Annotated in this window: 52 protein-coding genes and 1 riboswitch (1 of these 53 cut by a window edge); of the genes, 23 read left to right on the top strand and 29 right to left on the bottom strand. The window is 68.7% G+C overall.

Annotation, left to right across the window (positions count from 1 at the left end; all coding sequences use genetic code 11):
- From BFF94_RS20200 to BFF94_RS20175, 6 genes are all read left to right on the top strand, one after another.
- Positions 1 to 139, top strand: partial view of an ABC transporter substrate-binding protein gene (locus BFF94_RS20200; RefSeq protein ID WP_128843715.1) — the end only. It extends 890 nt beyond the left edge of the window; 139 of the gene's 1,029 nt are visible here — the last part of the coding sequence; its start codon lies beyond the left edge, outside the window; it ends in the stop codon at positions 137 to 139.
- A gap of 17 nt (positions 140 to 156) precedes the next feature.
- Positions 157 to 981: an ABC transporter permease gene (locus BFF94_RS20195; protein ID WP_128843714.1), complete on the top strand. Its 825-nt coding sequence runs from the start codon at positions 157 to 159 to the stop codon at positions 979 to 981.
- Positions 982 to 991: 10 nt separating this feature from the next.
- Positions 992 to 1,894 (top strand): ABC transporter permease, encoded by a 903-nt coding sequence (locus tag BFF94_RS20190; RefSeq protein WP_219139729.1) that lies wholly within the window; start codon positions 992 to 994, stop codon positions 1,892 to 1,894.
- An 8-nt stretch (positions 1,895 to 1,902) separates the two neighbouring features.
- On the top strand, positions 1,903 to 2,934 hold the full coding sequence (locus BFF94_RS20185; protein WP_128847455.1) for an ABC transporter ATP-binding protein: 1,032 nt from the start codon (positions 1,903 to 1,905) through the stop codon (positions 2,932 to 2,934).
- A gap of 87 nt (positions 2,935 to 3,021) precedes the next feature.
- Positions 3,022 to 3,846, top strand: coding sequence for a phosphodiesterase (locus tag BFF94_RS20180; protein WP_219139728.1), 825 nt, complete (start codon positions 3,022 to 3,024; stop codon positions 3,844 to 3,846).
- A gap of 179 nt (positions 3,847 to 4,025) precedes the next feature.
- Positions 4,026 to 5,225, top strand: a complete 1,200-nt coding sequence (locus BFF94_RS20175; protein WP_128847457.1) for an MFS transporter — start codon at positions 4,026 to 4,028, stop codon at positions 5,223 to 5,225.
- Positions 5,226 to 5,246: 21 nt separating this feature from the next.
- Here BFF94_RS20175 and BFF94_RS20170 read toward each other — a convergent pair whose 3' ends face one another.
- Positions 5,247 to 6,434, bottom strand: coding sequence for an EamA family transporter (locus BFF94_RS20170; protein WP_219139727.1), 1,188 nt, complete (start codon positions 6,432 to 6,434; stop codon positions 5,247 to 5,249).
- 504 nt (positions 6,435 to 6,938) lie between these two features.
- Here BFF94_RS20170 and BFF94_RS20165 point away from each other — a divergent pair.
- Complete coding sequence (locus BFF94_RS20165; protein ID WP_128843948.1) at positions 6,939 to 7,292, top strand: type II toxin-antitoxin system RelE/ParE family toxin; 354 nt, start codon at positions 6,939 to 6,941, stop codon at positions 7,290 to 7,292.
- Positions 7,289 to 7,570: a helix-turn-helix domain-containing protein gene (locus tag BFF94_RS20160; protein WP_047900283.1), complete on the top strand. Its 282-nt coding sequence runs from the start codon at positions 7,289 to 7,291 to the stop codon at positions 7,568 to 7,570. The genes BFF94_RS20165 and BFF94_RS20160 overlap by 4 nt, the downstream gene beginning before the upstream one ends.
- A gap of 25 nt (positions 7,571 to 7,595) precedes the next feature.
- On the opposite strand, the gene BFF94_RS20155 is transcribed toward BFF94_RS20160, so the two are convergent.
- From BFF94_RS20155 to BFF94_RS20145, 3 genes are all read right to left on the bottom strand, one after another.
- Positions 7,596 to 8,384 (bottom strand): molybdopterin-dependent oxidoreductase, encoded by a 789-nt coding sequence (locus tag BFF94_RS20155; protein WP_128843946.1) that lies wholly within the window; start codon positions 8,382 to 8,384, stop codon positions 7,596 to 7,598.
- A 29-nt stretch (positions 8,385 to 8,413) separates the two neighbouring features.
- Positions 8,414 to 9,046, bottom strand: coding sequence for a cytochrome b/b6 domain-containing protein (locus tag BFF94_RS20150; RefSeq protein WP_128843945.1), 633 nt, complete (start codon positions 9,044 to 9,046; stop codon positions 8,414 to 8,416).
- Positions 9,047 to 9,118: 72 nt separating this feature from the next.
- Positions 9,119 to 9,391 (bottom strand): pentapeptide MXKDX repeat protein, encoded by a 273-nt coding sequence (locus BFF94_RS20145; RefSeq protein ID WP_128843944.1) that lies wholly within the window; start codon positions 9,389 to 9,391, stop codon positions 9,119 to 9,121.
- Positions 9,392 to 9,664: 273 nt separating this feature from the next.
- Positions 9,665 to 9,781: riboswitch (TPP riboswitch) on the top strand.
- Between the two features lie 125 nt (positions 9,782 to 9,906).
- Between BFF94_RS20145 and thiC the strand changes: the two genes are divergently transcribed.
- The 5 genes from thiC (at position 9,907) to BFF94_RS20120 (ending at position 15,612) form a co-directional block, all read left to right on the top strand.
- A complete protein-coding gene (gene thiC / locus BFF94_RS20140; RefSeq protein WP_128843943.1) occupies positions 9,907 to 11,838 on the top strand; it encodes a phosphomethylpyrimidine synthase ThiC in 1,932 nt (643 codons plus the stop codon).
- 263 nt (positions 11,839 to 12,101) lie between these two features.
- Complete coding sequence (locus BFF94_RS20135) at positions 12,102 to 12,314, top strand: YMGG-like glycine zipper-containing protein (protein WP_128843942.1); 213 nt, start codon at positions 12,102 to 12,104, stop codon at positions 12,312 to 12,314.
- A gap of 203 nt (positions 12,315 to 12,517) precedes the next feature.
- Positions 12,518 to 12,766, top strand: a complete 249-nt coding sequence (locus BFF94_RS20130) for a hypothetical protein (RefSeq protein ID WP_128843941.1) — start codon at positions 12,518 to 12,520, stop codon at positions 12,764 to 12,766.
- Between the two features lie 142 nt (positions 12,767 to 12,908).
- Positions 12,909 to 13,835 (top strand): DMT family transporter, encoded by a 927-nt coding sequence (locus BFF94_RS20125; protein WP_128843940.1) that lies wholly within the window; start codon positions 12,909 to 12,911, stop codon positions 13,833 to 13,835.
- A gap of 496 nt (positions 13,836 to 14,331) precedes the next feature.
- Positions 14,332 to 15,612, top strand: a complete 1,281-nt coding sequence (locus tag BFF94_RS20120) for an EAL domain-containing protein (RefSeq protein WP_128847344.1) — start codon at positions 14,332 to 14,334, stop codon at positions 15,610 to 15,612.
- 65 nt (positions 15,613 to 15,677) lie between these two features.
- Here the strand turns inward: BFF94_RS20120 and arfB are convergent, their stop codons facing one another.
- Genes arfB through recC form a run of 4 tightly spaced genes read right to left on the bottom strand, consistent with a single transcriptional unit; the run spans position 15,678 to position 25,424 of the window.
- Complete coding sequence (arfB, locus tag BFF94_RS20115) at positions 15,678 to 16,082, bottom strand: alternative ribosome rescue aminoacyl-tRNA hydrolase ArfB (protein ID WP_128847347.1); 405 nt, start codon at positions 16,080 to 16,082, stop codon at positions 15,678 to 15,680.
- Complete coding sequence (locus BFF94_RS20110; RefSeq protein WP_219139726.1) at positions 16,079 to 18,382, bottom strand: AAA family ATPase; 2,304 nt, start codon at positions 18,380 to 18,382, stop codon at positions 16,079 to 16,081. The genes arfB and BFF94_RS20110 overlap by 4 nt, the downstream gene beginning before the upstream one ends.
- Positions 18,379 to 22,089 carry an exodeoxyribonuclease V subunit beta gene (gene recB, locus BFF94_RS20105; RefSeq protein WP_219139725.1) on the bottom strand — a complete coding sequence of 1,237 codons (3,711 nt, stop codon included), beginning with the start codon at positions 22,087 to 22,089 and terminating at the stop codon, positions 18,379 to 18,381. The genes BFF94_RS20110 and recB overlap by 4 nt, the downstream gene beginning before the upstream one ends.
- Positions 22,086 to 25,424: an exodeoxyribonuclease V subunit gamma gene (recC, locus tag BFF94_RS20100; RefSeq protein ID WP_219139724.1), complete on the bottom strand. Its 3,339-nt coding sequence runs from the start codon at positions 25,422 to 25,424 to the stop codon at positions 22,086 to 22,088. Before recC ends, recB begins: the two co-directional genes overlap by 4 nt.
- Before the next feature lie 182 nt (positions 25,425 to 25,606).
- Here recC and BFF94_RS20095 point away from each other — a divergent pair, with 182 nt between their 5' ends.
- A complete protein-coding gene (locus BFF94_RS20095; protein WP_219139723.1) occupies positions 25,607 to 27,898 on the top strand; it encodes an FUSC family protein in 2,292 nt (763 codons plus the stop codon).
- A gap of 289 nt (positions 27,899 to 28,187) precedes the next feature.
- Positions 28,188 to 29,555, top strand: coding sequence for an amino acid permease (locus BFF94_RS20090; RefSeq protein ID WP_128847779.1), 1,368 nt, complete (start codon positions 28,188 to 28,190; stop codon positions 29,553 to 29,555).
- 112 nt (positions 29,556 to 29,667) lie between these two features.
- Here the strand turns inward: BFF94_RS20090 and BFF94_RS20085 are convergent, their stop codons facing one another.
- Positions 29,668 to 29,829 carry a hypothetical protein gene (locus tag BFF94_RS20085; protein WP_128847781.1) on the bottom strand — a complete coding sequence of 54 codons (162 nt, stop codon included), beginning with the start codon at positions 29,827 to 29,829 and terminating at the stop codon, positions 29,668 to 29,670.
- Positions 29,830 to 30,073: 244 nt separating this feature from the next.
- Between BFF94_RS20085 and BFF94_RS20080 the strand changes: the two genes are divergently transcribed.
- The 3 genes from BFF94_RS20080 to BFF94_RS20070 are packed head-to-tail and all read left to right on the top strand — an operon-like array spanning position 30,074 to position 33,606.
- Complete coding sequence (locus BFF94_RS20080) at positions 30,074 to 31,123, top strand: Fe(3+) ABC transporter substrate-binding protein (RefSeq protein WP_128847783.1); 1,050 nt, start codon at positions 30,074 to 30,076, stop codon at positions 31,121 to 31,123.
- Entirely contained in the window at positions 31,113 to 32,807 is a 1,695-nt protein-coding gene (locus BFF94_RS20075) for an ABC transporter permease (protein WP_219139722.1), read from the top strand. The genes BFF94_RS20080 and BFF94_RS20075 overlap by 11 nt, the downstream gene beginning before the upstream one ends.
- A gap of 4 nt (positions 32,808 to 32,811) precedes the next feature.
- Complete coding sequence (locus tag BFF94_RS20070) at positions 32,812 to 33,606, top strand: ABC transporter ATP-binding protein (protein WP_219139721.1); 795 nt, start codon at positions 32,812 to 32,814, stop codon at positions 33,604 to 33,606.
- A gap of 48 nt (positions 33,607 to 33,654) precedes the next feature.
- Here the strand turns inward: BFF94_RS20070 and BFF94_RS20065 are convergent, their stop codons facing one another.
- The 4 genes from BFF94_RS20065 to BFF94_RS20050 all read right to left on the bottom strand — a co-directional run bounded on the left by BFF94_RS20065 (position 33,655) and on the right by BFF94_RS20050 (position 36,151).
- Positions 33,655 to 34,137 (bottom strand): Lrp/AsnC family transcriptional regulator, encoded by a 483-nt coding sequence (locus BFF94_RS20065; protein ID WP_128844423.1) that lies wholly within the window; start codon positions 34,135 to 34,137, stop codon positions 33,655 to 33,657.
- A gap of 265 nt (positions 34,138 to 34,402) precedes the next feature.
- Complete coding sequence (locus BFF94_RS20060; RefSeq protein WP_128844426.1) at positions 34,403 to 35,044, bottom strand: NAD(P)-dependent oxidoreductase; 642 nt, start codon at positions 35,042 to 35,044, stop codon at positions 34,403 to 34,405.
- Positions 35,045 to 35,176: 132 nt separating this feature from the next.
- The gene (locus tag BFF94_RS20055) at positions 35,177 to 35,632 is read right to left on the bottom strand and encodes an Rrf2 family transcriptional regulator (protein ID WP_128844429.1); all 456 of its coding nucleotides are present in this window, start codon (positions 35,630 to 35,632) and stop codon (positions 35,177 to 35,179) included.
- A 90-nt stretch (positions 35,633 to 35,722) separates the two neighbouring features.
- Positions 35,723 to 36,151: a BCAL1086 family glycoprotein gene (locus BFF94_RS20050; protein WP_219139720.1), complete on the bottom strand. Its 429-nt coding sequence runs from the start codon at positions 36,149 to 36,151 to the stop codon at positions 35,723 to 35,725.
- Positions 36,152 to 36,344: 193 nt separating this feature from the next.
- Between BFF94_RS20050 and BFF94_RS20045 the strand changes: the two genes are divergently transcribed.
- The 3 genes from BFF94_RS20045 to BFF94_RS20035 all read left to right on the top strand — a co-directional run bounded on the left by BFF94_RS20045 (position 36,345) and on the right by BFF94_RS20035 (position 40,256).
- Complete coding sequence (locus BFF94_RS20045) at positions 36,345 to 36,680, top strand: hypothetical protein (RefSeq protein ID WP_219139719.1); 336 nt, start codon at positions 36,345 to 36,347, stop codon at positions 36,678 to 36,680.
- 264 nt (positions 36,681 to 36,944) lie between these two features.
- Positions 36,945 to 38,138, top strand: a complete 1,194-nt coding sequence (locus BFF94_RS20040; protein WP_128844434.1) for an ammonium transporter — start codon at positions 36,945 to 36,947, stop codon at positions 38,136 to 38,138.
- 159 nt (positions 38,139 to 38,297) lie between these two features.
- The gene (locus BFF94_RS20035) at positions 38,298 to 40,256 is read left to right on the top strand and encodes a PhoX family protein (protein WP_128844437.1); all 1,959 of its coding nucleotides are present in this window, start codon (positions 38,298 to 38,300) and stop codon (positions 40,254 to 40,256) included.
- 137 nt (positions 40,257 to 40,393) lie between these two features.
- Here BFF94_RS20035 and BFF94_RS20030 read toward each other — a convergent pair whose 3' ends face one another.
- The 13 genes from BFF94_RS20030 to BFF94_RS19970 form a co-directional block, all read right to left on the bottom strand.
- On the bottom strand, positions 40,394 to 41,023 hold the full coding sequence (locus BFF94_RS20030; RefSeq protein WP_246637368.1) for a type II secretion system protein: 630 nt from the start codon (positions 41,021 to 41,023) through the stop codon (positions 40,394 to 40,396).
- Positions 41,020 to 41,409 carry a type II secretion system protein gene (locus BFF94_RS20025; protein WP_219139718.1) on the bottom strand — a complete coding sequence of 130 codons (390 nt, stop codon included), beginning with the start codon at positions 41,407 to 41,409 and terminating at the stop codon, positions 41,020 to 41,022. Before BFF94_RS20025 ends, BFF94_RS20030 begins: the two co-directional genes overlap by 4 nt.
- Before the next feature lie 9 nt (positions 41,410 to 41,418).
- The gene (locus tag BFF94_RS20020; protein WP_128849931.1) at positions 41,419 to 41,976 is read right to left on the bottom strand and encodes a type II secretion system protein; all 558 of its coding nucleotides are present in this window, start codon (positions 41,974 to 41,976) and stop codon (positions 41,419 to 41,421) included.
- Positions 41,977 to 41,979: 3 nt separating this feature from the next.
- Positions 41,980 to 44,274: a type IV pilus secretin PilQ gene (locus BFF94_RS20015; protein ID WP_219139717.1), complete on the bottom strand. Its 2,295-nt coding sequence runs from the start codon at positions 44,272 to 44,274 to the stop codon at positions 41,980 to 41,982.
- On the bottom strand, positions 44,275 to 44,895 hold the full coding sequence (locus BFF94_RS20010; RefSeq protein ID WP_219139716.1) for a hypothetical protein: 621 nt from the start codon (positions 44,893 to 44,895) through the stop codon (positions 44,275 to 44,277).
- Complete coding sequence (locus BFF94_RS20005; protein ID WP_128846906.1) at positions 44,892 to 45,458, bottom strand: hypothetical protein; 567 nt, start codon at positions 45,456 to 45,458, stop codon at positions 44,892 to 44,894. Before BFF94_RS20005 ends, BFF94_RS20010 begins: the two co-directional genes overlap by 4 nt.
- Positions 45,455 to 45,985 (bottom strand): hypothetical protein, encoded by a 531-nt coding sequence (locus tag BFF94_RS20000; protein WP_128846903.1) that lies wholly within the window; start codon positions 45,983 to 45,985, stop codon positions 45,455 to 45,457. Before BFF94_RS20000 ends, BFF94_RS20005 begins: the two co-directional genes overlap by 4 nt.
- A complete protein-coding gene (locus BFF94_RS19995; protein WP_219139715.1) occupies positions 45,982 to 46,884 on the bottom strand; it encodes a hypothetical protein in 903 nt (300 codons plus the stop codon). The genes BFF94_RS20000 and BFF94_RS19995 overlap by 4 nt, the downstream gene beginning before the upstream one ends.
- Positions 46,865 to 48,586 (bottom strand): GspE/PulE family protein, encoded by a 1,722-nt coding sequence (locus BFF94_RS19990; protein WP_128846898.1) that lies wholly within the window; start codon positions 48,584 to 48,586, stop codon positions 46,865 to 46,867. The genes BFF94_RS19995 and BFF94_RS19990 overlap by 20 nt, the downstream gene beginning before the upstream one ends.
- Before the next feature lie 18 nt (positions 48,587 to 48,604).
- Positions 48,605 to 49,807, bottom strand: a complete 1,203-nt coding sequence (locus BFF94_RS19985) for a type II secretion system F family protein (RefSeq protein WP_219139714.1) — start codon at positions 49,805 to 49,807, stop codon at positions 48,605 to 48,607.
- Between the two features lie 55 nt (positions 49,808 to 49,862).
- A complete protein-coding gene (gene gspG / locus BFF94_RS19980; protein WP_128845192.1) occupies positions 49,863 to 50,312 on the bottom strand; it encodes a type II secretion system major pseudopilin GspG in 450 nt (149 codons plus the stop codon).
- A 182-nt stretch (positions 50,313 to 50,494) separates the two neighbouring features.
- Positions 50,495 to 51,169 carry a response regulator gene (locus BFF94_RS19975; RefSeq protein ID WP_246637367.1) on the bottom strand — a complete coding sequence of 225 codons (675 nt, stop codon included), beginning with the start codon at positions 51,167 to 51,169 and terminating at the stop codon, positions 50,495 to 50,497.
- 30 nt (positions 51,170 to 51,199) lie between these two features.
- The gene (locus tag BFF94_RS19970) at positions 51,200 to 52,204 is read right to left on the bottom strand and encodes an SCO family protein (protein WP_219139713.1); all 1,005 of its coding nucleotides are present in this window, start codon (positions 52,202 to 52,204) and stop codon (positions 51,200 to 51,202) included.
- Between the two features lie 261 nt (positions 52,205 to 52,465).
- Between BFF94_RS19970 and BFF94_RS19965 the strand changes: the two genes are divergently transcribed.
- The gene (locus BFF94_RS19965) at positions 52,466 to 53,593 is read left to right on the top strand and encodes a sensor histidine kinase (protein WP_128845188.1); all 1,128 of its coding nucleotides are present in this window, start codon (positions 52,466 to 52,468) and stop codon (positions 53,591 to 53,593) included.
- Positions 53,594 to 53,632: 39 nt separating this feature from the next.
- On the opposite strand, the gene BFF94_RS19960 is transcribed toward BFF94_RS19965, so the two are convergent.
- The gene (locus tag BFF94_RS19960; protein WP_128845184.1) at positions 53,633 to 54,418 is read right to left on the bottom strand and encodes a response regulator; all 786 of its coding nucleotides are present in this window, start codon (positions 54,416 to 54,418) and stop codon (positions 53,633 to 53,635) included.
- Between the two features lie 542 nt (positions 54,419 to 54,960).
- Here BFF94_RS19960 and BFF94_RS19955 point away from each other — a divergent pair.
- Positions 54,961 to 55,590 carry a lytic transglycosylase domain-containing protein gene (locus tag BFF94_RS19955; RefSeq protein ID WP_128845181.1) on the top strand — a complete coding sequence of 210 codons (630 nt, stop codon included), beginning with the start codon at positions 54,961 to 54,963 and terminating at the stop codon, positions 55,588 to 55,590.
- A 111-nt stretch (positions 55,591 to 55,701) separates the two neighbouring features.
- On the opposite strand, the gene BFF94_RS19950 is transcribed toward BFF94_RS19955, so the two are convergent.
- Together BFF94_RS19950 and ccsB are read right to left on the bottom strand one after the other, a co-directional pair.
- Entirely contained in the window at positions 55,702 to 56,211 is a 510-nt protein-coding gene (locus BFF94_RS19950) for a cytidylyltransferase family protein (protein WP_128845179.1), read from the bottom strand.
- 135 nt (positions 56,212 to 56,346) lie between these two features.
- A partial coding sequence (ccsB, locus tag BFF94_RS19945; protein WP_219139712.1) for a c-type cytochrome biogenesis protein CcsB occupies positions 56,347 to 56,821 on the bottom strand: 475 nt, incomplete at its 5' end.

The following is a 56,821-nucleotide window of genomic DNA, read 5'->3' as shown; positions in this document are numbered from 1 at the left end:
CGCGCAGGCGCTCGGCGCCGACGTCGCCGCGAAGTTCCTGCCGGCGAGCGAATACGCGCGTGCGAAGTCGGTCGACTTCGGCAAGATGGCGACCGGCCAGCAGGCGTTCGGCCAGCAGTACCTGCAGGTGATGCAGTAAGCCCCGGGACGCAACCGATGCTCGACCTGACTTTCCCGCTGCGCTGGCGCATCGCGCTCGTCGCGCCGGCGCTTGCCGTGTTCGCCGCGTTCTGGCTGCTGCCGATGGCGGCGCTCGTGCAGGTGTCCGCCGACGGCGCGTTCTTCTCGCAGTACGCCGCGCTGCTCGGCAATGCGCGCTACATGAAGAGCCTCGGCGAGACGGTGGCGTTGTCGGCCGGCGTCACGCTCGCGACGCTCGCGCTGTCGACGATCTCCGGCCTGCTGCTCGCGCGCCGCGAGTTCGCGGGCAAGCGCGTGCTGCTCGCGCTGCTCACGTTCCCGCTCGCGTTCCCGGGCGTCGTCGTCGGCTTCATGGTGATCATGCTCGCCGGGCGCCAGGGGCTGATCGGCATGCTGTCCACGAAGCTCACGGGCGACAAGTGGGTATTCGCGTATTCGGTCGCGGGCCTGTTCGTCGGCTACCTGTACTTCTCGATTCCGCGCGTGATCGTCACCGTGATCGCGGCCGCGTCGAAGCTCGACGCGTCGCTCGAGGAAGCCGCGCGTTCGCTCGGCGCATCGCCGTGGCGCATCTTTGTCGACATCGTGCTGCCGGCGCTCGCGCCGGGCCTGATCGCCGCCGGCGCGATCTGCTTCGCGACCGCGATGGGCGCCTTCGGCACCGCGTTCACGCTCGCCACCGACCTGAACGTGCTGCCGATGACGATCTATACCGAATTCACGCTGAACGCGAACATCGCAACGGCGGCCGGCCTGTCGATCGTGCTCGGCATCGTCACCTGGGCCGTGCTCGCGCTCGCGCGCCGGTTCACCGGCCACACCGCCGCCGCCGCGGCCTGAGGATTCCTTCATGCAATCGCTTTCCGGCTCTTCCGCGCCGTCGCCGGCACCCGCTCCTGCTCCCGCGCAGGCGAACGGCGTCGCGCGGCGCGCGCCGCGCGTCACGGGCGCGCGTGCGATCGCCGCGTTGCAATGGGGCGTCACGCTGCTGCTGTGCGCGTTCCTGATCGTCCCTGTGGTGATGTCGGTGCTCGCGGGCCTGACCGTCAACTATTTCCGCGGACTGTCGAGCGGCCTCACGCTGCGCTGGCTCGAACAGGTGTGGCAGCAGTATCACGGCTCGATCGCGCTGTCGCTCTATGTCGCGTTCGCGACGCTCGCGATCGTGCTCGCCGTCGGCGTGCCGGCCGGCTATGCGCTCGCGCGCAGCAAGAGCCGCGTCGCGCGCGCGATCGAGGAAGCGCTCGTGCTGCCGGTCGCGCTGCCCGGCCTGGCATCGGCGCTTGCGCTGCTGGTCGTGTACGGCGGCTTCACCGCGTTCCGGATGAGCCTGTGGTTCATCGTCGCCGGGCACGTCGTGTTCACGCTGCCGTTCATGGTGCGCGCGGTCGCGGCCGTCGCGGCCGGCGCCGACCTGCGCACGCTCGAGGAAGGCGCGGCCAGCCTCGGCGCGTCGTTCGTCACGCGCTTCGTCACGATCGTGCTGCCGAACCTGCGCCCCGGCATCGTCGCGGGTGCGCTCGCGGTGCTCACGCTGTCGATCGGCGAATTCAACCTCACGTGGATGCTGCATACGCCCGACACCAAGACGCTGCCCGTCGGGCTCGCCGATACGTATGCGTCGCTGCGCCTCGAAGTCGGCAGCGCGTACACGATCCTGTTCCTGCTGATGACGCTGCCGCTCCTTGTCGCGATGCAGTGGCTCGGCGTCGATCCGTCCGGCACGCGCGCGCTCAAGCGGCGTCCGCGCTGAACCCAAACATGAAACTCGACTCCACTCCCATCACCCTGACCGGCTGCGCGAAGACGTTCCGCGGCACGCGCGTGCTCGAACCGCTCGACCTGTCGATCGGCGCGGGCGAAACGCTCGTGCTGCTCGGGCCGTCGGGCTGCGGCAAGACGACCACGCTGCGCCTGATCGCCGGCCTCGACACGCCGGACGCCGGCGGCACGATTGCGTTCGGCAACGACGACGTCACCGCGCTGCCGATCGAGCGCCGGCAGGTCGGCATGGTGTTCCAGAACTATGCGTTGTTTCCGAACCTGACGGTGCGCGGCAACGTCGGCTACGGGCTGAAGATCCGCAAGACCGCGCCGCGCGCGCTGCGCGAACGCGTCGACGAGCTGCTCGCGATGATGCGGCTCGATGCGCATGCGGACAAACCGGTCGATCAGCTGTCGGGCGGCCAGCGCCAGCGCGTCGCACTGGCGCGCGCGCTCGCGGTGCGGCCGCGCGTGCTGCTGCTCGACGAGCCGCTGACCGCGCTCGACGCGAAGCTGCGCGACGTGCTGCGCCGCGACATGAACGCGCTGCTGCGCGAGCTCGGCGTGACGACCGTCTACGTGACGCACGACCAGGCCGAAGCGATGGAACTCGGCGACCGGATCGTCGTGATGGGCGCCGGCCGCATCGAACAGATCGGCACGCCGCGCGACATCTACTACCAGCCGGCCAACCGCACGGTCGCGCAGTTCATCGGCACGCTGAACCGGCTTGCGGGACAATGGCGCGATGGCGCGCTCGTGACGACGGGCGGCGCGATCGTCACGCCGCATGCCGCCGACGAATGGTTCTTCCGCCCCGAGGATGCGCAACTCGCCGATCCCGCGCATGCGCCACTGCGCGGCGCGGTCGGTGCGTGCGCGTTCCTCGGCGAGCGCACGCGGCTCACGATCGAGCACGCGGCGCCCGACGCACTAGTGATCGACGTACCGGGCCGCGTCGCGCTCGCGCGCGGCACGGCGGTCGGCCTTACGATTGCACCGGAAGGCCTGATCGCGCTCGGCGCTTGATGCATCATTGACGCATCGTTCATGCACCACCCCATCGCGGCGCATGGCGCCGCCCCCACAATAACCAGACGATTCCGAGAAACGACGATGCTGCTTGCTCAAATCAGCGATCTCCACATCAAGCGTCCGGGCCAGCTCGCGTACCGGCGCGTCGACACGGCAGCCGCGCTCGCGCGCTGCGTCGCGAAGCTGAACGCGCTCGTGCCGCGCCCCGACGCGGTGCTCGTCACCGGCGACCTGACCGACTTCGGCCACGACGACGAATACGGCCAACTGCGCGACCTGCTTGCGCCGCTCGAGATTCCGTACTACCTGATGATCGGCAATCACGACGACCGCGCCGGGCTGCGCCGCGCGTTCCCCGATCGCGCCGAGTTGCAGGACGGCGAGTTCGTGCAGTACGCGCTCGACGTCGGCGCGGTGCGCGTGCTCGCGCTCGATTCGCAGGTGCCCGGCGCGAGCCACGGCGACCTGTGCGACGCACGGCTCGGATGGCTCGCCGCGCAGCTCGACGCTGCGCGCGACCGGCCGGTGATCGTCGCGCTGCATCACCCGCCGTTCGTGTCGGGCATCGGCCACATGGACGCGCTGCGCCTCGCGCCCGCCGCCGCCGCGAAACTCGACGCGCTGCTGCGCGATCATCCGAACGTCGAGCGCGTGCTGTGCGGCCACGTGCACCGCACGATGTTCACGCGTTTCGGCGGCACGCTCGCGTCGGCGGTGCCGGCGCCCGCGCACCAGGTCGCATTCGACCTGCGGGCCGATGCGCCGTCCGCGTTCCGGCTCGAACCGCCGGCGTTCGCGGTGCATCGCCATGCGCCGGATACGGGGATGACGTCGCATCACGTGTATGTGGACGAAGGCGCCGGGCCGTATCCGTTCTACGAACCGACGGGCGAGCTGGTCGACTGACGGCGTGACAAGCACGCGATGACGGGCGGCGGCCGGCCGCGCCGGCTTGCCGGGTCTCCGCCCGCCCGGCAGGATTCACGTCGCTCCGGTATGATCGGCAGCCTCGACCGGCACCCTGCCCGCCTGCGCACCCGACGCGTGCGCCGCGCGCCGCGCCGCCCAACTCCGTCCGCGCAGCCATGTCCACCGCCTCCACCGACCGTCCGACCGACGCCGCCTCGCCCCACTACTCGCGCGGCCTGCTGTTGCTGCTCGCGACGATCGCCGGCGTATCCGTCGCGAACATCTACTACAACCAGCCGCTGCTCGACAGCTTCCGCTCGGCCTTTCCCGACGGCGCGTCGTGGATCGGCGTCGTGCCGACCGCGACGCAGCTCGGCTATGCGGCCGGCATGTTCCTGCTCGCGCCGCTCGGCGACCGCTTCGACCGCCGCGGGCTGATCCTGATGCAGATCGCCGGCCTGTCGGTCGCGCTGATCGTGGCGGCCGCCGCGCCGTCGCTGGTCGTGCTCGCCGTCGCGAGCCTCGCGATCGGCGTGCTCGCGACCATTGCGCAACAGGCTGTGCCGTTCGCCGCCGAGATCGCGCCGCCGGCCGAACGCGGGCACGCGGTCGGCACCGTGATGAGCGGCCTGCTGCTCGGCATCCTGCTCGCGCGCACGGCCGCCGGCTTCGTCGCCGAGTATTTCGGCTGGCGCGCGGTATTCGCCGCGTCGGTCGCGGCGCTCGTCGCGCTCGCCGCCGTAATCGTGCTGCGGCTGCCGCGCAGCTCGCCGACGTCGACGCTGCCGTACGGCAAGCTGCTCGGCTCGATGTGGCATCTGGCGGTCGAACTGCGCGGGCTCCGCGAGGCGTCGCTGACAGGCGCCGCGCTGTTCGCGGCGTTCAGCGCGTTCTGGCCCGTGCTCACGCTGCTGCTCGCCGGCGCGCCGTTCCATCTCGGCCCGCAGGCAGCCGGCCTGTTCGGAATCGTCGGTGCGGCGGGCGCGCTCGCCGCACCGTACGCGGGCCGCTTCGCAGACAAGCGCGGCCCGCGCGCGATCATCTCGCTCGCGATCGCGCTGCTCGCGCTGTCGTTCGTGATCTTCGCGCTGTCGGGCGCGAGCCTCGTCGGGCTCGTGATCGGCGTGATCGTGCTGGACGTCGGTGTGCAGGCCGCGCAGATTTCGAACCAGGCGCGCATCTATGCGCTGAAGCCCGATGCGCGCAGCCGCGTCAACACGGTGTACATGGTGTGTTATTTCATCGGCGGCGCACTCGGCTCGTCGGCCGGCGTGGCCGCATGGCACGCGTTCGGCTGGACCGGCATGTGCGCGGCCGGGCTGCTGTTTACCGCGCTCGCGGGCTGGTCCCACCACCGCGGCGGCCGGCGCGGCTGAGCGCGACCGGCCACGGCGGCGTCACGCGTCGGCGCGGGGAGCGGCCGGCGCGTCGGCGGGCGGCCGCGCGAACGCCGGTGCCGGGTCCATCACCGCAGCGGGATCCATCACGGCAGCCGGCGTCGGCACGGCAAGCGGGACGGCGGAAGGCGCCAGGATCGGTGCCGCATCCGGCATCGCGATCTGCTCGGGGGCGGACGAAGCATCCGCCGTCGACGCCGGCTCGGCCGGCTCGGCCGCCACGGCCGGCGAACCGACGGCCGCCGCGCGCGCCGCGGGCCGGCGTGCCGGATCGAACAGGAACGACAGCCCGACGCTGCCGAGGATCGCGACGGTCGCGACCACGGTCGCCATCGTCACCGGTTCGCCAAGCAGCAGCGCACCGAGCGCGACCGCGACGATCGGGTTCACGTACATGCAGCTGCTCGCGATGATCGGGCTCGTGTGGCGGATCAGGTAGCCGTACGCGACGTACGCGGCCATCGTGCAGAACACCATCAGGTAGACGAACGCGAACACCGGCCCGGCCATCACGTGTTCGATGCGTTCGCCGATCAGCCAGGCGACGAGCGTCGAGATCAGGCCGCCGAGGCCGATCTGCAGCGACGTCGACAGGAACAGGTCGGACGGCAGCTTGAGCCGCGTCGCGAGATGCGCGCCGCCCGCCCAGAACAGCGCGCCGGCCAGCACGCAAATCGTGCCGAGCGCCGAATTCTGTGCCGCGGCGCCGCCCGAATTCAGCACGACGATGCCGACCATCCCGAGCGCGACGGCCGCCCACTCGCCCTTCGTTACCGGCCGGCCGGCGACCGCCGCGATCACGGTCGCGAACAGCGGCACCGTGGCCACCATCACCGCCGCCGAGCCGCTGCTGACCGAACTGATCCCGAGCGCGATCGTGCCGGACGACAGCGCGACGAGCATCGTGCCGACGATCCCCGCATTGCGGATTTCCAGCAGCGTCGGCCATTCGGGCTTGCGCCGCAGCGCGAAGATGAACAGGCCGATTCCGCCGAGCAGGTTGCGCAGCCCCGACAGCAACAGCGGCGGGAACGACTGCAGCGCGAAATGCAGGCCGCTGTAGGTCGAACCCCAGACGAAATAGATGAAGACGAGCGCCAGCGCGACACGGCCGCCGCGGCTTTGCGGCAGGCGGATCCGGAACGAAAAGCGGGCGAGGAAATCGAGCAGGCGGTCGAGCGGCGTCATCGCGCGCCCCGCCCGCACGTCACGCCGCGGGCTCCGCTGAAAGACGCCGGCAATGCCGGCAAACGGCCCTGGCGGGACCGGGAAGGCAGAGCGAACGTGCGGAACGACATGGCAGTGCGAACGGCGACGAAAGAGAACCGGCAAGCGGCGGCAGAGGGACGCAAAAAAACGCGCGCAACCGCTTCGGCTGCGCACGCTCGGCATTATGGCATCAAGGATTCGAAAGCATCGTCAGACCTGTCTGAAAGGAGAAGGACTGACGTTTCGGCGCGACATTTTTCGGCGGGCGGGCGTGGGAATCCGGGGCCGGATGCGCGACATGCGCACGTTGACGGCGGCGGTGCCGCACGCAATCCGTCGCAATCCGGAAGGCTCGCACCCGGCGTCGGCCGAACGGCCAGTCATGCACGCCGGCCATTGCTGCGCGCTTATCGTGACGGTCGGCATGCCCTCCTCGTGCGTTGCACAGCCTCCATTCGAAACCTGCACCGTTCATACAAAATCTTGTATAATTCGACCATTCTTCCGCCGAAGCCGGTTGTTTTCGTCGGCAGCGCGCTTGACGAGCTTCGCGGCTTTCCGCTGCCCGCGCGACGCGAAGCCGGCCACCAGATCGACCAGGTGCAGCGCGGCCTGGCGCCCGACGACTGGAAGCCGATGCGCACCGTCGGCGTCGGCGTGCGGGAAATTCGCCTGCGCGATGCAAGCGGCGCGTTCCGGATCGTCTACGTCGCGACATTCGCCGACGCCGTCTACGTGCTGCACTGTTTCCGGAAGCAATCGGCGCGGACGAACAAGACCGATATCGACCTGGCCGCCCGGCGCTATCGCGCGCTGATGATGGAGTTGAAACGATGACCAATGAACGTTACACGAACGTCTGGGACGCAATCGAAGGCCAGCCGGCAGAGGCCGAGAACATGAAGCTGCGCTCCGAACTGATGATCGCGCTCAAGCAGCGCATCGCGCAGCTCGAGCTCAGTCAGGCCCAGGCCGCGCAACGGCTGGGGGTCACGCAGCCGCGCGTCTCCGACCTGATGCGCGGCAAGATCAACCTGTTCGGGCTCGACGCGCTCGTGAACATGGCGGCGGCAGTCGGCCTGCGCGTCGATCTCCAGGTGCGCGAATCCGCGTGACACATGATCGCGCCACGCGAATCGCTCACGATCCGCCGAACCAGTTGTACCCCTGATCGACCCAGTAGCCGCCCGGATACGTATCGGTCACGAAGATTTCCATGATGTGCTTCGGGTTCTTGTAGCCGAGCTTGGTCGGCATCCGCAGCTTCATCGGGAAGCCGTATTCCGGCGGCAGTTGGCGGCCGTCGTAGTCGAGCGCCAGCAGCGTCTGCGGATGCAGCGCGGTCGGCATGTCGATGCTCTCGTAGTAGTCGTCCGCGCACTTGAAGCCGACGTATTTCGCCCGCGTATCGGCGCCGGCGCGTGCGAGAAACGCGCCGAACGGCGTGCCGCCCCAGCGGCCGATCGCACTCCACCCTTCCACGCAGATATGCCGCGTGATCTGTTCCGCGTGCGGCAGCGCCCGAAGCTCGTCGAGCGTCCACACGCGTTTGCCCGTCACGCGGCCGGACAGCACGAGCCGATACGTCGACGCATCGACATGCGGCACGTCGTCGATCCCGTAGTACGCGTTGAACGGGAACGGCCGCGTGATGTCGGCTTCGGTGTAGGTCGGCGCGAGCCGGTCGGGGTTGAACAGCCACGCCTGCACGCGGTCGTTCATGCGCGACACCTTCTCGAGGAACGTGTTGACCGATGCGTCGTCCTGCAGCGTGCAGCCGGTCAGCATCGCCAGGCCGCCAAGCGTCAGCACGCGCCGGTTGAAGAGCCGCCGCGACGGCATCTCGAGCTCGCGGCGCACGTCGAGTTCGAGCGACGTCCGGTCGAGTGTCCAGCGCGGCTGGCCACGCCTGTTTTCGGGTTCCGACATGATGATTTCCTTCGCCCGCGGCTTGCGGGTCAGCGACCGCGCAGCATCGCGAGCAGCGAGCGCGGCACCAGCAGCGCCATCGCGACGTGGACGACAAAGAATGCGACGAGCAGCGACATCGCCCAGAAGTGCACGACGCGCGCGTTGTCGTAGCCGCCGAACAGTTCGCGCAGCAGCGGGAATTGCACGGACTTCCAGATCGTGAGCCCCGACAGCACCAGTACGACGAGATCGATGATCGCGGTCAGGTACGCGGCACGCTGCACCGCGTTGTATACGCTCAGGTCGTGGTGCGACAGCCGCCCGCCGAGCGCAGCGCGTACATCGCGCCACACGGACGCCGGCGTGACGGGCAGCAGCTTGCGCGCGAAACGCCCCGTCGCGATCGACATCGCGAGGTAGAACAGCCCGTTGGCGAGCAACAGCCACATCGCCGCGAAATGCCATTGCAGCGCACCGCCGAGCCAGCCGCCGATCGTGATGCCGTGCGCGAACGTGAACGACGGATAGATCGGCGACGCGTCGTAGATGCGCCAGCCTGACAGCGCCATCAGGATCGCCGCGAGCGCGTTGAGCCAGTGGCTCGCGCGCACCCACGGCGGATGGATCGTGCGCGCGGGCGGCGTCGCGGGCGCGCGATCCGTTGCAGGGACGGTTTGCATGATGAAAACTCCGGGATTGATGCGACGAGACGCGATGCGCGCCTGTTGCCGGCCGCGCCCCGCGCGCATCCATTAGTTCGACGGGCTCATCGCGTCCTTCTTCATCGCGTCGCCCTTCGACATCGCGTCGTGGCCCATCGCGTCCTTCTTCATTGCGTCCTTCTTCATCGCGTGCTTCTTCATGCCGTCCTTCTTCATCGCGCCGTCCTTCGCCATCGCGTCGTGGCCCATCGCGTCCTTCGACATCGACATGCCGTCCTTCGACATCGCATCGCTCTGCGCTTGGGCGCCCGTCGCGATCGTGGCAAAAGCGGCGACACAGGCAACCAGGAATACGTTTTTCATGACACTTCTCCGATACATGGGTTTTGAAGAGCCGAATAGACGGACGACGACGCCGGAAATGACAGCGATGTCGAAAAAATTTTTCAGGGCCCGAAATGAAGGGACGCGATGCTGCGCCGCTCAGCCTTTTCCGTCCGGGCTGCGGGGCCCTTCGACAACAGCGCTTGCTGCGGCGCACCCTGCCCGATTCGCCGGCCGCGATGCCGGAACCGCCCGGCGGCATCCGCTCCGCTCCCGGTTGAAACCGCCGCAAAGCCGGTGTATCGTGTGCCCTTGCTAACGCGGGGGTCCTGCAATGCGCTCGGTCAAACAACCGGCATTGCGGGTGAGAAATACCCTTTGAACCTGATCTGGATAATGCCAGCGCAGGGAAGCGTACGGATTTCGCCGCCATCCCTCTGACGAAACCCGCCGCCTCACGAATCTCGTCTCCTGCTTAGCTAGCGCCCCACTTTGCTTTGCATGGGACCCGAATCAGCGCCGAAGCGCCAACTCGGGTCGACACAGGAGATCGAATGAACGCCAATCCGAAGTTTCTTTCCGCCGACGCTCACGTCGACGCCGCTGCTGTCGCGCCGCTGCCCAATTCGCGCAAGGTTTATGTCACCGGCTCGCAGCCCGACATCCGCGTGCCGATGCGCGAAATCACGCAGGCGGACACGCCGACCGGCTTCGGCGGCGAAAAGAATCCGCCGATCTATGTGTACGACACGTCGGGCCCCTATACCGATCCGGACGCCAAGATCGACATCCGCGCGGGCCTGCCCGCGCTGCGCCAGGGCTGGATCGAAGCGCGCGGCGACACCGAAGTGCTCTCCGGCCTGTCGAGCCGGTACGGCCTCGAGCGCGCGGCCGATCCGGCCACCGCCGACCTGCGTTTCCCGGGCCTGCACCGCAATCCGCGCCGTGCGCAGGCCGGCAAGAACGTCACGCAGATGCACTACGCGCGTCAGGGCATCATCACGCCGGAAATGGAATACATCGCGATCCGCGAGAACCAGCGCCGCGCCGAGTACCTCGAAAGCCTGAAGTCGAGCGGCCCGAACGGCGCGAAGCTCGCCGCGATGATGGGCCGCCAGCACCCGGGCCAGGCGTTCGGCGCTGCTGCGTTCGGCGCGAACGCGCCGGCCGAGATCACGCCCGAGTTCGTGCGCGACGAAATCGCACGCGGCCGCGCGATCATTCCCGCGAACATCAACCACCCGGAATCCGAGCCGATGATCATCGGCCGCAACTTCCTCGTGAAGATCAACGCGAACATCGGCAACTCGGCCGTCACGTCGTCGATCGGCGAAGAAGTCGACAAGATGACGTGGGCGATCCGCTGGGGCGGCGACACGGTGATGGACCTGTCGACCGGCAAGCACATCCATGAAACGCGCGAGTGGATCATCCGCAACAGCCCGGTGCCGATCGGCACGGTGCCGATCTACCAGGCGCTCGAAAAGGTCAACGGCAAGGCCGAGGACCTGACCTGGGAAATCTTCCGCGACACGCTGATCGAGCAGGCCGAGCAAGGCGTCGACTACTTCACGATCCACGCGGGCGTGCGCCTGCAGTATGTGCCGCTCACCGCGAACCGGATGACCGGCATCGTGTCGCGCGGCGGCTCGATCATGGCGAAGTGGTGCCTCGCGCATCACAAGGAAAGCTTCCTGTACGAACACTTCGAAGATATCTGCGAGATCATGAAGGCGTACGACGTGAGCTTCTCGCTCGGCGACGGCCTGCGTCCCGGCTCGATCTACGACGCGAACGACGAAGCGCAGCTCGGCGAGCTGAAGACGCTCGGCGAACTCACGCAGATCGCGTGGAAGCACGACGTGCAGGTGATGATCGAAGGCCCGGGCCACGTGCCGATGCAGTTGATCAAGGAGAACATGGATCTCCAGCTCGACTGGTGCAAGGAAGCGCCGTTCTACACGCTCGGGCCGCTGACCACCGACATCGCGCCGGGCTACGACCACATCACGTCGGGCATCGGCGCCGCGATGATCGGCTGGTTCGGCACCGCGATGCTGTGCTACGTGACGCCGAAGGAACACCTCGGCCTGCCGAACAAGGACGACGTGAAGGAAGGCATCATCACGTACAAGCTCGCCGCGCACGCCGCCGACCTGGCCAAGGGTCACCCGGGCGCGCAGGTGCGCGACAACGCGCTGTCGAAGGCGCGCTTCGAATTCCGCTGGGAAGACCAGTTCAACATCGGTCTCGATCCGGACAAGGCGCGCGAATTCCACGACGAAACGCTGCCGAAGGATTCGGCGAAGGTCGCGCACTTCTGCTCGATGTGCGGCCCGCACTTCTGCTCGATGAAGATCACGCAGGACGTGCGCGAGTTCGCGGCGCAGCAAGGCGTGTCGGAAACCGAAGCGCTGAAGAAGGGGATGGAAGTCAAGGCAGTCGAATTCGTCAAGACCGGCGCCGAGATCTATCACCGTCAGTAAGCGAACGCGCGGTCCGGCGGTCCGGCGATCCGGCGGTCCGGCGATCCGCGCCGGATCGCATCGCGCAGCACGAAGCCCGCTTTCGAGCGGGCTTTTTTACGCATGTCGCGTGCCCGCCGGCCCCCGGGAAACAATTGATTACGAAACCGCGCGAGTCTTAACAAGTCCTTACAGCGGCGCCGCGAGACGGCGCGTAGATTAGGGTCATGCGTGGCCGCCAGCCGGTCGCGCGCCCTCCGTTCACTACCACAAGGACAGCGATCATGAATTCGATTCGGCGTTTTGGGGTATGCGCTCTCCTCGTCGCGACGGTGGCCAGCCTGTCGGCCTGCGATAACATGTCACGGCGCCAGCGCGACACGGCAATCGGCGCGGGTGTCGGCGGCGTCGCCGGCGCGGCGATCGGCGGCAACGCACTGTCGACGCTGGGCGGCGCGGCGGCCGGCGGCATCATCGGCAACCAGGTCGGCAAGTAATCGGCCAGGCGGCTCGCCCCGCGCGCGGGGCGGCAGTCGACCAGACGGCGTTTCCGCGGTGCGGAAGCGCCGTTTTCGCATGCGGCGCCGCAATGCGAGCGGCGGCGGCCGGAAATGATCCGTTACCGTTTTGCACACCGTGTCATCGGCGCGCGGCCTAAGCTTAAGCATCTGCCGATTGCCGGCTCCGCCGGAGACTCATCATGAACAGGACCCTCGTCGCCGCGGCGCTCTCCTGCGCGACGCTCGCCGGCTGCTACTACCCGTACGGCTACTATCCGGGCGGCTATTACACGGCGGCACCGGTGCAACCGGCACCCGTGTATGTCGATCCGGCCCCCGCTTACTACTACCCGGCGCCTGCGTATGCGCCCGCGTGGGGCGGCTATTGGGGACCGGCGCTATCGCTCAATTTCGGTTTCGGCGGACGCGGCGGCTGGCGCCATCGCTGATCGGGGAGCATCGCCCGCAGCAGCCCTCCCGCACCCGCAACCGGCGACATTCCCGTTTCTTGTCGTTTCATCGAATCGTGAAACGACGGCGTGGTAACGCGGTGTAAGATTCACCGCATTCCGTCCCTCGCCCTTACGATCGATGTCGCCCAAGAACGCCATTCTGCTGACCGTACTCGCTGCCCTGTGGGGCGCATCGTTCCTGTTCATCCGGATCGGAGTCGTCGATTTCGGCGTCGCGCCGCTGATGGCGCTGCGCGTGGGCATCGGCGCGCTGTTTCTCACGGGCTTCGCGCTGACGCGCTTCAAGCCCGCCGATCTCGGCGCGCGGCTGCGCCGTCATGCGTGGCCGTTGTTCGTCGTCGGCGCGCTGAACTCGGGCATCCCGTTCTGTCTGTTCGCGTTCGCCGAACTGACGCTGTCGGCCGGCCTGACGTCGGTGATCAACGCGACGACGCCGCTGTGGGGCGCGCTCGTCGCCTACCTGTGGCTGAAGGACAAACTGTCGCTGCCGCGCTCGCTCGGCCTCGTGATCGGCTTTGCCGGCGTGATCACGCTCGTGTGGAACCAGATCGCGAATGCGCACGGCGACACGGGCGCCGGCGCGACCGCGCTCGCCGCCGCCGCGGCGCTCGGCGCGACGCTGCTGTACGGCATCGCGGCCAATTACACGAAGCGCAAGCTCAGCGGCGTCGATCCGCTCGTCAACGCGACCGGCAGCATGATCGGCTCGACCGCCCTGCTGCTGCCGTTCGCGATCGCCACCTGGCCGGCCGCGCCGGTCGGCACGCACGCATGGGGCGCCGTGCTCGGCCTCGGCATCGCCTGCACGGGCATCGCGTATTTCATCTTCTTCTACCTGATCGCGCATGTCGGCCCCGCCCGCGCGATTACCGTGACGTTCGTGATTCCCGTGTTCGGGCTGCTGTGGGGTGCGCTGTTCCTCGGCGAACACGTGTCGGCCGTGATGATCGAAGGCTGCGCGATCGTGCTCGTCGGCACCGCGCTCGCGACCGGCGTGATCAAGCGGATTCCCGGTATCCGGCCGCGCGGCGGCGAAGCGGCCTGAGAATCCGGCCGCACGCGCCGCCGTCCGCCGTCCGCCGTCCGCCGTCCGTCGTGCGGTGAGCGCCGGCGGCAAGCGGCGCTCGTGGACCGCCGCGCCGGCATTCGTCTGACGGCGATGCTCGCACGCGGCCTTGCGGACACCGGGATTTCCCGCACCATCGCGCTCGCCATGCGGCCATGATGCACGGACATGCGTTGCGCGATGCCCCAGGATCATCATGTGCTGCTGCGGCGCCCTTCGCGCCGTGGCGGTCATGCACGGCGCGCACTCGCGTGGCGCCGGCTGCCGTTGCGTGCCGGCCATGCCCCCCCTGCCGCGCGTGTGCGTCTGGAGTTTCCCTGATACGCGCGCCGCCGCATTCCCGTTACACTTCGAACACTTACCCGCAGAAGGCGGTCACGATGCCTCACGTTCCTTCGCGTCCGCCTGCGCGTGCGACTGCTTCAGCGTGGCGGCGCGCCACCGCCCCGCCGCTCGCCCCCCGGGCACCGCTGACATGAAGCCCGCCCGCGACCTTTCGCTCGACTCCCTGCTCGAACGCCTCACGGCAACACCTAGCGGCTGGCTCGCCACCTATCGCACCACGACGCTGCGCAGCGTATTCCAGCCCGTGCTGTCGATCACGCACAAGCGCGTCGTCGGTTACGAGGCGCTGCTGCGCGTCGTCGAAGCGAACGGTACGCTGGTTTCGCCCACCGCCCTCTTCGACAAGACCCGCGGCGACGCCGACGCACTGCTGCTCGACCGGCTCGCGCGCTGCCTGCACACGGCCAATTTCGTCGCGCAGGGAATCGGCGACGGCTGGCTGTTCCTGAACGTGACGCCGCGCGTGCTCGATTCGGGCCTTGTGCAGCGCGAGTTCGTCGAGGCGCTGTGCCGGCATTTCGTGCTGCCGCCGAACCGCATCGTGCTGGAAGTCATCGAACAGCCGGCGCGCGACGAAGCCGCGCTCGCCCGCACGATCGACATGATCCAGCATCGCGACTTCCTGATCGCGATCGACGATTTCGGCACGGGATTCTCGAATTTCGACCGCGTGTGGCGCGCGCGGCCCGACATCGTCAAGCTCGACCGCTCGCTCGTCGAGCGCTCGACCGGGTCGGCCGACGATCGCCGCATCATGCATCACCTCGTGTCGATGCTGCACCAGGCCGGCGCGATGGTGCTTGCCGAGGGCGTCGAAAGCGACGACGCGCTGCAGGCGCTGATGGAAGCCGACATCGATTTCGTGCAGGGTTTCCAGTTCGGCCAGCCCGATGCGTCGATCGCGCACGCGAGCGCGGCGGCACCCGCGATGCTCGACGCCGCGTGGAAGCGCTTCATCGCCCGCCGGCACACACCGGTCGTCGCCGAGCAGCCGGGCTTCGACGCGATCGAGCGGCTCGTGCTCACCGGCGCGGCCGCGTTTTCCGCGAGCGGCAACCTGCAGGATGCCGCGCAACGCGTGTTCGTGGTGCCGGTCGCGCGCCGCGTATTCGTCACCGACGAGACCGGCGAGCAGTTCCTGCCGTCGATCGGCGCCCGCTCGGAAGACGGCCACGCAGGCGCCACTCGCCTCTCGCCGCTCTTTCCGGAAACCCACAGCAACTGGTCGCGGCGCCCGTACTTCCAGCGCGCGATCGCCGCGCCCGGGCGCGTCGCGCTGATGGGCCCGCACTTCTCGCTGACGGAAGGCCGCGACTGCTATACGGCCGCCGTCGCAATTCGCGCGCAGAGCCGGCTCGTCGTGTTCTGCGTCGACTTCGTGCTCGACAGCGCGGGGACCGTGATGCGCTGACCCGCGCGGGTCGGGTGTTCACCCGCCATGCCCGCCGGGCGTCCGGCCCTCCGGTCATCCATTCGTCAGTCGACCACCTTCCCCCTTCCCGACTTCACCGCGCCCCGGCGCGACTTGTGCTCGAGCCGCCGCTCCTTCGACGCGCGCGTCGGCCGCGTCGCGACCCGTGCGCGCGGCGTAAACGCGACGCCGCTGATCAACGTATCGAGTCGCGCCAGCGCGGCCTCGCGGTTCTTCTCCTGGGTGCGATATTCCTGAGACTTGATCACGACGATGCCGTCGCGCGTGATGCGCTGGTCGGACAGCGCGAGGAGCCGCTCCTTGATGACGTGCGGCAGCGACGACGCACGGATATCGAAGCGCAGGTGGATCGCGCTCGACACCTTGTTCACGTTTTGCCCGCCCGCGCCCTGCGCGCGCACGGCCGTCCATTCGACTTCGGCCGGATCGAGCGTATAGCGGATCATCATCGCGAAACCTCCGTGCGGCGCCGTGCGAGCGCCTCGTCGACGCGGGCCGCGAGCCCCGAATCGCGCTGCGTGCGAGTCGCGACCGCCTGAGCCAGCACGCGCCGCGGCCCGATCACCTGCACGCGCGTGCGCGCACGCGTGACGGCCGTGTAGACGAGTTCGCGCGTGAGCACCCGGCTGAACGATGCCGGCAGCACCAGCGCGGCTTCGTCGAATTCCGAACCCTGCGATTTATGGACCGTCAGCGCGAAGGCCGTTTCGTGCGGCGGCAGCGCGGCCGGCGACACCGCGCGCGCGGTGCCGTCCGCGCGCCTGAACCACACGCGCAGCACGCCGTGTGCGTCGGGCAACGCGATGCCGATATCGCCGTTGAACAACCCGAGCGCATAGTCGTTGCGCGTCACCATGATCGGCCGCCCGGTGAACCAGTGCGCGCCGACCGCGAGCGGCACGCGCGCCGCGTGCCGCACGTGCGCGGCCACGAGCGCATTGACGTGCTCCGCGCCGCGCGAGCCGTTGCGGGTCGCGCACAGGATCCGGAACCGGTTGAGCGCGTCGAACAGCGGCAGCGGATCGGGCACCGGCGCGGCCAGTGCGGCGCGCAATGCGTCGAGGTAGGCACCGAACCGCCGCGCGAGCCGCTCGACCGTCGACGACGCGAGCGTGTCGCCTGCATCGTCGTGAAACGACGCGGCTGCCGCGTCGTCCGCGGGCAACGCGTCGAGCGCGGCCTGCACGTCGCCGCGGCGAATCGCGAGCGACAGCCGCCCGATCGGCGAATCGAGACCGAAGCGGTAATTGCGTTCGAGCCATACGACGCAGTCCGCGAGCGGCGCCGGTGCGGGTGTGCCGGACGCGGCGCCGGTTTCGCCGGGTAATGTCGACGTGACCGACGCAAGCGCCGCGACCCCTGCGTCGAACGGCGGCAGCTCGACGGTATCGAGCCACGCGAGTTCGTCCACCTCGATCCACGCGGGGGCGTCGCCCGCCTCACCCGCCACGCCTGCATCAGCGGCATTGGTCGATACCGGACCGGCAGCCGACGGCGGCGCGACGTCGGTCGAGGACATTTCGTCATCCTGCGGTTCGTCGTCGAAGAGCGATGCCTGTCGCGCATCGGCTTTCTGCCGTGACGCCGGTTTGCGTGAGGCGGCGGCCGATGCAGGCGCCGGGGCCGGGGCCGAAGCGGAAACCGGATTCGCAGCCGGCACCGCTGCCGCCGCAGCTTCGTCCGGCACCGGCAGTGCCGCGACGAATGCCGCCTCGTCGATGCCGAGCGCCTGCGCGATGCGCGTGCGTGCCGCGGCCGTAAACGCCGGCCGCGCGCTCAGCTCCGCGAACACCGCGCCCGCCTCGACCGCGGCCAGCTGATCCTTGTCGCCGAGCAGCACGAGCCGCGCGCCCGGCGCGAGCGCGTCGAGCAGGTGCGCGGCGAGCGCGACGTCGATCATCGACGCCTCGTCGACGACGATCAGGTCGTACGGCAGCGGATTGTCGCGATGATGCCGGAAGCCGGCCGCCCCGCCGCCGCCCAGCAACCGATGCAGCGTGTACGACGTGTCGGGCAGGCGCGCCGCGAGTTCGGGCGGCAGGTCGCCGGCCCGCGCATGGAGCGCTTCCTGCATCCGCTGCGCGGCCTTGCCGGTCGGTGCGGCCAGCGCGATGCGCAGCCCCGGGTGCGCGTCGAGCAGACAGGCCAGCACGCCGACGACGGTCGTCGTCTTGCCCGTGCCGGGGCCGCCGCTGACGATCGTCACGCGCCCCGTCAGCGCGACGATCGCCGCGACGCGCTGCCAGTCGACTTCGCCGGTCGCGGGCCCGAAGTAACGTGCGAGGCTGTCGCGCAACCGATCCGGCGACAGGCCTTCGCCCGGCGCAGCGGCACCGGCCTGCGCCACGAGCGCATCGGCCAGCCGCCGTTCGTAATCGAAATAGCGCGACAGGTACAGGTGATCGTGCCGGTCGACGATCAGCGGCCGCTCGTCGCCGCGCGCGAGCGTGCCGAACGCGACCACGCCGCTCGCGGCGAGCGCCGCGCGGACGTCGTCGAGCGGCGCTTCGTAGCGCTGCGCGAGCGCACCGAGCGCGACGCACACGTGGCCGCCCGCGGTCGCGCGGCTCGTCGCGAATGCCGCGCGCGCCGCCCAGCGCGCAGACACGGCCGGCGCGCCGGCGCGGCGCGCGAAGTCGCCGATGCGGCGCGCGAAGCCTTCCGCGAGCGCGATGCCGAAATCAGCGGGTTCGGGCAGCCGCGCGACGAGGCCGCCGGTAAATTCGAGCGTGTCGTCGGACGCGTTCATGCGCGGCCCCCTTCCATCATCCGGTCGAGTGCGTCGACGAGCGCGCGCGCGGGCCGCCGCGCATGCACGCCGGCCGGCTCGCCGCCGCTGCGCCAGTCGGGCCGCACGCCGCGCACGAACAGGTACAGGTAGCCCGCGATGTGCGTGTCGTAGTCGTAATCGGGCAGCCGCCCGCGCAGGTAGCGATGCAGCGCGACGGTGTAGAGCAGCGCCTGCAGGTGATACGCGTGATCGGCCATCGCGACGTCGAGCGCGCGCGGGCCGTACGCATCCGGCGTCGTGCCGAGATGGTTCGACTTCCAGTCGACGATCCAGAAGCGGCCGTCGTGTTCGACGATCATGTCGATGAAACCCTTGATGAAACCGGCGAGCATGCCCGCCTCCAGTGCAACGTCCGGATAGCCGTGCGCGACCAGCAACCGGCGCAGCGCCATCAGGTCGAGCGACGGCGCCGGGAACAGGAAACCCATTTCGTCGAGCCGCTTCGCGGGATCGAGATCGGCGAGCCGCATGCCCGGCACGAGCTCGGTGCGCACGACATCGTCGACCAGCCGCGCCATCATCGCCGGCAGCCGGGTAGCGAGTTCGGGCTCGGCCTCGACCGGCCGGTCGTGCAGCGCGCCGAGCGCGGCCTTGTGCCACGAATCGGGCTCCGCGAACCGGCTCAGCTCGAACAGGCGGTGCAGGCACTCGCCCGCCGCCGCGCCGCGCGGGAACACAAGGATGTCGTCGTCCGGCGGCTCGGGTGCAACCGTATCGGCCAGACTCGACTCGCCGTCCGGCGCCAGCGCGGCAAGCGCATCGTGATCGGGCCGTAGGTCATCGTCGGGCACGGCCGCGACGCCCGCCTCCTCGCGCGCCATCGACGCGGTCAACGAACTGAAGCTCGCCATCCGCCACGCATCGCGCAGCACGCGCGTCGCATGGCGCGCCGCGAGCGTCTGCGATGCGTCGTGCCCGGCCGCGAGACGCTCGCGGCGCGCGGGCACCGGCAGCGGCGCGACGCTCACGGGGCCGCCCGCGAGCGCGTGCCACGCCGTATCGAGCGCGGCTTCGTCGGGCGGCTCGTCGAGCCATGCATCGAACGCCTGGCCGGCGCCCGCGACGAGCCAGTTGAGCACGCTGCGCCGCGCTTCGCGCGTCGAGCGCGACGACAGATACGGCCCGGCGACGACGTAGCAGCGATAGACCGCGCGCGTGAGCGCCACGTAGACGAGCCGCGCGCGTTCCGCGGCCTGCTCGCGCATCGCTTGCCGCGCCGCGTGCGCGGCCGCCTCGTCGTCGCATCCGTAATGCAGCACCGCGTCGCCCGCATCGTCGTGATACTCGCGCGCATCGGGCAGCGCGGACGCCGGCGGCTCGCGCAGCCCGCCATCGTTCAGGAACGGACAGAACACGATTGCGTATTCGAGGCCTTTCGACTTGTGCACGGTGACGATCTGCACGAGGTTGCGATCGGATTCGAGACGCAGTTGCGCGTCCTCGCCGCCGCCGTCGAGCCGTTGCGCGGCGAGCCAGCGCAGCGTCGGTGCGATGCCCGGCTGCGCGGATGCGCGTGCCTGCGTCAGTTCGGCCAGATGGTTGATGTCGGTTACGCGACGCTCGCCGTCCGCGCCGGCCATCAACCGCTCGGCAATCCGCAGCTCGCGCGTGAACGTGCGCCACATCACCGCGAACCCGCGCTCGCGCCACACCAGCCGATACCGCGAGAAGCGCTCGACCCAGCTCATTGCGTCGGCACCGTCGGCCGCCGACGCTTCGCATGGCGCATCGCCGTCGCCCTGCTCCATCCGCCACAGCGCGCCGGCATCGAGGCCGAACCAGTCGGACGCAAGCGCCGCGCGCAGGCGCCGCAGGTCGCCCGGCGCATCGATCGCCGCCAGCACGCGTTCGAGCTGCTCGGCGTCGCCGGTCGAGAACACCGAGGCCTGCGCCAGTTCGACGCTGCCGATCCCCCACGTAGCAAGCACGCGCTTCACGAGACTGCCCTGCCGGTGCGTCTGCACGAGCACCGCGATGTCGCCCGGCGACAGCGGTATCTCGCCCAGCCGCACGTGCCCGTCGCGCGCGCCGCGCATCAGCCGCGCGATCTCGGCCGCGCAGGCCTGGGCGGCCTGCGCCTGCGCGTCGCGCTTGAGCAGCGTGCCTTCACCGCCCGGCAACGCCCAGACCCGGAAATCGCCGGCCGGGCCCGGATCGGTTTCGTCGACGAACGGCGCGCGCACGCGCGTGCCGGCGCGCACCGCGTAATAGTCGAGCCCGTCGAGCACGAAGGCGCGCGGATTCGACATGAAGAAGCGGTTGCACGCATCGACGATCGCGGGCGTCGAGCGCTGGTTGACCGCGAGCGTGTAGCACGCGCTCGCCCGCGCGCGCGCCGCGAGATAGGTATGCAGATCGGCCGCGCGGAAGCTGTAGATCGCCTGCTTCGGGTCGCCGACGAGGAACAGCGGCCCGCCCGGCGCGAAGATCCGGTCGAAGATCGCGAACTGCAGCGGGTCGGTATCCTGGAACTCGTCGATCAGCGCGGCCGGATAGCGCACGCGCAGCGTCTCGGCGAGCCACGGGTGCGCATGCAGCGCGTGGTACAGGTTCGCAAGCAGATCGTCGAACGAGACGACGCGCCGCGTGCGCTTGCGCTCGGCCAGCTCGCCCGGCGCGCTGTCGAGCCATTCGGCGATCAGCGCGAGCCAGCGCGCGCGCTGCGCGGCCTCGGCTGCCGCCACGGCCGCTTCGAGCGCGTCGGCCACGTCGAAGAACGCGTGCTCGGGCGTCGCGCCGCCTTTTTTCGTCGCCTTCGCAAGCGCGGTGCGCGTGAGCTTCAGCGCGGCCTTCGGCAGCGCGGCCGTCGCGTCGCCCTGCGTGAAATGCGCGGCCCACGCGACAAGCGCATCGGCGAGCGCGTCGGGCTTGTGCGAGCGCTGGTTGAGCGCGGGCTGCGCGGTGCGCAGCAGCGCCTCGATCGTATCGCGCTCGGCGGCCCACATCCGCGCCGCCTCGGCAAAGCATTCGGCCGCCGCGGCCTCGGCCGATTCGTCCGGCTCGGTCACGCCGTCCCAGCGCAGCGCGGCGAGCGGCTTCTTCAGCCGGCGCTTGAGCTGCGCATCGAGCGCAGCCGGGCCGGCGCCCGATTCGACCAGCCAGGTCGCGAAGCCCGGCCAGCGCGCGGCCGCCGGTTCGACGCGCGTGCGCCAGAAGTCCGCCGCGAGTTCGAAGCGCAGCGACGCGTCGTCGGCCTCCATGTCGAACGCGAACGGCATCGCGGCCGCGAACGGCGCTTCCTGCAGCGCGCGCTGGCAGAACGCGTGAATCGTATGGATCGCGGCCTGGTCGAACGCGCGCAGCGCGCGCCGGATCCGCTTCGCGGCCGTTTCGGGATCGAGCGCGCCGTCTTCGCCGAGCGTCGTGTCGAGCAGGCGCTCGATGAACGGATCGCCGCCGTCGTCGCCCGTATCGAGCGCATGCGCGAGCTGCGCGAGCCGACCGCGAATCCGCTCGCGCAGCTCGGCCGTCGCCGCCTTCGTGAAGGTCACCACGAGGATTTCGTCCGCGCCGAGATCCTTTTCGAGCAGCAGGCGCACATACAGTGCGCAGATGTTCCAGGTCTTGCCGGTGCCGGCCGACGCCTCGATCTGGTTGACGCCGTCGAGCGGGCACGCGAACACGTCGAGTTCGAGCGCCGCCTGCGGCTGCGATACGGCGCTCATGCAACCTCCTTCAGATGCGCGACGAGCGGCTCGAACACGAGCCGCGCGAGCGTGCCGAACGGCTCGTCGAGCGACGGATGCGCGCCGCGCCACGCAATGGCGATCGCCGGATCGTCGGCTTCGCTCACGACGCGCTCGTTGATCCAGACGCTCGCGGCCTTGGCCTCGCCGTCGGACACCCTCGCCCAGGCGCTGCGCGGGAAAAACCGCAGCGGCATGCGCCGCCCCGCGCGAAACAGCGCGGCAAGCGGCGCGAGCCGCTCCAGCGGCGCCGCGACGGGCGTCAGCTCGAACGCGCCGCCGCTGCCGAACCACAGCGTGCGGCGCGGACCGCCCGGCTCGACCGCGCAGTAGACCAGATGCGCGAGCCACGCGGACAGGTAGTCGCGCGCACTCGGCCGCGCATAGCGGTAGATGATCTGCCCGGCCGGCGTCAGCCGGTTCAGCGTGCCGTGCAGTTCGAGCGGCGCGCTGACCGCATCGCCCGACAGCATCGCGTCGTCGGCACCGAACAGCGCCTGCTCCGTGTCGGGCCAGGCCGGCACGACGACGAGCGAGAACGGCCGCCGCTCCATGCCGTCGGCCAGCGCGTGGCGCACGCTCGACGCAAGCTGCGTCATCGAGCCGAGCGCCTGGTCGCGCCACACGGCGCCCGTCGCGCCGCCGGGCAGTTCGGGGCTCGCGTCCGCAATGCGCAGCGCGTGATCGTGCACGGCCCCGTCGCCCGATTCGATCAGGAGCGGCAGCACGCGCTCGGCGAGCGCGTCGCTGCCGGCGAAGTCCAGCGCGAACGGCTCCGTATCGAGCAGTTCGGCCTGCGCGTCGGCGAGCACGATGCCGAGCCGCGCGCGCAGCAGCGCACGCGCGGGATGCCGCCAGAAGCGTTCGAATTCGCTGAACGCGACGGGCTCGACCGGCTCCGCCGGCAGCGGCTGCGCGAAGAACGGCAACTCGCGCGGCCCGTCGCGCGATGCCTCGGCGGCCAGCAGCGACGCGAGCGTCGCGCGCTCGGCGTCATAGGAAACGAGTTCGCTGCCGGGCTGGAAATACGCGGCTGCGAACGGTTGCAGCGGATGCTCGACGACGAACGCGCGCCGCGCGGCATCGACCGCGTCCGGCGCGGCGTCGGGCCCGGCCGTGACGAGCGCGAGATGGTCGAGCAGTTCGTCGACGAGTGCCGCGGGCGGCAACGGCGCGTTGTCGCGAATGTTGCGACCCGTGTAGGCGATCAGCAGCCGGTCGCGTGCGGCGAGCAGCAGGTCGAGAAACAGGTTGCGCTCGTCGTCGCGGCGCTGCCGGTCGCCGAGCTTCGGCAACACGGCCATCAGGTCGAATTCGTCCGCGCGCGCGAGGCTCGGCAGCACGCCGTCATCCATCCCGAGCAGGCAGACGACGCGATACGGCAGCCCGCGCAGGCTCGTCAGCGACGAGAACGTGACGCCGCCCCACGGCACCCCGCCGCGCGCCGGATCGTCGAGCGCCGCAGCCAGCCCCGCACGGACGACGGCCGCCGGCAGCGCTTCGTCGGGCGCGCCCTCCGTCATCGCGGCCAGCATCGCGTCGAGCGCGTCGCGCACCCCCGCGAGCGCGTCCGCATAGGCGGCGCCCGAATCGAAGAAACGCGCGAGCGTGTCGGCGAACAGTTCGCTCCAGCCGCGCGGCGTGTGCGATTCGGCGAGCCGCCGCGCGAAGCCGTCGAGATCGTCGGTAAAGCGCGCGAGCCGGCCGAGCAGTTCGGCCTCGCTGCCCGTGGCCGCCTCGATCGGCAGCCACGCGCCGACCGGCGCCGCGCCTTCCGGCATCGCATAACCGAGAAAGAGCCGCGCGAGCGCATCGGAGAACGTATGGCGTGCCGACGGCACGGCCGCGTCGTCGCTCGCGCGCGGCGACAACCCGCGCCGCGCGCCGGCGGCCGCGAGCCAGGTCTGCACCGTCTCGAGCGCGGCCGCATCGATGCCGTAGCGCGCCGCCACCGCGTCGACGCGCAGCCATTCGACCAGCTCCGGCGCGCCGACCTGCCGTTCCGGCAGCGCGAGCCAGTCGAGCAGCACGCGCGCGACCGGGTTCGCCTGCGACGGCGGCAGGCCGGTGATCCGGTAAGGCACGCGCGCGCCGCCGGCGCCGGCCGTGCCGAACACCGCGTCGATCAGCGGCCCGGCCGCCGCGAGGTCGGCCACCGCGACGAGCACGTCGGACGGCTGCAGGCTCGCGTCGGCGTCGAACCACGCGAGCAGCCGGTCGTGCAGCACCTCGAGCTGACGCGCGAGGCTGTGGCACACGTGCACCTCGATCCCGCGCTCGGCCGGCGGTTCGCCGGTTTCGGCCTCCGGCCGCAGTTCGAGGATCGCGTTCTGCACGCGCGCGAGCCAGGTGGGCGCGGGATTCTCGACGAAACGCGACGCATCGCCCGACGCGGCGCTTTCGGTCAGTTCGTGCAGCATGTGCAGTTGCGCCTGCGTCTGCCTGCCCCATTCGGCGAGCAGCGGATGGCCGACTTCCTGGTAGTCGAGCCGCCCGGCCGCGTCGAGCGCCTCGGCATGCGCGGCGGTCACGATGTCGAACCAGAATTCGCGGCACGGGTTCAGCGCATAGACGCGCACGTCGATCCAGCGCGACAGCTCGCGCAGCAGCGCGACATGCAGCGGCGGCATCGTCGGCAGCGCGAACACGCTGACCGATTCCGGCCAGTCCGCGCGGGCGACGGTTTCGGGATCGAGTTGACGCGCCTCGACGAGGAAACGGTGCGCGGGCGGCGTACCGCTGTCGCTCAGTTCGGCAAGCAGCGCGCGCCACAGCGCGGCCTGCCAGCGCTCGTCGTCGCGCGCGGCATCGCTGATCCCGCGCGGTGCGGCGTCGCCCGCGAGCACGGACTCGCCGGCCTGCCACGCGGCCAGCCATTCGGGGCGATAGGTCAGGTAATGATCGAGCACGGCCGCGACGCGATGCGCGAGCTCGTAGCGCATCGCATCGTCGGACGCGGACAGATACGCGGCCAGCCGCGGCGACGCGAGCCACGGCGCGCCGCCGGCCGCCTGCGCGAACAGCCGGTAGCAGCGCCACACGAGACGGTCGGGTGCGAACGGCGAACGCGCGGGCACCGTCAGCACGCGGCCGATCTGCGCCCACAGCCATTGCGCGAGATACGTGAACTCGACATTCGCGCACACGCCGTTGCGCGCGGCGATGTCGAGCTCGAGACGGCGGCGCAGCGCCGCGCTCGGCACGATGACCTGTTGCGGCGCCCACGGACCGTTGCGGGCCGGGAATGCGGCGAGATCCTCGAGCAGCGCGTCGGCCAGCGTTTCGTGACGGTTCGAATAGAAGAGATGGAGCATGAGGCAGGCGTCGGAACCTCGCGCCGGCCGGGCCGGGCGAACAGGATCACCAAGGATAGCAAAAGGACCGTCGCAATGAACGTCGGCCGGACAGCCAGGTTTTGCGGACCGCGAAATACGATAGACTCGTCGCCAGTCAATACGCCGCCCCCGGGCGTCTTCGTCTGCCATTCAGCCCATCGATGCGCTATTCGGTCGAAATCAGAAAATTTTTCTACAGCCAGTACTTTTTCGGCGGCCTGCGGATCGCGGTCGGCGTCTCGCTGCCGGCCGTGCTGTGCCTGATCGTGTTTCACAACCGGGAGCTCGGCTTCACGATCTCGACGGGCGCGCTCGGCGCGTGCGTCGTCGACATGCCGGGCCCGCTCAAGTACAAGCAGAACGAAATGCTCGCGTGCAGCGTGATCGGCTTTCTCGCCGCGCTCGCGACCGGCCTCGCGACGCCGAACATCTTCGCGCTGTGGCTCACGATCGTGCCGCTCACGTTCGTGCTGTCGCTGATCGTCGTCTACGGCAACCGCTGGCCGCAGATCAGCTTCGCGACGCTGTTCATGATGGTGATGACGCTCGAGGAGAAATTCACGCCGCTGCAGGCGTTCATCAACGCCGGCTGGATTCTCGCGGGCGGCCTCTGGTACACGTACTGGGCCACGCTCGTGTCGCGATGGCAGGCGCGCCGGATCGAGCAGCAGGCGCTTGCCGAGAGCCTGTTCGCATGCGCCGACTACCTGCTCGCGCGTGCGCAGTTCTACGATCTCGACGCCGATCTCGACGAGTGCTACCGGAATCTCGTCGCGCGGCAGATCACGGCAGTCGAAACGCAGGAAACCGCGCGCGACATCGTGCTGCGCAACCTGCCGAAGCTGCGGCGCGGCAAGCTCGATCCCGGCCGCACGGCGATGTACAACCTGTTCATCAACAGCGTCGACCTGCACGAGCTGTTCGTCGGCGCGCACACCGACTACCCGCTGGTGCGCAACACGTTCGGCGGCTCGGACCTGATCATTTTCTACCGCGACCTGATCCGCAAGGCGGCCGCCGATCTCGAGGAGATCGGCCTCGCGGTGCTCGAGAACCGCGCGCCGCATTCGCACGTCAGCGTGAAGGCCGAGCTGCGCGCGATCGAGTACGAGATCGAGCTGATGCGCAAGAAGAACTTCGCGGCCACCAACGCGGAAGCGTATGCGGCCGTGCTCGCGACGTTCCGGCGCATCTGGAGCGCGACGCGCCTGATCGACCGGATGCGCCGCAACCTGTCGGGCCACGCCGATCCGCAGCAAACCGAACTGAAGATCGACAAGGCGCTCACGCGCTTCCTGCAGCGCCGCCAGATGTCGCCGTTGCTGATCTTCTCGAACCTGAACATGCGCTCGCCGAGCTTGCGCCACGCGCTGCGCGTGACTATCGCGGTGGCGGTCGGCTTCTGGATCGGCCGGCTGCTGCCGCTCACGAACGCATACTGGATCGTGATGACGACCATCATCATCCTGAAGCCCGGCTACTCGCTCACCAAGCAGCGCAACGCGCAGCGGATCGTCGGCACGCTGATCGGCTGCGCGGCGAGCATCGCACTGATCTACACGGTGAAGGAGCCGCACCTGCTGATCGCGATCATGTTCGGGTCGATGGTGATGAGCTACAGCCTGCTGCTGTTCAACTACGCGGCGAGCGTCGTCTTCACGTCGTCGTACGTATTGCTGATGTTCCACCTGCTCGCGCCGGGCAGCATGCGGATCATCGGCGAGCGCGCGATCGACACCGTGGTCGGCTGCATGATCGCGATCGCCGCGAGCCGGCTGTTCCCGTACTGGGAATACCGGCTGATGGGCAAGCTCGTCACCGACATGCTGACGTCCACCCGCAAGTATTTCGAAGCCGTGTGGCGCGCCGGGCGCGGCATGTCGCCGCCGCCCGTGCCGGCCGCCGACGGCGCGGCCGTCGTCGCGGGCGTGGCCGCCGCGATCGAAGCGCCGGTTGCCAGCCTCGACGCCGACTACCGCTACCGCCTTGCGCGCAAGGACGTGCACATCGCGTTCGCGAACCTCGGGCAGGCGTTCCAGCGGATGATGATCGAGCCGAAGGCGCACCAGCGCTTCGTGCCCGAGCTGAACGACCTGCTCGTGCAGACGCATGTGCTCGGCGCGCAGATCACGGCCGCCGCGCCGCTGATCCGCAGCGCGTGCGTGGCCGACGGCAGCCTCGTCCACGACGACGCGCTGCACCGCGGGCTCGCCGCCGTGCTCGACAATCTCGAGAAGGCCGAAGCCGGCGAGCCGCCGCCCGCCGATCAGCTCGAAGCGTCGAAGCAGATCACGCGCGAGCTCGACGCGATGGTCGTGTCCGCGGAAAAGTCCGATGCGGTGGGCGCCGAACTCACGCACGACCTGAAGGTGCTCGCGCACCAGTGCAAGCAGATGCTCGCGTCGTCGCTGCTGATCCGCAAGGATGCGAGCGTGATCCGCCTGCCCGCCTGACCGCGGCTCTATCCCGCCGGTGGCCGGCCCGCGCACCCCGCGGATCGGCCGCCGGCACTCCCCGATTCAGCGATCCCCCGAAGCATGACCCCGCCCCACACGGCCCGCGCACTCGACGCGCGGCCGCCCAACACCCTGTCGTGCCCGTCGCGCCAGTCAGGGAATACCCGATTCCGGTCACCCGGCCCGGCTTGTTATCATTCGTTCACATTCAAGTTGTATAGACAACTTGAGCCAGACGGACCGGTCTCGCTCGCCCGGTCCGTCGCATAACGATATCGGAGACTCGATGAAAAACTTGCAGCGCCACCTGAGCGCGCGGCACATCCGCTTTCTCGCGCTGGGTTCGGCGATCGGCACGGGCCTGTTCTACGGTTCGGCGACCGCGATCCAGCTCGCGGGCCCGGCCGTGATCCTGGCGTACCTCCTGGGCGGCGCGGCCGTCTACATGGTGATGCGCGCGCTCGGCGAGATGGCCGTGCGCGAACCCGTCGCCGGCTCGTTCGGCCACTACGCGACCGAGAACCTCGGCCCGTTCGCGGGATTCGTCACAGGCTGGACCTACACGCTCGAAATGGTGATCGTCGCGATCGCCGACATCACCGCGTTCGGCATCTACATGGGCTTCTGGTTTCCGGATGTCCCGCAATGGATCTGGGTGCTCGGGATCGTCGCGATCATCTGCGGGCTGAACCTGTGCCACGTGAAGGTGTTCGGCGAACTCGAATTCTGGCTGTCGATCATCAAGGTCGGCGCGATCGTCGCGATGATCGGCGGCGGCGTCGCGATCCTGCTGAGCGGCATGCACTTCGGCCATTCGGCCGACGTGCCGACGTTCGCGAACCTGTGGAACCACGGCGGCTTTTTGCCGAACGGCGTCGGCGGGCTGATCGCATCGCTGTCGGTCGTGATCTTCGCGTACGGCGGGATCGAGGTGATCGGGATGAGCGCCGGCGAGGCGAAGGACCCGGAGCGGGTGATTCCGCGCGCGATCAACGCGGTGCCTGCGCGCATCCTGCTGTTCTACGTGCTGACGATGGTCGTGCTGATGTCGATCAGCCCGTGGACGGGGGTCGGCAGCGACGGCAGCCCGTTCGTGCAGATCTTCTCGGCGCTCGGCGTGAAGTCGGCCGCGACGATCCTCAACCTGGTCGTGATCAGCGCGGCGATCTCCGCGATCAACAGCGACATCTTCGGCGCGGGCCGGATGATGTTCGGGATGGCCCGGCAGGGCCAGGCGCCGCGCGTGCTGATGACGACGTCGCGGCACGGCGTGCCGTGGGTCACGGTGGTCGTGATGGCGACCGCGCTGCTCGTCGGCGTGGTGCTCAACTACCTGATGCCGAAGGACGTGTTCCTGGTGGTCGCGGCGATCGCGACGTTCGCGACCGTGTGGGTATGGCTGATGATCCTGTTGTCGCAGGTCGCGATGCGCCGCCGCCTGTCGGGCGCCGAAGTCGCCGCGCTGAAGTTCAAGGTGCCGCTGTGGCCGGTGGCGCCGGCACTGACGATCGCATTCATGGGCTTCGTGATCGTGATGCTCGGCTGGTTCGAGGACACGCGCGTCGCGCTGTATGTCGGCGCGGCCTGGCTCGCGCTGCTCGCGGCCGTGTTCTACGCACGGATCCGCCCGAAGTTCGCACCTGCGTCACGTTGACGCACGGCTGACCTGCCTGCGCGGCGCGCCGGTTTCGGCGCCCGCTTCCGTCCCGGCTCCGCGCGGCGCCTGCCGCGCCTGAAACCGCGGGCTTCCCCGCTTCGCCTGGCCGTCAGTGCGATGCCGCGTTCGCGGCCTCGGCCGGATGGGCCTCGTCGTACGCGTGCTTCTGCGAAATCGCGTTGTACAGGATCGTCCCGATCACGAGCAGCACGGCCACGACGATCAGGATGCTCACGTTGCGGACAGGGTTCTTCTTGCGCTGATCGCTCATGGTCGGTGCGTCTCCGTCAAATTCATCGAAGCGGGCATTCTACGCGCTTGCGCCCCCGCTGCGACGTCCCGTTTCCGATCCCCTTTTCGCGCTATCCCCGCCGCTTTCCGCAAGCTTTCATTTGATAATCGTTCCCATTTCGATCTAGAATCCGGAGTCTTTCATTATGTAATGTTCCGGATCGCTCGGGCGGCAGGCGCGCCCCGGAACGCTCCCTTCGTCCACCTGCCCCACCGGAGTCTTCATGTCGAATCCGCGCACCCGCCTGCTGCCGCTCGCCGGCGCCCTCGCCCTTGCCACCGCCGCGGCCGCCTTCGCGCCGCTGGCCCATGCAGCCGAGGAAGTGAGCCTGTACACCACCCGCGAACCGAAGCTGATCCAGCCGCTCATCGACGCGTTCACGAAGCAGAGCGGCGTCAAGGTCAACACGGTGTTCGTGAAGGACGGCCTGCTCGAGCGCGTGAAGGCGGAAGGCGCACAGTCGCCGGCCGACGTGCTGATGACGGTCGACGTCGGCAACCTGCTCGATCTCGTCGACGGCGGGCTCACGCAGCCGGTGCGCTCGAAGGCGCTCGACGACGCGATTCCCGCGAACCTGCGCGGCGCGAACGGCGACTGGTACGCGCTGTCGCTGCGCGACCGCGTGCTGTACGTCGAAAAGGACCTGAAGGTCGATGCGTTCCGCTACGAGGATCTCGCCGACCCGAAATGGAAGGGCAAGGTCTGCATCCGCTCGGGCCAGCATCCGTACAACACGGCGCTCGTCGCGGCGATGATCGCGCACGACGGCGAAGCCGCAACCGAAAAATGGCTGCGCGGCGTGAAGGCGAACCTCGCGCGCAAGGCGACGGGCGGCGACCGCGACGTCGCACGCGACATCCTCGGCGGCATCTGCGACGTCGGCCTCGCGAACGCGTACTACGTCGGTCACATGAAGAACGCGGACGCAGGCACCGACGCGCGCAAGTGGGGCGACGCGATCAAGGTCGTGCGGCCGACGTTCGCGAACGCGAAGAGCGGCGGCACGCACGTCAACATCAGCGGCGCGACGGTCGCGAAGCACGCGCCGCACCGGGCCAACGCGGTGAAGCTGCTCGAATACCTCGTGTCGCCGGAAGCGCAGGCGCTGTATGCGCAGGCGAACTACGAATACCCGGTGCGCGCGAACGTGAAGCTCGATCCGGTGATCGCAAGCTTCGGCACGCTGAAGGTCGATCCGCTGCCGCTGGCGGACATCGCGAAGCATCGCAAGCAGGCGAGCCAGCTCGTCGACAAGGTCGGTTTTGACAACTGACGCTTCGCCCGCCGACGCGCGCGGCCAAGGCCGACCCTACCGGCCGCGCCTGCAACCGCGCGCGGGCAGCCTGTGGCTGATCGCGGCGCTGGCGATCGCCGCGGCGGTCGCGGCGCCGCTCGCGGTGCTCGTGGCCGCCGCGTTCGGCGCCGATCTCGCGCACTGGCGGCATCTCGCCGAATTCGTGCTGCCGCAGGCGCTCGTCAATACGCTGCTGCTGCTCGCGGGCGTCGGCGCGATCGTGTCGGTCGTCGGCACCGGCTGCGCATGGCTCGTCACCGCGTACGATTTTCCCGGCCGCCGGATGCTGACGTGGGCGCTGCTGCTGCCGCTTGCGGTCCCCACCTACATCGTCGCGTTCGCGTATCTCGACCTGCTGCATCCGATCGGCCCCGTACAGGGCGCGATCCGCTGGCTGCTCGGCTTCGACAGCCCGCGCCAGTTCCGCCTGCCGGACCTGCGCTCGCTGCCCGGCGCGATCTTCGTGCTCGGCTTCGTGCTGTATCCGTATGTGTACCTGAGCACGCGCGCGATGTTCGTCACGCAGTCCGCGAGCCTGCTCGAAGCCGCGCGCACGCTCGGCGCGGGACGCATCGCGACGTTCTGGCGCGTCGTCGTGCCGCTCGCGCGGCCCGCGATCGCGGTCGGCGTGAGCCTTGCGCTGCTGGAAACGCTGAACGACATCGGCGCGTCGGAATTTCTCGGCGTGCAGACGCTGACCGTGTCCGTCTACACGACATGGATCACGCGCTCCGATCTCGCCGGCGCCGCGCAGATCGCGCTCGCGATGCTCGCGATCGTCGTCGGCATGATCGTGCTCGAACGCTACGGGCGCCGCCGCCAGCGCTACGCACATGGCCGGCGCATGCGGCCGATCGCGCCGCGCCGGCTGACGGGCGCGGCCGCGTTGGGCGCCGCCGTGCTCGGCTGGCTGCCCGTGCTGCTCGGCTTCGGCGCGCCGGCCGCGTACCTCGCGGTCGAGACCGGCAAACGGCTGCATCTCGTCGGCGGCGTGTCCGCACAACTGATGACGGGGCTCGCGAACACGCTGACGATCGCCACCGCCGCCACCGCCGCGACGCTCGCGTGCGGGCTCGTCGTCGCATGGGCCGCGCGCGCGCAACGCGACAGCGCCCGCGCGGGCCCTGCCCGCATCTGCGCACGGATCGCGAGCCTCGGCTATGCGGTGCCGGGCACGGTGCTCGCGATCGGCCTGCTGATCCCGTTCGCGGCGGCCGACCGGCTGTTCGGCGCGGCGCTCGGCCGCGACGGGCTGCTGCTGATGGGTTCGGCGGCCGCGCTCGTGATCGCCTATACCGTACGCTTTCTCGCGATCCCGGCCGGCAGTATCGAGGCCGGTCTCGCGCGCATTCCGCCGTCGCTCGAACAGGCGGCGCGCTCGCTCGGCGAGACGGCCGGCGGCACGCTGCGCCGCGTGCACCTGCCGCTGCTGCGGCCCGCGCTCACGACGAGCGCGCTGCTGGTGTTCGTCGACGCGATGAAGGAATTGCCGGCGACGCTGCTGCTGCGTCCGCTGAACTTCGACACGCTTGCGACCTGGCTGTATGCGGAAGCCGCGCGCGGCACCTATGAGGAAGGCGCGGTCGCCGCGCTCGCGATCGTGCTGGCCGGGCTCGTGCCCGTGATCCTGCTCGCCCGCACCCGCCACAAGATCGGAGCCTGACACCTTGAACCTGCTCGAACTCGACGACCTCTGCGTCGCCTACGACACGCCGCACGGCCGCCGCACGGTGGTCGACGGGCTGAGCCTCGCGCTGCCGCGCGGCGATATCGGCTGCCTGCTCGGCGCGTCGGGCTGCGGCAAGACCACCGTGCTGCGCGCGATCGCCGGCTTCGAACCCGTGCGCATGGGACGCATCGTGCTGGACGGCGCTCCCGTCGCTGCGCCGTCGCTCGATGTGCCGCCCGAGCGGCGGCGCATCGGCATGATGTTCCAGGATTACGCGCTGTTCCCGCACCTGAGCGCGGCCGACAACGTCGCGTTCGGCCTGCGGCGCATGCCGAAGGCCGAACGGCGCATGCCGAAGGCCGAACGGCGCATGCGCGTCGCGGAAATGCTCGGGCTCGTCGGTCTCGCCGATTCCGGCGACGCGTATCCGCACGAACTGTCCGGCGGCCAGCAGCAGCGCGTCGCACTCGCGCGCGCGCTCGCGCCGTCGCCGGAACTGCTGCTGCTCGACGAGCCGTTCTCGAATCTCGACGTCGATACGCGCGAGCGGCTCGCGTTCGAGCTGCGCGACATCCTGAAACGCACGGGCCACACCGCGATCCTCGTCACGCACAACCAGGCCGAGGCGTTCGCGATCGCCGACCGGATCGGCGTGATGAAGGACGGCCGGCTCGCGCAATGGGATACGCCTTACGCGCTGCATCACCATCCGGCCAGCCCGTTCGTCGCGGATTTCGTGCGCCGCGACGCGCTGGCCGACGAACGCGCGCGCGCACTGGCGCGCGGCCGCTGAACCGGTGCCGCCGCCCTCGTCACGCGGCGCGATCCGCGTGCGGGCCGCTCACGTGCCGTGCCATGCCGGCTCGGCAAGATCGCGCACGGGCAACGCGGTCGAATACTTGATCTGCTCCATCGCGAACGACGAGCTGACGTCGAACAGCGGCACCGTGCGAATCAGCTGCTTGTAGACCCGGTCGTAATCGTCGATGCCGGCCACTACGACGCGCAGCAGGTAATCGGTCTCGCCGCTCATCCGGTAGACCTCGACCACTTCCGGCATGTCGCGCACGGCCTGCGTGAAACGCTGCGCCCATTCCTCCGTGTGCTGGTTCGTGCGGATCGCGACGAACACGGTCGTGCCGACCCCGAGCTTGCGCGGATCGCACAGCGCGACCTGCGCGCGAATCGCGCCGGTTTCCTTGAGCCGCTGCACACGCTTCCAGCACGGCGTCTGCGACAGGTTCACGCGCTGTGCCAGCTCCGCGATCGGCAGCGTGGCATCCGCCTGCAACAACTCCAGCAGCTTGCGATCGATGGCGTCCATTTCTCCAGTCCCTCGTAGATAGAAATTTATTCTATGCATCCTGCACGACGGGGAACAATATGAAAACCATCTCGCCGCGTCGACCGGTATAAATACCAATCCGGTACGGGCAGCACGCGATCCCGCCGCCGGCAATCCCTCTTCGCCAAACGAAACAGGCGACTCCCCCGGTCAAGGTGGAATCGCCTGATGCTCCTGCGCGTCGCGGCCTGCACGCCGCGCCCGGGCCGGGCTGGCGCTCACGCGCCGCCGGCTGTCACACCGCTCAATACGCGACCGTCGCGATCTCGCGCACGAAGCTGTCTTGCTCGAGCGCGTCGACGAACGCGACCGCGTAGTCTTCCGCCGAGATCTTGCTGTTGCCTTGCGCGTCCGTGATCAGCTTGCCGGCGCCCGTGCGGAACGTGCCCGTGCGCTCGCCCGGAGCGATCACCGCGGCCGGCGCGAAGAACGTCCAGTCGAGATCGCCGACCGTCTTCAGGTAGTCGAGCGCGTCGCGGTGCGCGAGCGCGACTGCCTTGTACGCGTCCGGGAAACCTTCGCTGTCGACGAGCTGCTTGCCGGGCGCGACTTCGAGCGAACCGGCGCCGCCCACCACGACGAGCCGCTTCAGGCCCGCCTGACGCGTGCCGGCGACCAGCGCCTTCGCGACCGCGACGACCTTCGCCGTATCTTCCTGCTTCGGGCCGTACGCGCTCGCGACGACGTCATGCCCCGGCAGCGCGGCCGCGATGCTGGCCGCGTCGAACAGGTCGGCCGCCTTCGCGGTGATGCCGTCGCCGGACGTGCCCGGATTGCGCGACAGCGCGGTCACGCGATGGCCGCGTCGCACGGCTTCCGCGGCGATGCGCGAGCCGATCATGCCGGTGGCGCCGAACAGCGCGATATTCAAAGTACGTTGCGTCATATCGATTCTCCAGAAAGAAAAATATGTAACTTATTTAATTACATATAAGACCGAAAAAAACGGGGCAAAGCCCCTGTTGCGCCGGTCGCCGCACCTGCACGCCGTCCGGCTTCCTGCCGTGCCTGCCGCCGGTCACCCGCCGGCACGCGCCGCGTGTTGCGTGCGCCGCTCCAGATCCAGCACGTCAGCCGTGACGTCGACAAGCGTGCGCGTGGCGAGCGATGCCTCCATCGCGCGCTGCGCGTCGCCGATGTAGTCGGTCAGCACGCCCTGAATGTGCCGCCCGACAAGACACGCGGGATTCGGCGCCTCGCGGTGAAGTGCGAACAACTGCGCATCGTCGACCGCGCGATACACGTCGAGCAGCGTGATCCTGCCGGGCTCGCGCGCCAGCAGCGCGCCGCCGCCCGCGCCGAGTTGCGACGTGGTCAGCCCTGCGGCCGCCAGCATCGACAGCAACCGGCGGATCAGGGCCGGGTTCGTGTTCACGCTGCCCGCGATGATGTCGGACGACAGCGGCACACCTTCCTGCATCGACAGCAAGGCGAGCACGTGAACGGCAAACGCGAACCGGCTGCTGGTATTCATTCCTCACTCACTCGGCGACGCCGGCCCGGATTGCGGCCGGCGACATGTGTAACCATCATAATTACATTTTGCGAATCGTGCAAGCCCGCGTCATTCGCCGCTCGCAGGCTTGGCGCCTGCCGCGTTCTGCTGGCTCCACTGCTGGAGCTTCTTGCCGGCTTCCGAGATCTTCGCGCCCGCTTCGGAAGCGGCATGCGCGACAACCGCGGAAGCGGCCGCGTCGATCTGCGCCTGCGCGGCGGATGCGAGGCCGCTCGCGGACAGCGGCGGCACCGCCGACGCCGCGGACGCGATGCCGGCCTTCGCGGCGTTGAGCTGCTGGTTGACGGTGCTCGCCACCTGATCGAGCGCCTTGGCCGCGCTGTTCGCGGCATCGGCGGCCGCGCTCGCGGCCGTATCGGGTTGCGTGACCGGCGCGCCGGACTTGTCGCAGCCCGCGAGCAACAGCAGCGCGCCAGCGGCCACGGCCGCCAGCACGGACCCGGGCACGCGACGCGCCCGCAATGTCTTCATGTTCATCAGCAATCTCCGGCCGCGCGTCGCACGGCCTCGTGGTTGGACCGATATCGATGATACCGCCTGTGGAACAGGCCCAATCACGACCCGGCATTAAAAATGCCTTTCAATTTCGGACTCGTCTGATTCAATCGCAGGCGCGATGACACTAAAGTGGGCACGCTTCAATCCGCATCGCAGGTGTCCCCTTTTCCTCATGGCTTTCCTTGTCGACTGGCTCATCGTCCTGGCCGCGCTGCTCGCCGCCATCCTGTTCCTGTGCCTGCGCCCGCCGTCGGCGCGCCGCCTGGCCGAATCCGGACGCCCGCGCCGCGTGGCGTCCGCGCGCCTGCTCACGCAGGCCGTGATCGCCTTCTGGACGGCCGCGCTGATCGTCGCGCAAGGCATCCTCGGCCCCGACGGCGACGGCCAGTCGCTCGCGGGCTTCGCGGCGCTCGCGTTTGCCGCGCTCGGGCTGGCGACCGTCGCCGCGTACTGGTCGGCGTGCGCGCTGCGGCTGCGCCGGCCGCGCCTGCTGTTCGCGCGCTGCTGACGCGCCGGATCGGTGCATCGCGACGCACCATCGCGCACCAAGCCGCACCGACCCACGCTTCACACGCACCAGATCCACACACGTCGCACCACACGCGTGCATCCGGGATGATTCCCGGCCCGTACCTGCCGCGCGCCCATCCCATGCACGATTCACCGGAATGCCGCACCGCACGGTGTCACGGCACCAAGTTCACGCAATCATTCACCAAGTTGGCTCGATACTTGCTCTCCTTGCCCGTTTTTTGCGCAAGGAAGCCACGGCATGGATGGTCTGAAATCCGGCGTCGACACACTGTTCCTGTTGATCGGCGCCGTCATGGTGCTCGCGATGCACGCGGGCTTCGCATTTCTCGAACTCGGCACGGTCCGCAAGAAGAACCAGGTCAACGCGCTCGTGAAGATCCTGGTCGACTTCTCGGTGTCGACGCTCGCGTATTTCTTCATCGGCTACACGATCGCGTACGGCGTCGAGTTCTTCGACGATATCGGCACGCTGTCGCAGCACAACGGCTACGCGCTCGTGCGCTTCTTCTTCCTGCTGACCTTCGCGGCGGCGATCCCCGCGATCGTGTCCGGCGGCATCGCCGAGCGCGCGAAGTTCAACCCGCAGCTCGTCGCGACGCTGATCATCGTCGGCTTCATCTATCCGTTCTTCGAAGGGATCGCATGGAACGAGCGCTTCGGCGTGCAGGCGTGGCTCGCCCACGCGTTCGGTGCGCCGTTCCACGATTTCGCCGGCTCGGTCGTCGTGCATGCGTTCGGCGGCTGGGTCGCGCTGCCGGCCGTGCTGCTGCTCGGTGCGCGCCACGGCCGCTATGCGAAGGACGGCCGGATCGCCGCGCACCCGCCGTCGAACATCCCGTTCCTCGCGCTCGGTGCGTGGGTGCTCGCGGTCGGCTGGTTCGGCTTCAACGTGATGAGCGCGCAGACGCTCGACAAGATCAGCGGCCTCGTTGCCGTGAATTCGCTGATGGCGATGGTCGGCGGCACGCTCGCCGCGTGGATGGCGGGCCGCAACGACCCGGGCTTCACGTACAACGGGCCGCTCGCGGGCCTCGTCGCGGTGTGCGCGGGCTCCGACGTGATGCACCCGATCGGCGCGCTCGTCACGGGCGCGGCGGCCGGCGCGCTGTTCGTCGCGATGTTCACCTGCGTGCAGAACAAGTGGCGCATCGACGACGTGCTCGGCGTGTGGCCGCTGCACGGCATGTGCGGCGCGCTCGGCGGCCTCGCGGCCGGCGTGTTCGGCCTGCCCGCGCTCGGCGGTCTCGGCGGCGTGTCGTTCATGTCGCAGCTCGTCGGCACGCTCGGCGGCATCGCGATCGCGACCGCGGGCGGCACGCTCGTCTACGGTGCGCTGAAGGCGACCGTCGGGCTGCGCCTCGACCGCGAAGCCGAATTCGACGGCGCGGACCTGTCGATCCACCGCATTTCGGCGACGCCCGAACGCGATTGAGCGCCTGACGAACACCCGACGCATCATTACGTTTTCAATTCAAAAAACTTTCATCGAGCATCCTTACACTTCGGTTCAGTTTTCAATTTGCCTTCGCGAAGCTTGCCGAGCGCCTGCTTCGCGAAGGCCATTCTTCCAACAACTGAAACTGGACTCCACATGCCCGCGTTGCCCAATGCTTCCCGTCGTCAGGCCCTGAAGATCCTCGCCGGCGCGCCGATGCTGCCCCTTTCCGGCCTCGCGCTGCCGGCCCTGCTGACGGGTTGCGGCGGCGACGACAATCCGGCGTCGACGCCGGCCGCCGCCGCTTACACGTCGGCTGCGTTCTCGGCGATGGCCGCGCCCACGCTCGACAACGCGGCCGCGATGGCCACGACGACGGTCGGCTCGACGCTGTCGGTGTCGTTCTCGGACGGCTCGGCGCGCAACTTCAAGCTGGCGTACCGGCCGTTCTTCGTGACGGGCGACATGGTGCCGGACGGCAAGGGCGGCACGACGCTCGCGGGCGGCTACTACGACATCAACAACCAGCCGATCATCGACCGTTCGGTAGCCGGCAAGGAGCGCCAGTTCTATTCCGACTGCCCGGACGGCAGCTCGCTGCTCACGCTGAAAAACGCGAACGTGCCCGGCGTGAAGGGCAACACGGTGTTCGCGGTCGTGCAGTTCGAATACACGACGCGCGACCAGGCCAGCGCATCGCAGTACGGCCAGTTGCCGTCGCCGATCGCGGTGCTCACGCTCGACCAGGATCCGGCCAACGGCGCGCTGAAGGTCGTCAAGTACCACAACGTCGACACGTCGAAGGCGCACGGCCTGTGGATCACCTGCGGCGCGAGCCTGTCGCCGTGGGGCACGCACCTGTCGAGCGAGGAGTATGAGCCGGACGCGACGAAGGTCGCGACCGACGCGCAGTTCAAGGCGTTCAGCAAGAACACGTTCGGCGACGAGACGAGGGCGAACCCCTACCACTACGGCCACCTGCCCGAGATCACCGTGAACGCGGACGGCACGGGCACCGTGAAGAAGCACTACTGCCTCGGCCGCATCTCGCACGAGCTGATCCAGGTGATGCCGGACCAGCGCACCGTGATGATGGGTGACGACGCAACCAACGGCGGCCTGTTCATGTTCGTCGCCGACAAGGCAGCCGACCTGTCGGCCGGCACGCTGTACGTCGCGAAGTGGACGCAGACGTCGTCCGCCGGCGCGGGCACCGCGACGCTCACGTGGATCAGGATCGGCCACGCGACGAGCAGCGAGATCGAAGCGCTCGCGAACACGCTGAAGGCGTCGGACATCATGGACCTGACGACCGTCGACCCGAGCGATGCGAGCTACACGAAGATCCACTTCGGCGGCAAGTTCAACTGGATGCGCGTGAAGCCGGGGATGGAAAAGGCGGCCGCGTTCCTCGAGACGCACCGCTACGCGGCGCTGCTCGGCGGCAGCATGGCGTTCACGAAGCTCGAAGGCACGACGGTCAACGCGAAGGACAAGATCGTCTATACGGCGATGTCGCGGATCGAGACGTCGATGGTCAAGGGCAACGCGGTGTCGCGCGACGTCGCGGTCGATAAGAAGATCGCCGCCGGCGCGACCTACGCGCTGAACCTGAAGGGCAGCCAGCGCGACACGACGGGCGGCGCGATCGACAGCGAATGGGTGCCGGTCGACATGGGCGCGCCGGCCGCGCTGGTCGGCGAGGATCTCGCCGCGGCCGACGGGCTCGGCAACCTCGCGAACCCGGACAAGATCGCGAACCCCGACAACCTGAAGTTCTCCGAAAAGCTGCGCACGCTCTTCATCGGCGAGGACTCGGGCATGCACGTGAACAACTTCCTGTGGGCCTACAACGTCGACACGAAATCGCTCGTGCGCGTGCTGTCGTGCCCGGCCGGCGCCGAATCGACGGGCCTGCACGCGGTCGACGAGATCAACGGCTGGACCTACATCATGAGCAACTTCCAGCACGCGGGCGACTGGGAAACGCCGCTGCACGACAAGGTCAAGCCGACGCTCGACCCGCTCGTGCGCGCGAACTTCAAGGATCGCTTCGGCGCCAGCGTCGGCTACCTGACGGCCGAGCCGACCAGCATCAAGCTCGCGAAGGCCTGACCGCTTCGCTTCGAGGGGGCTCGCCCCCTTCTTCATCACCGTTCATTCGTCGGCGCTCCACGCCGGTTTATGCGCGATGCCCCATGCGGGCGTCGCGCTTTTTTTTGCGCGCACGCCGGGGGGCGACCGGCCACCCGTCAACGCAGGCCGGACGGCGCCTGCCCCGGCAGGTAGCCGCCCGCGAACCCGGACAGGCTCGGGAAGCTCGCCGCCTGGGCAGGCGCGGCCGCGGACGCCGGCGCCGCGTCGCTGGCCGGCAGGCCGAGGCCGGGCGCGAGGTACAGGAACTTCCACTTGCGGTAGGTCTCCTCGCCCTCGAAATCCATGTATCGCTGCGGGAATCCCGCCCGCTTGACCGTCGCCTGATCCGAGTTGCTGTATACGCCATAGAAACGATCGTCCCGCCACAGGAACGCCCAGTCGTTCTGTCCGGTAATCGGATCCCGATACGCGCTGCGCAGATGATGCATCGGCTTGACGAACCGGTTGTCGTCCAGCAGGTCGTCGACGGTTTGCGGGTACGCGCGCGCCAGACGGTAGTAGCGGATGATCGCCTTCCGGTACTGATCGCCGGCGAACAGCAGTTGCCGCTCGTCCTCGCGGCGCCGTTGCAGCGACCAGACATCCAGCGCCCCTGCCAGTGCGATCGACATCAGCATCAGTACGATCAGCAGCGCCAGCAGCACGAGCCCGCGCTGACGCGCGGCACGCTGGCGGCCGCGCATCGCGCGCGCACCGGCGCGCGCCGTCTGGCCAGCCCGGCTCATTTCGCCGCTCCGGTCGCGCCCGGCGGCGTACCCTGCGGGCTGCTCGCGGGCGCCACGTCGTAGACGCCCGGCTTCGACTCGTCCGACGACGCGACCGCCGCCCATTTGTCGTCGCCATTCACCGGATCGAGCGGGACCGAACGCAGATAGTGCTTCGCGACCAGTTCGTCGAGCGTCTCCGGGTACTGGCCGTTGTCGCCGTAGTATTGGTCGATCGCATTGCGCATCACCGCGATGTTCTGCTGCCGGACCTGTTCCTTCCCGCGCTCGATGCTGTGCATGTAGCGCGGCACGGCCAACGTCAGGAGCAGGCCGATGATGGCCATCACGACCACGATTTCGATCAGCGTGAATCCGCGGGACCTGCGCGTGCGAGCGTGTTTCATATTGCACCGTCACCATTGCTTGTACGGGATGCCGTTGATGCCGGCAACCGCGGATTTGGACGTCACGTCGAACACGTCCTTGCCGGCCTCGGCGCTCCCGGATAGGTCGCCGGCCGGCGGACCGCCGGCAGCCGGATCCAGCGGCGTGCCGTACGCGCGCACGTCCCAGGTCTCCTCGGCGGGCGTGTCGGGGTCGCCGGCGAAGAACGGATCGCGCGGCACCCGGCGCAGGAACATCAGCAGGCCGCCCTTCGGATCCCGGGCGTTCTTCACGCCGGTCACCAGCACGGTCAACGACGGCGGATAGCCGGACGCTTCCGCTTCCTTTTCGATCTGCCCCGCATCGCTTGCGTCCTTGTACGCGTCGAGCGCGGTGCGGATCTCGCGCAACGCGGCGCTCAATTCGTGCTCCTTCTGGCGCTGCACGACCAGCTCGGAAAACGGCATGACCGCGAGCGCGAGTATCGCCACGAGCGCGAGCGTGATCACCATCTCGATCAGCGTGAAGCCACGCTGCCCGGGACGGCCGGTGCAGCCACTGCGCGTCGTGCCGGTCCGGGTAGCCACGATTCAATTCCCGTTCTGGATCGGGTGAAGCGGGTTATCGTTCGGAATATCGCCCGCCGGCATCTGCAGCGTCGGAGGCGGCGCTGCCGGCGCCGCTGGCGCGGCCGGTGCAGCCGGTGCCGCAGCCTGCACGGCCGGCGACGCCACCGGCGTCACGGTCGTGCCCGGGGCCGGCGCGACTTCGTTGCTTGCCGGACCGGCCGCCTGCGCCGCGCCATCCGCGGGTACCGCGCCCGCCGCGGGCGCGGGCAGCGCGGGCAGCGGTCTCGAGAAACGCCCGCCGTACGGTTCGGGCGGCGGTGTCGTGCGAGGTGCGGCAGGCATCTGCCCGAACGCCCCGCTCTCCGGCGACGGCTGCGCCCGGCTCGCCGCCGCCTCCAGTGGCGACGGCGCCCTGCCGCCCGTGGTGCCGCCGCCCACGCTGCCGGGCACCGGCTTCGTCGCGGGCGTCGCGGCCGTTGCCGGACCTTCCGCGTTCAGCGCCACCGGATCGAGCCGCAACTGGTCCGCGTGAACGTTGACGTCGGTGCCCGACCACACTTCCTGCGTGTCCGCGTCCGCCGCGACCTGCGGCCGGACGATGTGCGGCGTGATCTGCAGCACGATCTCGGTCTTCTTGTGATCGCCTTCATGATCCGAGAACAGGCGGCCGAGCAACGGCAGCTGCCCGAGCCCCGGCACCTTGTTCGCGTTGCGGCGGTCCTCGTCCGAGATCAGCCCGCCCATGATCTGGGTTTCGCCGTCCCGCAGGCGCAGGCTCGTCGACGCGCTGCGCGTGCCGATCTGATACGCGAGCGAGCTCAGTCCCTGCGAATTGCCGCTCTGGATCGTATTGGTGATGTTGCTGACCTCGAGATTCAGCTTGATGCCGACGTCGCCGTCGCGATAGACCTGCGGCTCCACCTCCAGCTTGATGCCGACATCGAGGTACTGGATCATCTGCGTGAACGACGGGCCGCTCGTGCTCGGCGTGCTCGAGCTCGAGATCACCGGCACCTTGTCGCCGATCATGATGCGCGCCTTCTCCTTGTTGCGCGTGCGGATGCGCGGGCTCGCGAGCAGGTTCGCATCGGTGTCCGTGAGCTTGAAATCCGCGGTGGCGGACAGGCCGCTGACATTCAGCGCATTGACCGGCAGATGGTGCAGCGCGCCCCAGGTGCTCGCCGTGCTCGGCGTCGACACCGTGAACGAGCTGGGCCAGTTGATGCCGAGCTGCGACATCCGCTCGTGCGACACCTCCAGCACCTCGACCTCGAGCATCACCTCCGGCTCCGGCAGGTCCTGGGCCGCGATCATCTCGTCGGCGACCTTGATCATGTCCGGCGTGCCGCGAATCGTCACGGTGTTCGCGCGCTCGTCGATCACGGCCTCCTTCACCTTCAACAGGCTCTTCAGCAGCGACTGGACCTGCTTCGCGTCGACGTTCGACAGCTGGAACGTGCGCACCTTGAGCTCCTGGTATTCGAGCTCCTTCGCGGGCGTCGCCGGGTAGATGAACAGCGTGTTCGCGTTCATCTGCTTCTTGTCGAGCTGGTTCTGCAGCAGGATCATGTCGACCGTGTCCTGCAACGACGCGTTCTGCACGAAGATCGTCGTCTTCAGGTCGGCTCGTACGTCGCGGTCGAAGATGACGTTCAGCCCCGACGTCCGCGACAACGCTTCGAACACCATCCGCACGTTCGCGTCGCGGAACTGCAGCGACACCGGCGTGCGCATGATCGACGAAGCGGCGAGCTTGTCGTCCCGTTCCGCGTGCTGCTGCCGGCGCTTGTCGTCGAGCTCCGATTGCATCCGCGCGGCCATCGCATTGGCCGGATCCTCGACCAGCACGCGATGCACGCGTTCGGCCGCCTGCGCGTACGAGCCGCGCTTCATCATGCGATCCGCTTCCTGCAGGATCGCCAGATGCTTGCGATCCTGCTCGATCATCTTGCCGATCCTGCGGGCGCGCTCACTGGACGGATCGAGCTGGGTCGCCATGTAGGCGGACCGGGCCGCATCGTCGAACTGGTTCTGCTTGCGGAACTCGTCGGCGTTATCGAGCAACTGGTTGACTTCGCCGTCGCGCGCGTGCAATGCGTCGATCTTCACCTGCGCATTGGTCGGATCGTCGTGCACGTTCGGCACATGCGCGCAGCCGCCGCACGCGAGCAGCGCCACGGCGATCGCCAGTGCGCGTTTCGTCGCGATCCGGCTCGCCGGCGCGTGCCGGAAATCGAACGGCGTGAAGGGCGAAAAGCGTGTCGATGGGCCGCTGTCCCCAGCGCGGCGCACACCCCGTGTGCATGAGGTTTTCATCTACTTTTCCCTCGGAATGGACACCACCTGCACCTGGTTCAGCGGCAGATAGGTGAGCACCACGTTCGACTCCGAAACCGACTCGACGCGATACTGGCCATCGATCACGTCACCTGGCGAAACAATCAGCAACTGATCGCCGTTGCTGAGAAACACATGCGGCTTCACCGCCTTGGCGTCCTGCTCGCCGACATAGGTGAACGGCACCGGCGGCGCGGACGGCGGCGCCGGGCGCGTTTCGGGCAGCGGCGGCACGACGACGGGCGGCGGCGGCAGCCATGACGACGCGGTGAACGGGTCGTGCGCCGCTTCGACGGACACCGGCGCGCGCAACGCGGCGAGCTTCTCCTGCGGCGTCGCCGCTGCCGTGGCGGCCGATGCGGATCGCGGCGCGGCGGCAGACGCGGGCACGGCGGCGTGCGCGGCCGGCGCCGGATGCGCGGCGGTCCGTGCCGGCGGCGTGCGCCCGCCGTCGCGATGCAGGCCGCCGAATGCCGGGACCGGCGCCGGCTCCTGCATCGCCGCGACCAGCACGCGATACCCGGCGCCGGCGAAGAGAACACAGCACAGCGCCAGCGCGATGCGCCGGTTCGACGCGGGCTTCATGACGGCGGAAATCATGGCTGGGCGCTCCGGTAGATGAGCTCGAAGCGCACGCGCGCATCGAGGATGTTGCTGCCCACCGCGGGGCGCTCGACGTGGATTTCCTGCAGCGCCGCGTTCGGCACGTTGTTGAGCACCGACGCCAGAAAATGCCGGATCGCGCCGTACTGATCCTTGACCGGCAGCAGCACCTGATAGCGCGCGAAGTGCGCGCCCGACTCGGTCGTCACCTGGTACTCGGCGGAACCGAGCGTCAGATGGCTGTCGCGCGCCTGCGCGAAGATCGACGCGATGTCGTCCGCGCTTTGCGAGAACCGCGGGAACAGCTCGGGCAACGCGTCGAGCGCCAGCGCGTCCGCCTGCGCATCATGCGCCGCGACCGGACGATGGCCGTGCGCCGCCCGCACGAGCGCGTCCGGCGCCTGCATCGCGCGCGTATCGGACTCCAGGCTGGCGATCGCCGCGGCCGCGATGGCCGCCGCGCCGATCAGCAGCAGGCCGACGAGTCCCGGCAGACCGAATGCGCGCCGCAACTCGAAACGCAGCGTGGCCAGGCGGTCCGTCAACCGATCGGTTTTCATGACTTCCTCCAGACGGCCGTGATCTGGAAACGCACCGGCTTGCCCGGGACGTTGTCCTCGACGAGATGGCCGTTGAGCGCCGCTTCGCGCAGCACGACGCTCGTCTGCAGATACTTCAGGTACGCGATCATCGCGTCCGGATTCTTCGCTTCGGCCGTGATGCGGATCTGGCCCTGCGCCGGGTTCTGGTCGATGCCGATCAGCGCGACGTCATGGTCGGGATAGTCCTCGACGAGCGAGAACAGCGTCTGCCACGGCACGGTCAGTTCGCGCAGCACCGCCTGGCTCTGCTTTTCCGCGAGCTTCGCGGCCGGCGTCGGCGGCGGCTTCGCGACGTGCCGCTGCGCGAGCGTCCGATGCTGGGCGGCCTCCACGTTCGCCCGCGCGCGGTCGTTCTCCGCATACGCATGCCACAGCCATGCGCCGCACGCGGCCCACAGCAGCACGGCGACGCCCAGCAGGATCACCCCGCTCGTCCCGGTGCGGGCACGGCGCCGGCAAAAGTCGATATCGAGCATCGGCATCATGGCGCGTACTCCATCAGCCGGCGCGCGGGCGAGCCGTCGAGCGCCGGCCCCGGCAGCCGCACCGCGGCCGCGAAACGCGCGTCGAACGGCGCGAAGTCCGCGTCGATCCCGGCCAGATAGACCGGGCAGTCCTCGCGTTTCAAGCCGGCCCGCGTTGCCGAACGTTCGAACGACTGCTCCGCGAGTTCGGCCAGCCGCGCCGCGTCGCCGGACTCGCCGGGAAAGAGGCGTTGCGCATCGTAGGCAGCCCAGCCGCCTCGCTCGATCATGACCGCCTGCATCAACGCATCGGCGACCACGATCAGCAGCGCGTCGTCGCCGACTTTTACCGCGATGCGATTCAGCGTCTCCGGAAGACCCGATCTCAGGCTGCGGATGCGGACCGCGGCGGAGGCTCCCGCGTCATGGATGCCGTCGTACAGCGTGCGCGACAGCGCGCCGGCGAAGAGCGCGCGGCCGCCGTGCTGCACGCAGAAGCGCACGATCAGCGATGCACCGTCGACCCCGTACGTGTCGGAGAAATGGGCGAGCACGATTGCTTCGAGTTCGCGCATGCGCAACGCGCGGAAGTCGCCGCGCAATATCGCGTGGTGGCACCAGAAATCGTCGAGCACGACGTGCGCGCCGCGCGTCGACGACATCGGGCCGCGCGCCTGCCCCTGCGTGGCGGCGGCATCGGCCGCGCTGCCGGGTGTCGCGGCTGTCGCGGCCAGCGCGGCGCGCAGCGCATCGAGCACGCCCGCCTCGCTGCCGAACTGCGCGTCGGGAATCGCGACGCTGACCGGATCGGCGGCGAACGCGCGCTTGCGCGGCCGCCACAGTGCGGGCGAACGGATGCCGACGACGATCTCGCGCGTCCCGACGCCGATCGCAAGCGGGTTATTCAACCATCGTGACACGATTGATCTCCTCGAGCGTCGTTTCGCCGCGCCGCACCAGTTCGATCGCCGCCGATCGCAACGTCGTCATCCCGTGGCGCAGCGCCGCCGCCTTGATCTGCCCGAGCGGCGCGCGCTCCGACAGCAGTTGCCTCAGTTCGTCGTTCATGCGCAGCGCCTCCGCGATCGCACGCCGGCCGCGATAGCCGCTGCCGCGGCACATCGCGCACCCCGCGCCGCGACGAAACAGGTAGCTGCCGGCCGTATCCGGGTCGATGCCCGAGCGGGCGAGCGCATCCGCGTCCACCTCGTCCTCGTCCAGGCAATCCGGGCAGCACTGGCGCAGCAGCCGCTGCGCGATCACGCCGTTGAGCGCGGAGACGAAGCTGTACGGATCGACCTCCATGTTCGTGAAGCGGCCGATCACGTCGAACACGTTGTTCGCGTGCACGGTCGTGAACACCTGGTGGCCGGTCAGCGCGGCCTGCACGGCGATCTGCGCGGTGTCCGGATCGCGGATCTCGCCGACCATGATCTTGTCCGGGTCGTGCCGCAGGATCGACCGCAACCCGCGCGCGAAGGTCAGGCCCTTCGCCTCGTTGACCGGGATCTGCAGGATTTCGCCGAGCTGGTATTCGACCGGATCCTCGATCGTCACGATCTTCTCGAGACCGTTGTTGATCTCGGTGAGGATCGCGTAAAGCGTCGTGGTCTTGCCGCTGCCGGTCGGCCCCGTGACGAGCAGCATCCCGTACGGCATCGACGCAACCGAGCGCATGAAGCGCGTGTCGCCCGGCTGGAAGCCCAATGCCTCGAGCGTCAGGCCGCCCGCGGCCTGGGACAGCTGGTAGCGGTCGAGAATCCGCAACACCGCGTCCTCGCCGAACTGGTTCGGCATGATCGACACGCGGAAATCGATCTCGCGCCCGGCGTACATCGCCTTGAAGCGCCCGTCCTGCGGAACGCGGCGCTCCGCGATATCGAGCTCGGAGATCACCTTCACGCGGGACAGGACCTGGTCGGCGACATCCCGGCCCTCGACGCGGCCCACCACGGTGAGCACGCCGTCGACACGGCACTTGATCATCAGGCCGTTCGCGCGGCATTCCAGGTGGATGTCGCTCGCGAGCATCTTGAGCGCGTCGTAGATCGTCGAATTGAGCAGGCGCACCACCGGACTGTCGTCATTGCTGATGCCCTGCAGCGTCAGCGCGAGCGACGCAGGATCGGGTGCGTTCTGGATCGGATCGTCGAACGCGAGCGAGTCCATCGCGCGGATATCCTTCTCGCGCACGGTCAGATACGCGTTGAGATCCCCGGCGCTCGCGAGCGCCCAGCCATACGGCACCGCCGGCCGCGCGCGCATCCGGTGTTCAACCCAGCCGCGCGTGCGTGCATCGAGCGGATCGGCAACAGCGAACAACAGCGCGTCGCCGCCCTCGGGATCGCGAAAGCACACGCACAGGCGCGCCGTCGCGTCGACGAACGGCACCGTGTCGAAATCCGGCTCGAGGCTGGCCAGCTCGCGCATCCCGATCGGCTTCATCCGGAATTGCGCGGCGAGCTGCGCACGCATCTCGTCCGCGCCGAGCGCCGTCTGCGCCATCAGCACCTCCAGCGCGCGAATGCCTGAGCCGTGCCGTTCGCCGAGCGCGCGCAGCGCGTCGCGCAACGCGGCGCCCGCGTCGGGCAGGTGTTCCGGTGAGGGGGTGACGGTATCCACGCGTATCTCCAGGGCAGCCTACTGAATGCTCGACGCGATCTCGAAGATCGGCAGGTACATCAGCACGACGATGCCGCCGATCACCACGCCGATCACGATCATCATCGCGGGCTCGATCAGTCGCGAGATCAGATCGATCGTGCGCGACACCTGCGCTTCCTGGAACGCGGCGATCCGGTCGAGCACGGGCCCGAGGCCGCCCGTTTTTTCGGCCACCGTCAGCAGGCGGTAGCCGATCGCGTTCGCGAGGCCGGCCTGCTGGAACGCATCGGAGATCCTCGCGCCATTGCGGACCTGCTGCAGCGCGCCCGCGAGCGCGGCCTGGTCCGCGCGGCCCACCAGGCCGCGCGCCAGATCGAACGCGCGAACGGCGGGAATGCCGCCGTCGACCAGCATCGCCGTCGTGCGATAGAACTGGGACTGGCGAAACACGCGGAAATGCTGCCCGATGCCGGGCAGCGCCAGCAGGCGATCGGCGAGCCAGATCCGCAGCGCCGGCCGGCGCAGCGCAACGCCGGTGGCCACGGCCAGCACCGCGAGCGCGGCCGCCAGCCCGGTGCCGTGCGCGTGCACCATGCCGCCCCACGCCATCAGCAGCCGCGACATCAGCGGCAGTTCGCGGCCGCTGTGTTCGAGGAGCGCCGCGAACCGCGGCACGACGAAACCGAGCAGAAACAGTACGACGGCCGCGCCGACGAACAGCAGCACCGTCGGATAGATCGCCGCCGACACGACCCGTGCGCGCAGCTCGTGGAGCGTCGCGCTATTGCGCGAGTAACGGGTCAGGCTCGCGGCGAGGCCGCCGGTCTGCTCGCTCGCCTTCACGCACGCGACCAGCACCGGCGGGAAGATCGGGCTCGCATGCTCGAGCGCCGCCGACAGCGACTGCCCCTCCTCCAGTTGCCGCAGCAGATCGCGATACACCTGCGCGGACGCTTCGCGCCGCACGTTGCCGCCGAGCGTGCGCAATGCGTCGACCACGCCGACGCCCGCGTCGAGCAGCGCCGCGAGCTCGCGCGCGAACATCGCGACGTCGAACCGCGCGCCCGGCATCCCGAACCGGCGCGCGCCGCGCCGCTGCCGCCGCGCGTCCGCGCGCACCGACACGACCCGCAGGCCGCGCGAGCGCGCGAGCGCCGCCGCGGTCGCCGGCGAATCGCTGTCGAGGCGAACCGTCTGGACCGAGCCATGCGTATCGAAGACATGCAGCACGAACTTCACGTCGACTCTCCTTGCTGACTGCTCACGACAGGCACGGCCACCGGGCCGCGCCGCCCTACCACGACGAGATCGTCACGTTCTCGCCGGTGCCGCCGCCGCGCCCGTCCTTGCCGAGCGAATACAGGTCGTAGTCGCCGTGCTCGCCGGGCGAGCGATACTGGTACGGACGGTCCCACGGGTCCGCCGGAACAGCCTTCTGCAGATACGGGCCGCTCCACCGCGGCGCGCTCTGCGGCTTGTTGACGAGCGCGTCCAGGCCTTCCTCGGTCGTCGGATAGACACCGACGTCGAGCCGGTACTGATCGAGGGCCTGGCCGAGCGACACGATCTGCGCGCGGGCGACCTTCACGTTCGACTTGCCGACCTGTTCGAAATACCGCGGCGCGACGAGCCCTGCCAGCAGCCCGATGATGACCATCACGACCAGCAGCTCGAGCAGGGTGAAGCCGCGACCCGCGCGCATGCGGCGAGCGAAGCCGCCGCCCTGCCGCTGATGCGCCGGCATGCCGGGCCGGATCGAGGACCATTCGTCGCGCACGGTTTTCTCCCTGTATCGCCTGCCGCTTCAGCACCGCTGAAGCCTTTGATTGCATTCTTGTTCAGGGCGATACGCGTCAGAAGTAGGGAGGGCCGTCCATCGCCATGGGTAAATCCCCCCCAGTTGCGCCATGGCGCGATGGAGGGTTTTCACACACGGTCGTCGTCGCTCAGCGCGAGCACGCCGATGTCGATCGCGAAGTGGACGAGGCCGGTCAGGTTCACGATGCCGAGCTTGTGCATCAGGTTCGCACGATGCTTTTCCACCGTTTTCGGGCTGAGCTGCAGGCACTCGCCGACCTGCCGGCTCGTGTGCCCCTCGACGACGAGACGCAGCACGGTACGCTCGCGGTTCGTCAGCGCATTCCACAAGCGTGCCTTGTGCGCGCTCGCCTCGCGCATCCCGTGCAGGCCGGCACGGGCCCGATACGCGTCCAGGCTGATCACGCACTTGCCCTGCATCACGAAGCGCATCTCGCGGACCAGATCGGCGAACGACGAATCCTTGACGACGTAGCCGTCCGCACCGGACGCAAACGCCTCCCTGACGTTGTCTTCGCTGTGATGGACGGTGAGGACGATGATCCGCGTATGCGGCGTATCGCGCTTGATCGCGGCGATCGCTTCGAAGCCGCTGCCGCCCGGCATCGACAGATCCATCAGGATCAGGTCGGGCAGCGTCTGCGCAGCGAGACGGCAGGCCTCGAACCCGCCGCTCGCGTCGCCGACGATGCAGTAGTCGTCCAGCTCGGACACCATTTGGCTGAGACCGAGGCGCAGCAGATGCTGATCCTCGACGATCAGCACGCGATGCTTCTTTTCCAATTTCGACGCTCCCTGACGGATGCGTTGCACCTAGTTGGAAGCGACGACGTCGCGATAGGCCGCGAGCAGTTCGGCCGGCGTCGCGAAGCCGTCGATGCGCAGCCACGGCTGGCCGGGCGCGGCCCGCATGAACGTCACCGGCGTGTGAGCCATCTTGTCGCCGCGAAAGACGTTGAACGCGCGCTGCGCCGCGATGCTCGCCTCGACCGTGCCCGTGTAGTGCTGCCATTCGGGCCCGGCTTCGAAACGCGCGGCATAGCCCTTGAGCCGATCCGGCGTGTCCTGCTCCGGATCGATCGAGATCGACACGATGTGCACCTTGTCGCGGTCGGGGCCCAGCTCGCCCTGCAGCCGCTCGAGTGTCTGGCTGATCATCGGACAGATGGTCGTGCAGGTGGTGTAGATGAACGTCAGGATCACCGGCCGGCCGTCGTCCACTTCCTTGACCAGCGACACGGTCTTGCCGTCATCCCGCACGAGGTCGACCGACGGCAGCGTGTATTCGGCCGTCGTGTGCATCGTGCCCGGCATCACGACGTGATGCATGTGCATGCCGGCCGCTTCGGTCGCGGTCCCGGCGGTATCTGGCGCGGCGTTTTCCGTGGCGGCATCGGCGGTGTCCCCGGTGCTGCTTTCCCCGGCTTTGCCGGGTGCGCTTTCGGGTGCGCTTTCGGGCGTGCGTTCGGGTGCACTTTCGGTGGCTTTCCCGACCGGGCTCCCGGCAGCGCCCGGCGCGCCGTTCTCCATGACGTGCCCGACGGCGTCCGGCATCGCGTGGCCGCCGGCATGCGCGGCGGTGTCCGGCATCGCGTTCTCGCCGGCGCTCGCGGCGGCGCCCGGCATCGCGTTGTCGTCGGCGCTCGCGGCGGCCTCCGGCATCGCACTTTCATTGACATTCGCGGCGGCAGGTTCGCCAACGTGCTCGCTGACATTCTCGCCCGCGCCATCGACGGGCGCGCACCACGCGGCGGTCGCGGCGATCGTGATACCCGCTGCCACGAACGCCCCCATCGTCGATCTGGCAATCCCTTTCATACCGACCTCCCCTGACGATAAACAAGGCAATGGCGGTTCCCCTGCCTCGTCAGCGCAGTGTCTTGAATTCGGTCGCGAGCGTCATGGGATGACGCCCCCCAAAGGCCGGTAGGGTATGTCCGCTTGCTGGAATACCCGCTGGCTGGTGCCGGGATATCCCCATGCTTCAACCCGCATTCCCCTTGTTGCGGCGTGCGTCGGTCGCGTCCTAGAATGGCAGCAACCTTACGGTTTCCTGAAAACTGCGCATCGGGAGCTCCCATGATTGAACGCCAGCCCGCCAGGCCACAAATCAGGCTGCTCGATCTGATCGATGCGATGCGCACGCTTCGCGGTGCGGTGCGCGCGGGCGATCGCGGCGCCGGCATCGTCACCGATGCACGCGGCGCCGCCCTTGCCATTCTCACGGCCGACGGAACCTTCGTATCGGCGAATCGCAGCGCCGCGGCGCTGTTCGGCTATTCGAGCGCCGAGCTCGTCGGCAAGCATCTGTTCGACATGGCGCTCGACGATGCCCACGCCGACTTGGCAGACGAATTGTCCCGAGGCGCAGCCCTTCCCTGTCATTCGTTCAGCACGATGCTCAGTGGGCGAACCGGCCATTCCACGCAGTTCATGGTGCACCAGCAGGCGCTTCCCGCCACGGCAACCGGCGCCCGCTTGTTGCTGACGCTGTTCGAGGAGCCGCCGGCCCTCGAGCCCGATCCGAACGATGCGGCCGCAGCGGGCTACCCGGGCGCGCCTCACGCCTATCTGCTGATGGGCCAGCAGAAGGAGCGCTACCGGCTTGCCGCGGAATTGCACGACGGGCTGGGTCAGGCGTTGACGCTCATCAAGCTGATGAATGAGGACGCGCTGATGCGCATTCGTCGCGGCGAAATCGACGAGGCGGCGAATCTGCTCGATTCGACGGTGCTCCGGATCCGCGAGACGATCGGCGAAGTACGGCAGATCTGCGGTGAATTGCGGCCGCCCATACTCGACAAGCTCGGCCTGTCGGCGGCCCTGGCTTCACTGTGCCGGCGCATCGAGCGCGACATGAACACGCTGACGGTCGAGTTCAATTGCGATGTCGACGACGACGACATACCCGACCATCTGAAGGCGGACATGTTCAGGGTCGCGCAGGAAGCGCTCAACAACATCGTCAAGCATGCGGAGGCCACCGAGATCGTACTCGGCTTGCGCCACGACGCCGGCGGCCTGCTGCTGACGATTCGCGACAACGGCATCGGCTACGAGCGTCGCCCGCTGACGACGGAAGACGCGCACACGACCGGGCTCGGCCTGATCGGCATGCAGCACCGCGTCGAGTCGCACGGCGGCACGTTCTCGATCCAGTCGTCGGCCACCACGGGCACGCTCGTCTCGGCGAGCTGGGCCTGCTGACGCGCGCGATCGCGGCCGGTCCCGCGGCCGGTCCCGCAGTCAGTCATTCACACCGCCGAGCGGATAATCGTCCAGTCTCGCATGCGCGCCGGCGTCTTCCGACGGCCCGATGTCGTCGAGCGAGTGAGTCGGCACGTCGTCCGCATTCGGCTCCGCGCACTTCGCCGCGAGCGTGGTCAGCAGGCCCATGCTCATCGCGACCAGCACCAGTTCCGTCAGGTTCGCGAGATGGAGCTTGTGCATCATGCTCGCACGATACTTCTCGATCGTCTTCGGGCTCAGATTCAGGTATTGACCGACCTGCCGGTTGGTGCGCCCTTCGGCAATCAGCTTCAGCACGCTACGTTCGCGCGCGGTGAGGATGTCCCAGGCCCTTCTCGGCGCAGGCATTTCGCGGCCGGTCACGAACGAGTCGACCATGTAGCCGTACACGTCCGCGCTCAGATGCTTCTTCCCCTGCATGACCATGCGCATCGCGAGCAGCAGTTCGTCAAACGAAACGTCCTTGAGCACGTAACCGTCGACCCTCGCCCGCAGCGCCTCCCGCACATACTCCTCGTTCTGATGAACCGTGAGCGCGATGATCCGGACCGTCGGCGTTCGCCGCTTGATTATTGCGCTCGCATCGATGCCGTTCATCCCGCGCATCGACAGATCCATCAGGATCAGATCGGGAGCCAGCGCCAGCGCCTGGTGACACGCCTCCTTGCCGTCCCTTGCCTCGCCCACGACCTCGTAGTCGCCTTGCGCGCATAGCATCGACCGGAGGCCATTTCTCAGCAGGTCATGGTCCTCTGCAATTACAACGCGATATTTGGTATTCACGACTATCCCCCGTTTCTCCATTCCTGCGCGGCGTGTCGCACCGACACGCCCTGCGCAGTTCCGGAAACGCTCGCTGCGTGGTTTACCCTGCCCGGACTGATTATTGAAATTCGAGGAAACCGGCAGCCATGCATGTCGCTACAGCAAGGATCGCGCCACCGCGCCCCGAGCCTGCTGCTGCGGCGGGCCGGATTCCGCCTGTCCGCGGCGCAACCTCGCCACCCCTCCTGAAACGTTTCAAAACTGTATCGATTTCATGTTTTTCAGTGCGTCGGTATGATTACCGATGGCGGGAATGCCACTCGCGTTTCAGCATGGACGAAAACATTCTCACCGCGACGACGCCAAATCGAGAAGAAAGCGGTGGCACATAGTAAGGATCGTTAATATTCGGCGATTACCTCCCCCATTACCCCCCGTTACAAGGGTAACAACTTTGCACCATTTTTTTGGCCGCCGTTTCGGCCTCGAAGTGTAGGGAGGTGCCCCATTGCCGGTCCGATTTCCCATCGCCGACAATCCAGGTGCAGGAGACCTGGAAGATGCACCAACGACCTTTATCCGGATTGGGAATCGCGATCGCCGTCGCATGCGTGGCACTCGGCTCGGCGTGGCCGAGCACTGCGAACGCGCAAATATTCGGCACGGTCACCAGCAGTGGCGCCATCGTCCTCACCAACGAACCCGGCGCGACCGGCCTGAAGGTGATCGTCGCGAGCAACACGCCCGCCCCACCCGACATGAAGCGCGCTGCATCGAAGCTGGCCGACGGCGCACTGTCCTCGTTCGCCGACGTGATCGACGAAGCGAGCCGCGCATTTCGCGTTCCACCCGAACTGCTGCGCGCGGTGATCGACGTCGAATCGGGATACAACCCGAAGGCGGTCTCGGACAAGGGCGCGCAAGGGCTCATGCAGTTGATGCCCGGCACCGCGCGGCGTTTCTCGAGCGGAGACATGTTCAATCCGCGCGACAACGTGCTGGCCGGCGCGCGCTATCTGCGCTTCCTGCTCGACCTGTTCAAGGACAACGTCGAACTTACGCTGGCCGCCTACAATGCCGGAGAAAACGCCGTGATTCGGGCCGGCTATCGCATTCCGTCGCTGCCGCAGACGCGCGACTACGTGCCGCGCGTGCTCGCGCGCTACAAACGGCTTCTCGCCGCGAGTTGAAACACACGAGACTCGCGGCGGCCTGCACGCGGCGACGCCGCCGGCGTCGCACGCACGACGCGTTGCCCGGCATCACGAAGCGATGACGGCCGGCGTTCGGCCGGCCAACGCTCATGGAAATGCCGGGACGGTCGGATCCTCTCCCTGCAGATGCGCATCCGTATGGTGAAGCTTGATCGCGTCTTCGATCTCGTGAACGCGGTCGGTCGGAACGTCGATCATCATCAGCAATTCGCCGTGCTCGATGCCGTCCTCGAAGCGCTTCAGGCGCGTGCTGGGCATGTCGACGCCGATCATCGTCGCCACCCATGCGCCGAAGGCCGCGCCGAACAGCGTGATCGCCACGACGATGCCGCCGCCGATCGACAAACCCTCGGGCGGGAACACCAGGATGATCAGCCCCAGCAGCATGCCGGTCGCAAAGCCGACTGCAGTGCCGCGCGCGAGCGACGGCAGGAGGTCGCTGCGTTGCGCCAGCGTGGCCTCCGGCAAGCCGTCGCGCAGGACATCGTGATTCGCGATGCAATGGATATGTCGCCACTCGATTCGAAGCGACAGCAGCTCACCGACGATCGACTGCGCACAATGCACCGTCGGCAATAGAAAATAGACACGTCTCATGGCAGCTCCTCCTACGTCACACCCGCAATGCAGCGATGCTCGTCAACACATTCTGGTCCGGCATGCCCCCGGCTTGAAGTGGTAATCCTCGCCGAAGTGCATGGGTAGAACACGGTAGGAAGCGCTGCACGCGCTTCAGAGCCGTCCGTAGCTGTGCAGCCCGGACAGGAACATGTTGACGCCGAGGAACGCGAACGTCGTCACGAGCAGGCCCGTGAGTGCCCACCAGGCCGCAACCGCGCCGCGCAGGCCCTTCATCATCCGCATGTGCAGCCACGCCGCATAGTTGAGCCACACGATCAGCGCCCAGGTTTCCTTCGGGTCCCAGCTCCAGTAGCCGCCCCATGCCTCGGCCGCCCACAGCGCGCCGAGGATCGTCGCGATCGTGAAGAACGCGAAACCGACCGCGATCGACTTGTACATCACGTCGTCGAGCACCTCGAGCGTCGGCAGGCGATCGGCGAGCACGCCGCGCTCCTTCATCAGGTAGGCGACCGACACCATCGCCGACAGCGCGAAGCTGCCGTAGCCGATGAAGTTCGCCGGCACGTGGATCTTCATCCACCAGCTCTGCAGCGCCGGCACGAGCGGCTGGATCTGCTGCGCATCG

It is taken from the genome of Burkholderia catarinensis (genome assembly GCF_001883705.2).
Lineage (GTDB): Bacteria > Pseudomonadota > Gammaproteobacteria > Burkholderiales > Burkholderiaceae > Burkholderia > Burkholderia catarinensis.
This window is presented reverse-complemented; position numbering and strand designations above follow the sequence as displayed.

Bases quoted from the DNA above. Each gene is read 5' to 3' on its own strand.
- BFF94_RS20005 (WP_128846906.1), bottom strand. From the start codon at position 45,458: ATGAAAACCGATCGGTTGACGGACCGCCTGGCCACGCTGCGTTTCGAG.
- BFF94_RS20150 (WP_128843945.1), bottom strand. From the start codon at position 9,046: ATGCAAACCGTCCCTGCAACGGATCGCGCGCCCGCGACGCCGCCCGCG.
- BFF94_RS20125 (WP_128843940.1), top strand. From the start codon at position 12,909: ATGTCGCCCAAGAACGCCATTCTGCTGACCGTACTCGCTGCCCTGTGG.
- BFF94_RS19950 (WP_128845179.1), bottom strand. From the start codon at position 56,211: ATGAGACGTGTCTATTTTCTATTGCCGACGGTGCATTGTGCGCAGTCG.
- BFF94_RS20015 (WP_219139717.1), bottom strand. From the start codon at position 44,274: ATGAAAACCTCATGCACACGGGGTGTGCGCCGCGCTGGGGACAGCGGC.
- BFF94_RS19970 (WP_219139713.1), bottom strand. From the start codon at position 52,204: ATGAAAGGGATTGCCAGATCGACGATGGGGGCGTTCGTGGCAGCGGGT.
- BFF94_RS20110 (WP_219139726.1), bottom strand. From the start codon at position 18,382: ATGAACGCGTCCGACGACACGCTCGAATTTACCGGCGGCCTCGTCGCG.
- BFF94_RS20095 (WP_219139723.1), top strand. From the start codon at position 25,607: ATGCGCTATTCGGTCGAAATCAGAAAATTTTTCTACAGCCAGTACTTT.
- BFF94_RS20185 (WP_128847455.1), top strand. From the start codon at position 1,903: ATGAAACTCGACTCCACTCCCATCACCCTGACCGGCTGCGCGAAGACG.
- BFF94_RS20030 (WP_246637368.1), bottom strand. From the start codon at position 41,023: ATGAGCCGGGCTGGCCAGACGGCGCGCGCCGGTGCGCGCGCGATGCGC.
- BFF94_RS20080 (WP_128847783.1), top strand. From the start codon at position 30,074: ATGTCGAATCCGCGCACCCGCCTGCTGCCGCTCGCCGGCGCCCTCGCC.
- BFF94_RS20160 (WP_047900283.1), top strand. From the start codon at position 7,289: ATGACCAATGAACGTTACACGAACGTCTGGGACGCAATCGAAGGCCAG.
- BFF94_RS19965 (WP_128845188.1), top strand. From the start codon at position 52,466: ATGATTGAACGCCAGCCCGCCAGGCCACAAATCAGGCTGCTCGATCTG.
- BFF94_RS20175 (WP_128847457.1), top strand. From the start codon at position 4,026: ATGTCCACCGCCTCCACCGACCGTCCGACCGACGCCGCCTCGCCCCAC.
- BFF94_RS20135 (WP_128843942.1), top strand. From the start codon at position 12,102: ATGAATTCGATTCGGCGTTTTGGGGTATGCGCTCTCCTCGTCGCGACG.
- thiC (WP_128843943.1), top strand. From the start codon at position 9,907: ATGAACGCCAATCCGAAGTTTCTTTCCGCCGACGCTCACGTCGACGCC.
- BFF94_RS20065 (WP_128844423.1), bottom strand. From the start codon at position 34,137: ATGGACGCCATCGATCGCAAGCTGCTGGAGTTGTTGCAGGCGGATGCC.
- arfB (WP_128847347.1), bottom strand. From the start codon at position 16,082: ATGATGATCCGCTATACGCTCGATCCGGCCGAAGTCGAATGGACGGCC.
- BFF94_RS20195 (WP_128843714.1), top strand. From the start codon at position 157: ATGCTCGACCTGACTTTCCCGCTGCGCTGGCGCATCGCGCTCGTCGCG.
- recC (WP_219139724.1), bottom strand. From the start codon at position 25,424: ATGCTCCATCTCTTCTATTCGAACCGTCACGAAACGCTGGCCGACGCG.
- BFF94_RS20155 (WP_128843946.1), bottom strand. From the start codon at position 8,384: ATGTCGGAACCCGAAAACAGGCGTGGCCAGCCGCGCTGGACACTCGAC.
- BFF94_RS20190 (WP_219139729.1), top strand. From the start codon at position 992: ATGCAATCGCTTTCCGGCTCTTCCGCGCCGTCGCCGGCACCCGCTCCT.
- gspG (WP_128845192.1), bottom strand. From the start codon at position 50,312: ATGCCGGCGCATCAGCGGCAGGGCGGCGGCTTCGCTCGCCGCATGCGC.
- BFF94_RS20025 (WP_219139718.1), bottom strand. From the start codon at position 41,409: ATGAAACACGCTCGCACGCGCAGGTCCCGCGGATTCACGCTGATCGAA.
- BFF94_RS20180 (WP_219139728.1), top strand. From the start codon at position 3,022: ATGCTGCTTGCTCAAATCAGCGATCTCCACATCAAGCGTCCGGGCCAG.
- BFF94_RS20120 (WP_128847344.1), top strand. From the start codon at position 14,332: ATGAAGCCCGCCCGCGACCTTTCGCTCGACTCCCTGCTCGAACGCCTC.
- recB (WP_219139725.1), bottom strand. From the start codon at position 22,089: ATGAGCGCCGTATCGCAGCCGCAGGCGGCGCTCGAACTCGACGTGTTC.
- BFF94_RS20040 (WP_128844434.1), top strand. From the start codon at position 36,945: ATGGATGGTCTGAAATCCGGCGTCGACACACTGTTCCTGTTGATCGGC.
- BFF94_RS20090 (WP_128847779.1), top strand. From the start codon at position 28,188: ATGAAAAACTTGCAGCGCCACCTGAGCGCGCGGCACATCCGCTTTCTC.
- BFF94_RS20010 (WP_219139716.1), bottom strand. From the start codon at position 44,895: ATGATTTCCGCCGTCATGAAGCCCGCGTCGAACCGGCGCATCGCGCTG.
- BFF94_RS20060 (WP_128844426.1), bottom strand. From the start codon at position 35,044: ATGACGCAACGTACTTTGAATATCGCGCTGTTCGGCGCCACCGGCATG.
- BFF94_RS20085 (WP_128847781.1), bottom strand. From the start codon at position 29,829: ATGAGCGATCAGCGCAAGAAGAACCCTGTCCGCAACGTGAGCATCCTG.
- BFF94_RS20035 (WP_128844437.1), top strand. From the start codon at position 38,298: ATGCCCGCGTTGCCCAATGCTTCCCGTCGTCAGGCCCTGAAGATCCTC.
- BFF94_RS20170 (WP_219139727.1), bottom strand. From the start codon at position 6,434: ATGACGCCGCTCGACCGCCTGCTCGATTTCCTCGCCCGCTTTTCGTTC.
- BFF94_RS20050 (WP_219139720.1), bottom strand. From the start codon at position 36,151: ATGAACATGAAGACATTGCGGGCGCGTCGCGTGCCCGGGTCCGTGCTG.
- BFF94_RS20130 (WP_128843941.1), top strand. From the start codon at position 12,518: ATGAACAGGACCCTCGTCGCCGCGGCGCTCTCCTGCGCGACGCTCGCC.
- BFF94_RS19955 (WP_128845181.1), top strand. From the start codon at position 54,961: ATGCACCAACGACCTTTATCCGGATTGGGAATCGCGATCGCCGTCGCA.
- BFF94_RS20000 (WP_128846903.1), bottom strand. From the start codon at position 45,985: ATGATGCCGATGCTCGATATCGACTTTTGCCGGCGCCGTGCCCGCACC.
- BFF94_RS20055 (WP_128844429.1), bottom strand. From the start codon at position 35,632: ATGAATACCAGCAGCCGGTTCGCGTTTGCCGTTCACGTGCTCGCCTTG.
- BFF94_RS20045 (WP_219139719.1), top strand. From the start codon at position 36,345: ATGGCTTTCCTTGTCGACTGGCTCATCGTCCTGGCCGCGCTGCTCGCC.
- BFF94_RS20145 (WP_128843944.1), bottom strand. From the start codon at position 9,391: ATGAAAAACGTATTCCTGGTTGCCTGTGTCGCCGCTTTTGCCACGATC.